The sequence below is a fragment of the Phycobacter sedimenti genome (genome assembly GCF_038148855.1).
GTDB lineage: Bacteria > Pseudomonadota > Alphaproteobacteria > Rhodobacterales > Rhodobacteraceae > Phycobacter > Phycobacter sedimenti.
In genome coordinates this window covers 170,323-226,288 of sequence record NZ_JBBVGR010000005.1, presented here as the reverse complement: position 1 = coordinate 226,288, position 55,966 = coordinate 170,323, and the positions used below count along the sequence as shown (strand labels likewise).

Sequence of the window (55,966 nt, the reverse complement as noted above, 5' to 3'; positions counted from 1 at the left end):
GCAGAGTTCTTGCCGGGGCCGGCGTGATCGCGGCCGACGATGAAATGGGTGCAGCCGTGGTTTGCGCGGATCAGCCCGTGCCAGACCGCCTCGCGCGGACCGGCCATACGCATGGCGAGGTTCAAAAGGCTCATCGAGGTGGTGGCCGCCGGATATTTGTCCAGAACCGCCTCATAGCAGCGCACGCGGGTGAAGTGATCCACATCTCCCGGTTTGGTCATGCCGACAACAGGGTGGATCAAAAGGTTCGCCTGGGCTTCGCGCGCGGCGCGGAAGGTCAGTTCCTGATGCGCGCGGTGCAGCGGGTTGCGGGTCTGGAAGGCGACAACCTTGCGCCAGCCCATCTTGCGGAAATAGGCGCGCAGCTCGTTCGGGGTGTCACGGCGGCCCCGGAAATCATAGTGGACAGGCTGCTGGATGCCGGTGACCGGGCCGCCAAGGTAGATCTTGCCTGCGGTATTGTGCAGGTAGTTCACGGCAGGGTGGGCATCGTCATCTGCGCCAAAGACCTTCTCGGCCTCGCGGGCTTTGTTCGGCTCCCACTTGTCGGTGACGGTCATGGTCGCCAGAATCACGCCTTCCTGGTCGCGCAGGGCAATATCCTGACCCAGTTCAATCGTCTCGGCAAAAGCTTCGGATACATCCAGCGTGATCGGCATCGGCCAGAGGGTGCCATCCGCGAGGCGCATGTTCTCGACAACGCTGTCATAATCTGCTTCGCTCAGAAAGCCCTTCAGCGGGTTGAAGCCACCATTCATCAGCAGCTCCAGATCGCAGATCTGGCGCGGGCTCAGGTCGTGGCTGGTCAGCTCTGCGGCCTCGACCTTCAGCTTCTGGGCACTGTCGTATGAGACATATAGCTCGGGAATGGGGGCGAGATTGTTTTCCATGAATTTTGTCCTGTGCTTGAATGGTTCGAGGCCGCTGGTCGTGCCGGTGAGTTCCGCATGCAGAGCGTCATACTCGGCAAATTTGCGGATCAGGAAGTTGTCTCTGAGGCGGATTCGTTCTGCAGCGCCCCGCGTCGTGATTTCGTAGGCGTAGCGCTGACGTTTGTCGGGGCCGTTGCGCTCTGTGATCTTCACCAGGCCCTTGTCTGCTGCCGCCCTCAGAACGGCATTCAGCCGTCCAAGGGAAACGCCCAAAGCCTGAGCTGTCGCACGCTGGGACGCGTCCGGAGCAGCTTCCAGCTGACGCAACATCCGAAACAGGAGGTCTTCCTCCTCCGGGTTGCCAGGTCTTGGGGCGATGGTTGGCATTTGCGACTCAAAATGTGTTCACGGATGAACGCATCGCACATGCGTGGTCCGATTTGAAGCATTTAGTGCGCCTGTCGGTGGATTGAGGCCGACTGTTTTCCCAATAACCGCAGAATTGGAATACTGTGTCGCTGGGGTGTTCAAAGCAGGGACGCTCCCCCTAGCCAAACAGGCGAAGAGGCGCGCATCGGACCGGATCACGCCTCTTGTGTGCTGTCACAGTCGTACTGCGAAGCAGCGTGAGGTGGATGGCTGAGGTTCGGCAGCTTGGGAGGATAGCATGCCATCCTGCCCGGGCAGGCGGATACTATCGCTGCTCAACCATGTGATTGCGGGCAGGCCTCGCCTGCGCGGGCTCTGCCAAGCGGAAGGCCGCAGTTCTGTCGGCAAGATCGGCAATCCGTGCCTTGGGCCTGTGGGCTGTGGTCTGGGGGAGGGGGGCGGACACAGGGTGCTGCGGCTTCGCGCAGTGTCCTGGGCCGCCAGCACGGTCTCTCAAAGAGGGCGCTGTGCTGGCGGGCAGGGGGCTTGGCGGATTAGTCCTGTTCGGCCAGGAAGCGTTCCGCGTCGAGTGCGGCCATGCAGCCCATGCCGGCCGAGGTCACCGCTTGACGGTATTTGTGATCGGTCAGATCGCCCGCGGCAAAGACACCGGGAACAGAGGTCTCGGTCGAACCGGGCTTGACCTTGACGTAGCCGCCATTGTGCAGCTCCAGCACATCCTTGACCAGTTCGGTTGCCGGTGCATGGCCGATGGCCACGAAAACGCCCTTGCAAGGAATTTCTGAGATTTCACCGGTTTGAACGTTCTTGACCTTCACGGCTTCGACGCCCAATGGGCTGTCGGTGCCGACAACCTCGTCCAGCTCGTGGAACCACAGCGGTTCGATCTTGGGGTTTTTCATCAGGCGGTCCTGCAGGATCTTCTCGGCACGTAGCTCATCGCGGCGGTGGATCAGCGTCACCTTGGAGGCAAAGTTGGTCAGGAACAGCGCCTCTTCGACAGCCGTGTTGCCGCCTCCGATCACGACGATCTCCTGGCCGCGATAGAAGAACCCATCGCAGGTGGCGCAGGCAGAAACGCCGAAGCCCTTGAATTTGTCTTCCGAGGGCAGGCCCAGCCATTTGGCGCGGGCACCGGTTGCCAGGATCACGGCATCGGCTGTGTAGGTGGTGCCGCTGTCGCCCTTGGCAGTGAAAGGGCGCTGGCTGAGATCAAGATCGGTGATGATGTCGCCGATGATCTCGCAGCCCATCGCCTTGGCGTGATCCTGCATGCGCACCATCAGATCGGGGCCCTGGACCTCGGTGTCGCCGGGCCAGTTTTCGACCTCGGTTGTGGTGGTCAGCTGACCACCCGGTTCGATGCCCTGCACGAGGATCGGCTCCAGCATCGCACGCGACGCATAAACTCCGGCCGTATACCCAGCCGGACCCGATCCGATAATCAATACCTTGGTGTGGCGCGTTTCGCTCATGTCAAATCCCCAGATGCGTTGGTTCGCGGGCATGCCGCCGTCAGAGGACCGATATAGCGGCAGAGCAGGGACGCTTAAACCCCCGGCATGGCGTTCATGCCGCTGCAGTTACCTGAGGCAGCTTGAAATCTTTTCGGGCAAAGAATATTTCGCCTGGGTGAAATATTATTGCGCGCCACATTGGCGCTGATATAAGAAACGAAAAACGAGGGGAGCCTTCACAATGGTCACTACACGCCTTGATCCGATTGATCGCAAGATTTTGTCGGAGCTGCAGGCCGATGGGCGCATGACCAATGTGGAACTGGCCAAACGGGTCGGCATTTCGGCGCCGCCCTGTCTGCGCCGCGTGCGCGCCTTGGAAGAAGCCGGGTTGATCCGGGGCTACCACGCCGAGGTCAACAGCCGCGAGCTGGGCTTTGAGGTGCAGGTCTTTGCCATGGTGGGTCTCGAAAGCCAGGCCGAGTCAGAGCTCAGTGCTTTTGAGGACAAGTGTCGCAGCTGGCCCTTGGTGCGTGAGTGCCACATGCTGAACGGAGAGGTGGATTTCATCCTGAAATGCGTCTCTCCTGATCTCAGCACCTTTCAGAGCTTCCTGACCGGAGATCTGTTGACCACGCCCAATGTGGCCAGCGTGAAGACGTCATTGGTCATCCGTGGCGCGAAAGATGAACCGGGTGTGCCCTTCGATGTGCTGGAAGATCGTCTCGCACGGGAAGCCTGACGGCCACTGCACGCGCGCTCGGGCAGGGCGGATGCCGACACCCATGACGCGGCACGGACGCAGATGGTGACGCAGGACTGGTATTCTAAAAATCGGCGCGCTCAAAGGCCAAGGGGCCGAAATCCGCAATGCTGTCCACATGGCTGAACATGTTCAGGAACAGCGTCTTGATCGGATAACTGACCAGATGCAATGCAGTTGATCCGGGATGGTAGCTCTCGAATTCCAGGCCTCCCACCTGGATCACCGCATGTTTCGGCAGGCACAGATGATAGAGTTCAATGGCGGTGGGCGGTGCGGTTTCGAATATGTTCATGCCGTCCTGAAACGACTGGACCGGGGTCAGCAGTTTGGCGTCCTGAACCGTCGCGCGCATGTGTGGCGGTGTGCAGAGCAATCGCGCCGCAGGGCCAGCCACGACACAGGACATCGGTTTCTGCATGCCAAAGCTGTCGGCCATGAAACTGGTAAGGGGGTGCCTTTGACCCTTGGAGTCCGCCCGTGCGGGAACAAGGCTTGTCGATCCTTTCCACACAAGAGGCTGATACCCGCCATCATGCGTTGCGATCCTGTCGCCGGGCCAAAGATCCTCGACCGCCACCGGTCCCACGTCGGTCTGCACCAGCGAGCCGCGCGTGAAGGCGCAAAAGGCATTTTCGAAAAGCGGCAGGGCCGGTGCGATGTGACGTGTTTCAGCCGTACTGCCGTTGGACAAAAGTGTGCTGACTTCAAACCTGCGCAATTGCGGCCTGGTCGTCATCCGGAGCGCGGCTGGATCCTGAAGCAGAGCAGTGGCTTCAGCAGCCGTTGCTGCGGCGTGTTGTAACGATTGTGGCGTATTCACTACTTCAGGCCTTTCTCACTTCGCATCGCGTCCCAAACACAGGAGCCAACGACCCATGCACCTCTGGCGGACCGAGCTTTCGGATGGACCAAATGCAACACGCTTTGATCGCGCTTCCCTCGTGCAAGTGAACAGCCTTTCCTAAAGAAAACCCTACAAGGAAAGAAAACGGCCACAAAACACGGCCCTGACCGCTCCGGTTTGCCGGAAAAATCGCGCAGGCTTATCGGTTCGACCCCATGCGCCCGGGCGTCAGGCAGACCTGCGCAGGCACACAGCCGCCCTGCGGGCCCGAATGGATGCGCTTCGGATTGAACCTCTGTGCCAAGGCAAGGTGCATTTCTCGCTTTTGGCAGTTGCAACAATCGATGCGATGAACCGGGTTCTGGCTTTCATTGAGTGCTCCTGCCGTCTCCATACTGGATCGTCTCGGTATGGAACGAGTTATCGGTAATCAATGCGACGCGAATAAGGCGATGGCATGGAAAAGCACCGGCAGAGCGGGTCAATAGCGCCACAATTGAGCGCCTCTGGCGCCAGTGGCGAAGGGAAACCGGTCCTGTTCCGGGTTGGCAAGTTCCCAAAACCGAGGGGGCGCTTGTGCCTGGTCTATAGGCGAATGCAGGAGATCAGCCTGCCGTAGTCGGCTTGGCTTTCATGGGTCGCCCGACGATAGGAGTAGAAACGTTTGGGATCGCTATACGTGCAATGGCGTGTCCACTGCGCCTCTTGGATGCCTGCGCTGCGCAGTTTGTGGAGCCCGAGGCCTGGCAGGTCAAACAGGAAACGATCCCCCTCGCCATTTGCAAAAAAGCGGGCATTCTCCGGGTTTTCAGCCATGAAATCCTCAAAGAACTCGGGTCCTACCTCGTAGGCGCGCTGGGAAATCGTTGGTCCGATCACAGCTCTGATGCGGTCTCGCGATGCGCCAAGGCGCACCATTTCGTCCACCGTTGCCTCAAGAACGCCATCCAATGCGCCCCGCCACCCGGCATGAGCGGCGCCGATCACGCCGCCTTCGGGGTCTGCAAAGAGAACGGGCTGGCAATCGGCGGTCAGTATGGACAGGGCGAGGCCGGGAACACGAGTGACCATGGCATCCGCAGCCACCAACTCGCCCTGTGCCTCTTCTATGACGGCAACATCCGGTGAGTGAATCTGATTGACCCGCGCCAACTGCTCCGGTGCCACCTCCATCGCTGCCGCAACGCGAGCGCGGTTGAGTGCGACGGCTTCGCGCTGATCCGAGGATCCCAGCCCGCAGTTGAGGCCCTCAAAAATGCCGGAGGACGCTCCGCCGTGGCGGGTGAAGAACCCGTGCCGCAGCGGAGAGAGCAGGTCGGATGTGAGAATTTCCAGAGTCATGACTGCAGCCCCGGTGGAGGTGTGGCGGAGGTGGGAAAAAGGCCCAGCACTTTGAACAGGTTTCCCATTTCCTCGGGGTGCGTCAACCGCCGATGTGCGGCGATGAGGGTTTCAAGCGGGTCGCCTTGCAGTGGTGCCGCCAGGGCGCGGGCACGATCGGTGATGCCCAGCCGTTCGAGAAAGACGCCCTGCGGGGTCAGGCGCGAAAAAGCGCAGCCTTCAGATCGTGCCGCGCCGCACAGGGTTTCGAAATCCACATGGGTGGTCAGATCGGCCATGCCCGGCGCCTCAAGTGGATCGCAAGTCGCATGATCGCGCAGGGCTTGCAGCGTGTCGCCAAGCGAGCGCCAGTCGCCATAGTCGATGATCAGCGCCGCGCCGCCGTAGGTTGCGATCCGCTCTGCGATGGCCGCGGTGATCGGGGCGGCCGCCTCGCAAATCTCGACCAGATCGCCATCACGGGTGTCTTCCATCCGGTGGGAGAGCGCGGGCTGCTCTGATGCCGGACCGAGCCCAAAGGACAGTGCCCCCTCTGGAAGGCCGATACGCTTCTCACGCCATCCTGCGCCGTCGCGCATGAACTGGCGCACGGGCAGGGCGTCGAAGAACTCGTTCGCCACCAGAAACAATGGCTGCTGTGGCAGGGTGTCGATGCTGTCATGCCAGGTTGGTTCATGGCCTTGCAGGGCCTCAGCTTGTGCTGCGCGCAAGGTGGGGGAGGCTTCGACCAGATGCACGGCGAGAGCGTCATGAAAGCCGGAGACGGCGCGGGTGGCGCGCAGCAGATCCGCCATGAGAGTGCCGCGACCCGGACCGAGTTCGGCCAGCGTAAACGGCGTCGGCGATCCCTGGTCGAGCCAAGCCTGGGCAAGGCACAGCCCGATCAGCTCGCCAAACATCTGGCTGATCTCTGGTGCAGTGGTGAAATCCCCGGCGGCCCCAAGCGGATCGCGGGTGGTGTAATAGCCGTGCTTCGGGTTGAGCAGGCATTCGGCCATATAGTCCGCAAGGCTCATAGGGCCGTCGATATCGATCCGGGCGATGAGGTGATCCAGGAGGCTCATGTTGCAGGCCTTTTGGTGCGCAGGGCATTAAGGGCAAAGGCAAGCCCCAAGGCGATCATCGGCAGCGACAGCATCTGTCCCATGGTCAGCCCATAGCCATCGATGTGAAACGCCAGCCCAAGGGGATTGCCTGGAGAAACAAACTGCGCATCGGGCTGGCGGGCAAATTCAACCACGAACCGTGCGGCGCCATACCCGGCCAAAAAGGTTCCCAGAGCGAGGCCCGGCGCCAGGAATGCCCCGCGCCGGAACACAAGCCAAAGCAGCGCCAGGCCAAGAATCAATCCTTCCAGCGCAGCCTCATATAGCTGCGAGGGGTGGCGTGCGCAGATCTCTCCCAGCGCTTGCCCGCAGTCCTGAGCAGCCTGACCGGGAAAGGCGACGCCCCAGGGCAAGTCGGTCGGGCGGCCCCATAGTTCAGCATTGACGAAATTTGAAAGTCGCCCCAGCAGCAGCCCCCAGGGCACCGTAAAGGCGACAAGGTCGGCCATCTGCAGTTTGGGGATGTTGTGGCGGCTCGCGTAGATCCATGAGGCCAGAACAACCCCGATGAGACCGCCATGAAAGGCCATGCCGCCTTCCCAGATGCGCAGGATCTGTGACGGATTCGAAAGGTAGTACCCCGGTTGATAGAACAGAACGAACCCAAGGCGGCCGCCGAGAATGACGCCCAGCACGATCCAGGTCAGCAGATCTTCTACCTGCGCGGGCCGCATCGGGACTTGCCCGCCGGGCCAGAGCGCAGGGCGGTTCAGGGCCATGACAGCAAGGCGCCATGCGATCACGATACCGACGATATAGGCCAGCGCATACCAGCGCAGGGCAAACTCCAATCCAAAAAGGGAAATGGAGAAAATCTCGGGCGAGAGGTCGGGGAATTGGATCATGGCATGCATGGCCACTCAATGCCTTTGCCGGGGAAGGGAAGTCAACGGGGCACGGCAATGGCTTGCCGATGGCCCTCTGGTTGCCCATATAGAGCACAAGCCTGAGATGGAGAAGACGATGCAAAGCCGCAATAAGATTCTGGACGACATTTCCCAGTTGATGACCAATGCCATGGGCGTTGCCCATGGGGCGCGCGAAGAAGCCGAAACCGCAATGAAAAGTCTGATCGACCGCTGGCTGGCGGATCGCGATTTTGTCACCCGCGAAGAATTCGATGCGGTCCGAGCCATGGCACAAAAGGCGCGCGAGGAGAATGAAGCGCTCAGGGCGCGGCTGGATGCGCTGGAAGCCGCGTCGAAAGACTGACCGCACCTTTATTGTATTGCTGAATGCTCCTTTGGCGTCTCCTGCGATCACTAGCGCAGGAGACGTGCTGACCTGCGCTGGCAAAGCCCGGTGAGCGAGCGTCCCGGTCGCCGATGACCTCAGGCAGAACCCGTCCAAAGCACCCCAGGCGGTTTGCCGAGATTTTGGGTGCCTTTCCACTTCATCCACAACTTATTGCAGATATCCCCAAATAAAGGGTTGCCAGCCTGTCCTTGCGCCGCCACCATATCTAGTATGGGAGCGGGGATGCCTCCCCGGTCCATTGAGCGCAAAGCTAGCTCTTGCGGGTCCGTAGAGGCCCCAATGCTAGATACCAGAGAGGTGGCATCATGGCCCTATCCGAGCATCATCTGGAAGACGACATTCACCCCATCGACATCGTCGAAAACATTGCCTCCCACCACGACTGGGATTTTGATCGTATCGGCGACGATCAGATCGCCATGGCGGTCGAAGGGCAGTGGCGCACCTATTCTGTCACGCTGGCGTGGTCGGGCTATGAAGAGACCCTGCGCCTGGTCTGCAGCTTTGAAATGGAGCCGCCCGAAGACAAGCTGCCGCAGCTTTACGAGCTCTTGAACCTGATCAATGACCAATGCTGGGCCGGGGCCTTTACCTATTGGGCGGAGCACAAGCTGATGCTTTATCGCTATGGTCTGATCCTATCGGGCGGGCAGGCGGCCAGCCCCAGCCAGATCGATGCGATGATCCATGCGGCCGTCTCCAACAGCGAGCGCTATTACCCGGCTGTGCAACTGACAACCTGGGCCGGCCAGTCCCCAAGCGAGTCTTTGCAGGTGGCCATTGCAGAGGCCTATGGTCGCGCATAAACCTGTGCCCCGAGGGTGAGAAACGAACACTGGGGGGCAAAACCATGGACATGAATGCAATCGCTGGGCGGGGGCTCGTTCTGCTGGGCTGCGGCAAGATGGGCTCGGCCATGCTGGCGGGCTGGCTGGAGGGCGGGTTGCCTGCATCGTCGGTCTGGGTGCTTGATCCTTATCCGTCTGACTGGCTGAAGGGCACGGGTGTCGCGATCAACCAGGGCCTTCCGGAAAATCCGGCGATCGTTCTGATTGCTGTCAAACCGCAGATGATGGGTGATGCGCTCCCCAGCCTCAAGGCGCTGGGCAACGGCGACACATTGTTCATCTCGGTCGCGGCAGGGATTTCCTGTGCAAGTTACGAGGCGATGCTGGGGGGCAGGACCCCGATCGTGCGTGCGATGCCCAATACGCCGGCCGCGATCGGGCGCGGCATCACCGCCCTGATCGGCAACAGCCAAAGCGGCGCACAGCATCTGGATATGGCTGAATCCCTGTTGTCGGCAATTGGTCAGACCGTTCGGCTTCAGTCCGAGGATCAGATGGACGCGGTAACCGGCGTCAGTGGCTCCGGCCCCGCATATGTATTCCACCTGATCGAAACGCTGGCCGCCGCTGGCGAGGCGCAGGGGCTTCCTGCCGATCTCGCCATGCAGCTTGCCAAGGCAACGGTTGCGGGCGCAGGGGCCCTGGCTGAAGCCGCCGATGAAAGCCCCGAGCAGTTGCGCATCAATGTGACAAGCCCCAATGGAACGACTCAGGCGGCGCTTGAGGTTCTGATGGACAAGGATGGCGGATTTCCTGAGCTTCTGAACCGTGCGGTAGCCGCAGCCGCGAACCGATCAAAGGAGCTTTCAGGTGAGTGAGATTACCTTTGATGATTTCCTGAAGGTCGATATCCGCGTCGGCAAGGTGGTGCGGGCAGAGCCTTACCCGGAGGCCCGCAAGCCTGCGATCAAGATGTGGATCGATTTTGGCGACGAGATCGGCGAGAAAAAGACCTCGGCCCAGGTGACGGCGCACTACACGCCGGAAACGCTGGTGGGGAAACAGGTTCTGGCCGTGGTCAACTTCCCGCCGCGGCAGATTGGCAAATTCATGTCCGAGGTGCTGGTTCTTGGCCTGCCGGATGAGGCGGGCGAGATCCGTCTGATCGGCCCCGATGGCCCGGTTCCCCTTGGCGGAAGGATGCACTGACCATGAAACTATTGATCACACGGCCGATGACCGCCGCAGTCGAAGCGCGGGCGCGGGCTGAATTCGATGTGGATATTCGCCCTGATACGGGGGTGCTCAGCCGCGCGGAAATGGAGCGCGCCCTTCGCGACTATGATGTTGTGATGCCGACCCTTGGGGATCTTTTTTCGGCGGATGTGATTGCCAGCGCTACGAAGGCGCGGTGCCGTCTGCTGGCCAATTTCGGTGTCGGCTACAATCATATCGATGCCTCGGCAGCCCGCGCTGCCGGTATTTCGGTTACCAATACGCCGGGCGCGGTCACGGATGCCACTGCCGATATCGCGATGACCCTGATCCTGATGTCGGCGCGCCGTGCCGGCGAGGGGGAGCGGCTGGTACGCTCCGGTGCCTGGGAGGGGTGGCATCCGACCCAGATGCTCGGTCAGCATGTGACCGGCAAGAGTGTCGGGATCATCGGATTGGGACGGATCGGCGCGGCAATCGGGCGGCGCTGTCATTTCGGCTTTGGCATGAAGGTGTTCTACACGGCGCGCAGCGACAAGGAGCCGGGATATCCTGTTACCCGTTGCGAATCCTTGGCTGATATGGCTGCTCTGGTCGACTTTCTGGTGGTCGCGGTTCCGGGCGGCGCTGAAACCCGGCATCTCGTTGATGAGGACATTCTTGCTGCCATGCAGCCTCATGCACATCTGATCAACATAGCGCGGGGCGAGATCGTGAAAGAAAGTGCTCTGATCGCGGCGCTGCAGGACGCGCGGCTAGCCGGGGCTGGACTTGATGTCTACGAGTTCGAACCCAAGGTGCCAGAGGCCCTGCGTGAGCTGGACACGGTGACACTGCTCCCGCACCTTGGCACCGCGACCGAGGAAGTGCGCACCAACATGGGCCACATGGCCCTTGATAACGTGGCCGCCTTTGTCTCCGGAAAGGCTCTGCCCAACCCGGTCTGATCGGATCAGGAGGCTGTGGGCCGGTCGCCTACGGCTTCTCGCCAGTGGCGGCGGCACAGCGAGACATAGGTCTCATTTCCGCCGATCTGAACTTGTTCGCCTTCAGTGATGGTGCGGCCCTGCCCATCCTGTCTGATCACCATGGTCGCCTTCTTGCCGCAGTGGCAGATGGTGCGCACTTCGCGCATCTCATCGGCCAGGGCAAGCAAGGTGGCAGATCCCGGAAACAGGTTGCCCTGGAAATCCACCCGCAGCCCATAGCACAAGACCGGCACGCCCAGATCATCCACCACGCGGGCCAGCTGCCAGACCTGGTCGGGGGACAGAAACTGCGCCTCGTCAATAAAGATGCTCGCCAGCGGCCCCTGATCCAGGCGGGACTTGATCCGATCGAACAGGTCGTCCTCAGGAGAAAACACATCCGCCGCTTCGCTTATCCCGATCCGAGACGCGATCCGCCCTGCGCCGGCGCGATCATCGATGCGGGCAGTCAGCAGGTAGGTTTCCATGTTGTTTTCGCGATAGTTGTGCGACGCCTGGAGCAGTACAGCCGACTTGCCCGCGTTCATGGTGGAGTAGTGAAAGTAGAGCTTTGCCATAGGGGCGGTTTACCCTTTGGTATCGGGTGAGTGAACAGCAAATCGCTCCGTTTCCGTGCTGCACCGGATCCGGCTTCCCGTTTCCGCATTTGCCGCGAAACCTGCCGATCCTCGATACTGATATGGGATGATGCAAAGACCTGGAAACGAATTGCGTCCTTGCGCGGTGCTCTGTCCGATCCGGGCAATAGCGAGCCCTGGGGATGGAAAGGTGCAGATGCCGCCAAGGACGCAGAGAACAGGGACCCAATCGATTACCCACGCACACTGGTAAACGAGAGCCCCGAAAATATGCAGAAGCTCAACCTCACTCACAAAGCCCGCTTCACCCCAAAATGATGCAGGAATGGCATCGGGGACACTCGTTAAATCCCTGAAAACGCAAGGGATGGATCAAGTATTGCAATTCGTTTAAAAGGAGAGCATGGGAAATTGTCGATTTCATTCCCCGCCCACGGGGAACCGCGAATTAGTGAGACTACATGGCAGACATTGGTACGTACCTGAAAAAGCACACGGAAGCCCTGGTCAAGGATGTCGGAATCGAGGCAGCCTGTCAGATCACCGGTAAGTCCAAGGCCACCTTGGGGCGGTATTATTCGGACAATGCTGAACATGCCGAACGTTTCATGCCCGTAGATTCCGTCGCAAAGCTGGAAGGCGCCGCCTCTTTTCCCCATGTGACAGCTGCCCTGGCGGATCTCAAGAACATCACCCTGTCATACAACCACTCCGAGGAAGGAGAGGGGGGCGCGGCGCGGACCAGTGGTGGTGTCAATGCTGACGTGATCGCGCTGAGCCAGCGGTTTGCGACCTTGATGAGCGAATATCAGGAGGCGATTGCGGACGGCATCATCACCGTCAACGAGGCAAAGCGTCTGCTTCGGGAGACGGTTCTGCTGCAGCAGGTTCTGCTCGAGATGAAGCTCCACCTCGAGGAAGAAAGCGCCTGATCGCCGCAAGCATCGGTTACGGCGCAGGGGCGGGTTCCAGAGATCTGAGGACCTAACCGTGGCGGCGTAGCAATACGGAGCCAACCGAATAGCCGGCGCCAAAGGAGCAGATCAGACCCATGTCCTGATCGGCCATATCGTCGGAATGCTGCGAAAACGCGATAATTGACCCGGCCGAGGATGTATTTGCATAATCCTGCAGAATATTAGGCTGCTCCTCTGGCGTGGGGGTGCGGCCCAGAACCTTCTTGCCGATGAAATCGTTCATAGACTTGTTTGCCTGATGCAGCCACAGGCGTTTCAGATTGTCGCTTGAGGCGCCGCTGTCGCTCAGGTGCTGGGCGATGTGATCGCTGACCATGGGCAACACTTCCTTGAATACCTTGCGCCCGTTCTGCATGAACTGCATGTCACGGCGATCCGCGACCCCATCTGGCCGCGAGCGGCGCAGGAAGCCGTTGTTGTTGCGGATATTGTTGGAAAACTCGGTGGCGCAGCGGGTGGACAGGATCTCGAAATGAGGCCCTTTGGCGTCTTCGATCCGCTCGACCAGCGTTGCCGTGGCCACATCGCCAAAGATGAAATGGCAATCCCGGTCCCGCCACTCCAGATGGCCCGAACAGATCTCGGGGTTGACCACAAGCGCCGAGCGGATGCTGCCGGAACGGATCATGTCGGCGGCCACCTGCAGGCCAAAGGTGGCCGAAGAGCAGGCAACGTTCATGTCGAAGGCAAAGCCCTTGATGCCCAGAAGGTTCTGGATCTCGATGGCAACGGCCGGATAGGCGCGCTCCATGTTCGAGGCGGCGCAGATCACCGCATCCACATCGTCAGCCGATTTACCCGCCTGCGCCAAGGCCTTCTTCGCGGCGTCGACCGCCATTTCAGCCATGATGCCTGGCTCGTCATCGCTGCGCTGGCGCAACAGGGGGTGCATCACTTTGGGGTCCAGGATACCGGATTTGTCCATTACATAGCGCCGCTCGATGCCCGAGGCCTTGATGATGAACTCTTCCGAGGAATGCTGCATCGGCTCCATCTCGCCCGCGGCAATGGCCTCGGCGTTCTGCGCGTTCATGCGATCGGCATAGGCGTTGAAAGCCTCGACCAGTTCGGCATTGGTGATGGACTGAGAGGGGGTGAAGACCCCGGTGCCGGTGATGGCAGCTGTGAACATTGCAACGAACCCAGAAGTTTTGAAGTGCCGTATATCTGGGCACTTTGCGCAAGGAAGGTCAAGGGCAGTCCATGCCTGCCCCAAGGGCAAGACCTGCCGGATAAGTGAACTTCTTCACATGAAAAGTTCATCCCATGAAGTATTGTGGTGCGAATCCCGCTGGAACGCGGATCACCTTCACCTGCGGGAAGGTTCAAACATAATGCGGCGGATATACAGTTGAGCGAAGACGTGCCCTGCCTGTCGCCAGAGATCTGCGCCTTGCTGGGTGTCTATGCGCTCTACTGGAAGGTGGAAAACGCCATCGAGGAAACGGCTCTGGCACCCCGTCTCGGCCGACTGGAAAGTCGACTTTTGATCCATATGGATCAACCGCGGCGGATGGGGGCCCTGGCGCAGCTGCTTCTGACCGGCGCGCCCTCGGTCACCGCGGCTGCCGACAAGCTCGAAAAGTTGGAGCTGGTTGAGCGCATGCCCGATCCGGATGACCGGCGCGCGTTGTTGCTGCATTTGACGGAACGGGGCCAGCAGGTGCGTGTGCAGTTGCAAAAGGAAGTCAGCGATCTGTTTCGGGAGATTTCCGATCTCTCGACTGCCGATATTGACCGGTTTGCGGCTCTATCCATGAAAATCCATGATACGATTCTGGGACAAGGGGCGCGTCTGTCCCCGCAGGTCCCGAAAGGAGATACTGAATGACGAGATTCAAGAGATTGGTGGCGCGCTCTGCGCTTGCATTGGCGATTGCCTCTTTCGTACCCTTGGCGGCCTTGGCTGCGGACGAGGCCCTCAAACCCGTCAAACTGCTCCAGACCCGGACCGGAAGCATGACGATCGAGCGACAGTTTTTTGGCCAGGTTGCCGCAAAGCAATCCGTGGATCTGGCCTTTCAGGTTGGTGGCCAGGTGGTCAGGTTCCCTGTCGCCCAGGGCTTTGTCGTCCCCAAGGGGCAGATGGTGGCGCAACTGGATCTTGAGCCGTTCGAGTTGCAGCTGGAACAGGCGCGCCTGCAGAAGGAACAGGCCGACCGTACGGTTGCGCGGCTGGAAAAGCTGGCCGGGACCGTGAGCCAGGTTTCGATCGATGATGCCGAAACGCAGGCGGGCTTGGCTGGTGTGGCCTTGCGAAATGCAGAGTACGAGCTCCAACATGCGACGCTGACGGCACCTTTCGACGCGCTGGTCTCCAGCAGGGAGGTCGACAATTTCACCACCGTGGGCGCAGGAACGCCCATTGTGCGCCTGCACGACATGTCCGAATTGCACATCAAGGTGGATGTGCCGGAAATCCTGTTCCAGCAGGCCGATCAGAGCGACCAGGTTGAAATCACCGCTTCTTTTCCTGGCTGGGATACAACCTACCCGGTCGAGATCCTGGAGTTCGACGCCGAGGCGAGCAGCGTGGGGCAGACCTATCGCGTGACCTTCCGACTGGCGCCGCCTCAAGATCGCCAGATCCTCCCCGGTGCTTCGGTCGCAGTGCGCGTCAAGGTCGAAACCGACGCCGAGGCCATCGTTCTGCCCGCCACAGCCATCGTGACCTCATCGGACGGAAAGACCGGTGTGATGGTCTTTTCCCCAAGCGGGGCGGATCAGGGCTCGGTTGCCTGGCACGCCGTCACGGTCACGCCCACGCAGGACGGGGAATTTGCCGTCCAGAGCGGTCTTGAGGGCGGAGAGGATGTTGTTCTGACCGGCGGAAATGCCCTGAACGACGGTCAGGCGGTGCGCCGCTTTGCCGGTTTCGCGAACTGAGGTCGGCGCAATGGACATCGCACGCGCTTCGATCGAAAAGCCGCTGTATACGTGGCTGATCATGCTGATCGCCCTTTTCGGGGGGATCTGGGGATTCCTGTCGCTTGGGCGTCTCGAAGACCCGGCCTTCACCATCAAACAGGCGGTTATCGTCACTCAATACCCGGGAGCAACGGCAGAACAGGTTGCCTTGGAGGTGTCGGAACCTCTGGAGTCGGCCATCCAGAAGATGGCAGAGGTGGATGTCATCACCTCGATAAACCAGCCAGGGCAATCGCTGATCGAGGTTGAAATCAAATCGACCTATGACGGCAGCGAACTGCCGGCGGTCTGGACCAAGCTGCGCGCCAAGATACGCGATGCATCCAGATCCTTGCCGGATGGAACCAGCAATCCCTATGTGAACGACTCTTTCGGGGATGTGTTCGGCCTGTTCTACGCGGTCACCGCCGAAGGCTTTACCGATGCCGAGAAACACGAGCTTGCGACCTTCCTGCGGCGCGAACTGCTGACGGTCGAGGGCGTTGCCGACGTCGACGTGGCAGGCCTGCCGGACGAGGCGATCTATGTCGAGCCGAACCTTGCGGTTTCGGTAAATCTGAATGTTCCCATGACGGCGATCGCCAGTGCTATCGCCACATCGAACTCGGTGCGGGAGGCGGGCAAGCTCGATGCCGGCGACACGGACACGCGCCTGATCGCGCCGGACGGTTCTGACAGCGTATCCGAGATTGCCGGCCTGTCGGTCGGGGTGCAGGGCGAGGTGATCAACGTTGTGGACATGGCCAGCGTCCATCGCGGAAGGGTGGCCGATCCGAGCCTGATCGTACGCTACAACGGCACCGAGGCTTTCACCCTCGGGGTTGCGGGCATTGCCTCTGAAAACATCGTCGATGTGGGCAAGAATGTGGACGCGAAGCTGGCACAGCTGGATAGTGAAATCCCCTATGGTGTGTCCCTGCAGCCGATCTACCAGCAGCATGTGGTGGTGGATCAGGCCTCGAATGACTTTCTGGTGAACCTTGCCATGTCGGTGGCCATCGTCGTTGTGGTTCTGGGCTTGTTCATGGGGCTGCGGGCCGCGGTGGTTGTGGGGACGACCCTGTTGCTGACGGTGGTCGGCACATTGCTGTTCATGAACCTCTTCAGCATCGAGATGGAGCGCATCTCGCTGGGGGCCCTGATCATTGCCATGGGCATGCTGGTGGACAATGCCATTGTGGTGGCCGAAGGAATGCAGATGGCGATGCTGCGCGGCAAATCCTCTCGCGATGCCGCAGAGGAGGCCGCAAGCAAAACCCAGATTCCGCTTCTGGGGGCGACCGTCATCGGGATCATGGCCTTTGCAGGTATTGGCCTCAGCCCGGATGCCACCGGCGAATTCCTGTTCTCGCTGTTTGCGGTGATCGGGATTTCCCTGCTGCTGAGCTGGATATTGGCGCTGACGGCAACACCGCTTTTGGGGCACTACTTTTTCAAGACCGGCACCGGCGGCGGCGGCGATGAATACGGCGGCCTGATCTTCAGGACCTATGGCACCATCCTGCGCCTGTCGCTGAAATTGCGCTGGCTGGTGGTCGTGGGATTGGTCGTGCTGACGGCGGCCTGTTACGTGGGCTTTGGGCAGGTGAAGCAGGCCTTCTTCCCGGATTCCAATACGCCCCTGTTCTTTGCGCATCTGAAGCTGCCTCAGGGGACGTCCATCGACACCACCTCACGGCAGCTCAGCGTGATTGAGGACTGGCTGTCCGAGCGGGACGATGTGGTGTCCACATCTGCCTTTGTTGGGCAGGGCGCCACCCGTTTCATGCTGACCTATTCGGCGGAGAAAGCGAATCCAAGCTATGGCCATCTGATCATTCGCACGCCCAGCCTTGAGGCAATTCCGGCATTGCAGGCGGATCTGGAAGCTTTTGGCGCGCAGGCCCTGCCAGAAGCGGAATTCCGCACCAAACGGCTGGTCTTTGGCCCTGGCGGCGGTGATCCGATCCAGATCCGTTTCTCGGGGCCGGATCCAAAGGTTCTGCGACAGCTTGGTGACGAGGCCATGGCCCGCCTCAAGCAAAGTTCGGAAGATATCCTGAGCGTGCGTCACAACTGGCGTGAACAGGAACTGGTCTTGCAGCCCATCTATGCCACGGATCGCGCCCAGACCGCAGGTATCGCGCGCGAGGACATCGCGGATGCCATGCAGTTTGCCACCGATGGTATCACGGCGGGCGTCTTCCGCGAACGGGACCGGTTGATCCCGATCATCATTCGCCGCGCTCCGGACGATCACTCCAACATCATGGATCAACTTGTGTTTTCCTCGTCATCCGGCAGTTTCTTGCCGCTGGAACAGATGATCGATGGGGTTGATGTTCAGGTTCAGAACACGCTTGTGCACCGCCGTGACCGTGTTTTCACCCTGACTGTCGGTGCGGATATCTCGGCGGAGGCGACGGCGGCCACCGTCTTCAGGCAGGTCCAATCCAGTATCGAGGGGATGAGACTGCCGCTCGGCTACATGATGGAATGGGGCGGGGAGCACGAGAATTCTGCCGAGGCGAACAAGAGCCTAGGCGCCCAGTTGCCGGTCTCGTTGCTGATCATGGTGCTGATCTCGGTGCTGTTGTTCAACGCAATCCGCCAGCCGGTGATCATCTGGCTTTTGGTTCCGATGTCCGTCAACGGGGTGGTGATCGGCCTCCTGGGGTCCGGAATGCCATTTACCTTTACGGCGCTTCTGGGTCTGCTGAGCCTTTCGGGCATGCTGATCAAGAACGGTATCGTGCTGGTCGAGGAAATCGATCTGGTGCGGGCAGAGGGACGCCCGCTGCGCGAGGCCATCGTCGAGGCGTCGGTTTCGCGCCTGCGCCCGGTGATGCTGGCGGCGGTGACGACGATCCTTGGCATGTTGCCGCTTCTGGGCGATGCCTTTTTCGTCTCGATGGCGATCACGATCATGGGTGGTCTGGCCTTTGCAACAATCCTCACACTTGTTGCGGCGCCTGTCTTCTACCTGATCTTCTTTGCGCGCGACGAAAAACGGGAAGCGGCCGCTGCCTGAGGCGAAGCGCCGAAGGACAAAGATCACAAAAAAGGCCCCGGCAGTTGCCGGGGCCTTTTTCGTGATTGCCTCTGCGCTCTATATCAAGGGAATGAAAGGCACGTCGCAGGCGGAGAGGGCGGCAAGGCCCGCAAGGATTGTGATCAGGCGCATCTGGGGGGCTCCGTCGAATTTTTTGCACCTGCCATCAGACCTCAAAGCGCAAGCCGGGTCAAATGTCGCGGCTTTCGCAGCAGCCGATTTGGCGTTATTAAAAACTTATTCAAACAATGGTATGCACATTTGGAGCGTGCGAAGGTCCATCAACCGGCGAGGGAGATCCCAATGAATCCCAGTAAGCATACGTGTTTGAGTGTCTCGATCGTTTCAGCTTTTCTGATTGGTGCAGGGTCAGCGCTGAGCGCTGCATCTGACGGCGCACATAGCGTCGATGACGCGGTGATCGCCGAGCAGCGACGCAGCCTCTCCGAGCATACCCTTTTTGCAGGCTATGGACCGCAGTCCCCAAGAAACATCGATAGTCGAAGCGGCAGCAACCGTGTCCAGTTTGAGGCCGCGCCGCCCTTCACCGAAATGAACCTGTGCAATATTCACTTTCACGAAAGCGCCGAACACCGCGGAGGGGAGTTCACCACCTATGCCGGAAACGGCGATGGGCATGGCTATGGCACAGGTTTCAAGTACTCGGGCGAGTTGAGTATTGCGGAGCTGGCGCCTCTGGCAGAGCCCGTAGCCGAAACCGAGCATGGCAGCCTTGAGCCCGGCGACACCATCGAGGTGCATTATGTCTACACCACCGCGCGGGTCGATCCGGGTCCGACCCTGGGATCCTGCCTGAGCGAAGCGATAAAGAACCCGCAGCTGCGGGTCGAGGCGCAGGTCTTTGTGCTGGTCAACGATGAGGAGGCGCTGGATTTCACCAAGCTGACGCGCCTTCAAAAGGTGGAGGGTCTTACGCAAGCCATCAATATCCCCTCCGATACCGGGCGCCCCGTGGAATATGCCGGCTCCACCACCGGGCCGGGATACAACGAAAAGGGCTCACCGTTTCAGGTCACCTGGTCGGTGCGTCCCAAGGTGGCCAAGGTCAGCATCCAGTCGGTCGCCCGTTGGCTCGCCTACAATCCCTTTGATGAGGATCACGCCCATGGCGTGCGCAACCTGGTGATCAACCCGGATCTGTTGTCGGTGATCGGGCGATAGACCCCGTCGCACTGATTGGAGCACAGGTAGAATGAACCACGGCAGAGGTCGCGTTGATGGGCACGCCAGAGCCAGGGCCGCTCAGATCTTGCGTGACTTTTTATCCGGCAAGATCTCAAATGATCAATTCGCCGAGGAGTGCCCCAGAACGGATGATCTCGCGGTGCACGCGATATGGAATACGGCTTGGCTCTTTTACGACGACTTCAAAGAGCACAAGCTGACTGGGCGATACCGACTCCCACCCGATCAGAAACGTGCCTGTGTGCGCTGGATCCTGTTCTTGCACAGTGATCTGCCTTACGAGTGGTCAGATCTGACGCTCCCGGGCGCAGATCCCGCCGCGCGCGTGGAAAGAAGCGTTTTCAGGCGGTTGTTCTCAATGTCGAATCCCATCGACGAAGAGCAGGCGACCCGATTTCTCTCGGCCGGACACTATCCCGTTTGGCCTTTTCTGAGGGTGGCGGACTACAAGAGGACTCTGTCCTCCCCAAGGCTGCTGGCCCAGTCAGGTCAAAAGATAGAGTGAGAGCTTCGCGCATACGGAAATAGCACTGACTTTGCCTCTGCCTTTTACGGTTTCTTAGACGCCTGCAGTGAATATTCGGTCGAAAGCATTTACCTAGAAAGGGAAGAAAAGCTTGCACCACGACCAAGGGCCTCAGGCCGCTCGAACTGCCCCTCATGACATTGTTCAAGACGTTTCGCAGCTTATGGAAAGCGCAAAGTCCACGCCTTTGACGGATGGCGGTCTTCGGACCTCGCAGATCCTGTCTGAGGTGCTGGAACGGGATCCCCACCATCACGAGGCGCAGATCCTGAAAGAGAGGCTGCACCAGATGTTCGTGCCGCGCTGGCACTTCCCCATGATGGCGGACAAGGCGCGCAACAGCGCCTATGCAAAGGCGATTGCGGCCAAGGTGCAACCGGGCGACGTGGTCCTGGATATCGGCTGCGGGGCGGGCCTTACTGCGATGATGGCCGCGCGGGCCGGGGCGAAACACGTTTACACCTGCGAGCAGCAGCCCCTGATTGCCGAAGCCGCCAAACAGGTCATTGCCGACAACGGGCTGAGCGACCGCATCACGGTTCTGTCGAAATGGTCACATGAGATCGTTGTGGGCGTGGATATTCCCGAGCCTGCGGATGTGGTGATCTCGGAAATTGTCGATACCGTTCTCCTGGGGGAGGGGGCGCTGGCGACGCTGACCCATGCCATGGGGGCACTCGCCAAACCCGGTGCCCGTGCCATCCCCGAGCGTGGAACGCTGATGGCGCAGCTGGTGGAAAGCGAGAAGCTGGTTCGGCAGTGGCAGCCTCAACAGGCCGAAGGCTTTGATATCAGCGCCTTCACGCGTCTTGCCGATGTGGCGCAGATCACCCCGAATGACTTTGCAGCCTGCGGTTTGCGGCCTCTCGGGCCGACGACAGAGATGTTCCGGTTCGACTTTGCCCGGCCCAGTCTCAATTCAGCGCGCACCACCGAAGATCTGTTCTGTGTCGCCGCCGGAACCGTTCATGCCGTGCTTGTCTGTTTTGACATGGAGCTGGCACCGGGCATTTCGGTGACAAATGACATTTCATCGGACGGCCACTGGGGGCGTACCGCCTATCTGCTGGACACCCCGCGCCAGGCCGAAGCGGGGGACTATCTGCGGGTTACTGCGCAGCATGATACCTCCCAGCTCAGCCTCTCAGTCCACCAGATGCCTGTCAGCGCAGAGGACGCCGAGAATACTGCGACCTGGATGTCCCGTGCCAAGCGGGCCAATGCCTTGCTGCGCGTACGCAGCGATGGCAGCACGGGCACGGTCGGCAGCCACGTCGCATAAGGGGCCTGCCAAACCTTGGTCTGGCCCCAGCGGCGCCTTTGGGCCCACGTAGAATACGAAAAGCCCCGGAACCAGTCCGGGGCTTTTGGGGTGATCTCTTTGGGCGGGGGAGGGTCAGCCTTGCAGGCTTTTGACCTGAACCTCGCCTTCGGCCTGTGCCTTGATCGCCTGAGCGGCGGCATGCGCACCGGCGGCGGTGGTGAAGTATGGGATCTTGTCATAAAGCGCGACCGAGCGCATTTCCTTGCTGTCCTCGACCGCCTGCGTGCCCTCGGTGGTGTTCATGAGGATCTGCACATGGCCGTCCTTCAGCAGGTCGACGACGTGCGGGCGGCCCTCATAGACCTTGTTGACGCCTTCACAGGCAACGCCGTGACCATCCAGCCACTTCTTCGTGCCGCCAGTGGCAACCAGGGTAAAACCCTGCTCGACCAGTGTTTTTGCAGCCTCCAGCATGGCGGCGCCCTTGTCGGCATCCTTGATCGAGATGAAGGCCCGCCCGGAGGACGGCAGCACCATGCCCGCCCCCATCTGCGCCTTGAGGAAGGCCCCGGCAAAGGAACGATCCCAGCCCATCACCTCGCCGGTGGAACGCATTTCCGGGCCCAGGAGAGTGTCGACGCCAGGGAAACGGGCAAAGGGCAGCACCGCTTCCTTGACCGAGAACCAGGGCATGTTCGGGTCGGCCAGTGTCATCGGATCGGCCATCGGCACGTCCACGTCATAGCCGGCGTCTGGCTCATAGGGCGGGCGCTGCGGGAAGGTCGAAAGCTTCTCGCCCGCCATGATGCGCGCGGCAATCGAGGCAATGGCGCTGTCGGTGGCCTTGGCGACAAAGGGCACGGTCCGGCTGGCGCGCGGGTTCACCTCGATCAGGAAAATCTCGCCATCCTTGATCGCGAACTGCACGTTCATCAGGCCAACGACATTCAGTGCCTTGGCAAGCGCGTGGGTCTGGGTCTTGATCTCTTCGATCACGTCCTTGGACAGGGAGTAGGGCGGCAGGGAACAAGCGCTGTCGCCCGAGTGCACCCCGGCCTCTTCGATGTGCTGCATGATGCCCGCCACATGCACGTCGGTACCATCGCAGATCGCGTCCACGTCCAGTTCCACCGCGCCAGCCAGATAGCTGTCGAGCAGCACCGGGCTGTCGCCTGAAACCACCACGGCCTCAGCGATGTAGCGTTTCAGCTGGTCCATGTCGCGCACGATCTCCATCGCGCGCCCGCCCAGAACGTAAGAGGGGCGGATCACCAGCGGGAAGCCGATTTCCTTGGCTATTTCCAGCGCCTGAGCGTCGGTGGAGGCAATGCCGTTATGTGGCTGTTTCAGGCCCAGCTTGTTGACCAGATCCTGGAAGCGCTCACGGTCTTCGGCCAGGTCGATCGCATCTGGCGTGGTGCCGAGGATCGGAATGCCCTCGTCCTGCAACGCATTGGCCAGTTTCAGCGGGGTCTGGCCGCCGAACTGCACGATGACGCCGTGCAGTGTGCCGTTCTGCTGTTCGGCGCGCAGGATCTCCATCACGTGTTCAAATGTCAGCGGTTCGAAATACAGCCGGTCCGAGGTGTCGTAGTCGGTCGACACGGTTTCCGGGTTGCAGTTGATCATGATGGTTTCATAACCGGCGTCCGTCAGCGCATAGCAGGCGTGACAGCAGCAGTAGTCGAACTCGATCCCCTGGCCGATCCGGTTCGGGCCGCCGCCCAGGATCACAACCTTCTTGCGGTCCGAAGGACGCGCCTCGCATTCCACTTCGCCCATCATCGGGGTTTCATAGGTGGAGTACATATAGGGGGTCTGCGCTTCGAATTCGGCGGCGCAGGTGTCGATCCGCTTGAACACGGCATTGACGCCAAGGTTCTGACGGGCGCGGCGCACGTTGTCCTCATCCCGGCCGGTCAGGGCGCCAAGGCGGGCATCGGTAAAGCCCAGCATCTTGAGCGCACGCAGGCCGTCTTCGCGCATTGGCAGGCCTTCTTTGCGCACCTTGCGTTCGGCGTCGACGATCTCGCGGATGCGGGCCAAGAACCAGGGGTCGAACTTGGTAACATTGTGGATTTCATCATCGCTGAGCCCATGGCGCATGGCCTGGGCGATGGTGCGCATCCGGTCCGGGGTCTGCTTGCTGATCGCCTTGATGACGGCTGCCTTGTCATCGCCGCTGGCTTCGTCCCAGAGGCCCACGGTCATGCCGGGGATCGAAACCTCGTCAAAGCCGGTCAGGCCCGATTCCATCGAGGCCAGGGCCTTTTGCATGCTTTCGTGGATGGTGCGGCCGATCGCCATCGCCTCGCCCACGGATTTCATCGCGGTGGTGAGATAGGGTTCGGAGCCGGGGAACTTTTCAAAGGCGAATTTCGGGATCTTGGTGACGACATAGTCGATGGAGGGCTCGAACGACGCGGGCGTCACCTTGGTGATGTCGTTGTCCAGCTCGTCGAGCGTATAGCCCACCGCCAGTTTCGCGGCGATCTTGGCAATCGGGAAACCGGTCGCCTTGGAGGCCAGCGCGGAGGAGCGCGACACCCGCGGGTTCATCTCGATCACGACCATACGGCCATCGGCAGGGTTCACCGCCCACTGTACGTTGGAGCCGCCGGTTTCCACGCCGATCTCGCGCAGCACCTCGATCGAGGCGGTGCGCATCATCTGGTATTCCTTGTCGGTCAGCGTCAGGGCCGGGGCGACGGTGATCGAATCACCGGTATGCACACCCATCGGGTCCACGTTTTCGATCGAGCAGACGATGATCGCGTTGTCCGCCTTGTCGCGGACCACTTCCATTTCATACTCTTTCCAGCCCAGCAGGCTTTCGTCGACCAGGATCTGGTTCACCGGCGATGCGTCCATGCCTGAGCGGCAGTAGTGGATGTAGTCTTCGCGGTTGTAGGCCACGCCGCCGCCGGTGCCGCCCAGGGTAAAGGCGGGGCGGATGATGGCGGGCAGGCCGACCTCGTTCAGCGCATCAAGCGCCAGCTGGACGCCCGCCTCAAGATCGGCGGTGCCGTTCTCGCGGGTGGGGGCGGTGATGATTGTGGCGCGCGGGTTTTCAAGACCCAGACGATCCATCGCCTCGCGGAACAGCTTGCGGTCTTCTGCCATTTCAATGGCTTCACGCTTGGCCCCGATCATCTCGACGCCGAATTTCTCCAACACGCCCATCTCTTCGAGCGCGAGCGAGGTGTTGAGGCCCGTCTGCCCGCCCATGGTCGGCAGGAGCGCGTCGGGGCGTTCCTTTTCGATGATCTTGGCGACCACCTCGGGGGTGATCGGTTCGATGTATGTAGCATCGGCCAGGCCCGGATCGGTCATGATCGTCGCAGGGTTCGAGTTCACCAGGATCACCCGGTAGCCCTCTTCGCGCAGCGCCTTGCAGGCCTGTGCGCCGGAATAGTCGAATTCGCAGGCCTGCCCGATGATGATGGGCCCCGCACCAATGATCATGATCGACTGGATGTCGGTTCTTTTTGGCATGGCCTTGCTTCCTTCGGTTGTGCGTGCGGAATATGGGTCGAGTCATCGGGCGCCCCCAGCGCCCAAATTGTCCTGCGTTATAGGGACAGAGCGAAAAGGTGCAAGGGGGAGATCAAAGGGGATCGGGGCGGCGCTGCAAATTACCGCTTTTGTCGCATGGATCCCGCCTTGGCGCAAACCGGCATTCCTTGGCCCTTTGGCGCGCGCGCAGGTGCTCGGCCCGGCTTGAACAGGTGCCCCGCAGGGCTTGAAACGGCTCTCAGATGGGGCGAAACCGGGTGTAAACGGCCTCGGCCCTTGACTTCCGCAGGCGCAGCAGGTGTATCGGCGCAAAGCTTTCGGAAGACCTCCGACCCCAATTGCCCGTTTCAGCCGAAAAGAGGCCAACTCATGCACGCATATCGCAGCCATACCTGCGCCGAACTGAACAAATCCAACGTGGGCGAGACCGTGCGCCTGTCCGGCTGGGTCCACCGTGTCCGCGACCATGGCGGCCTGTTGTTCATCGACCTGCGCGACCACTATGGCATCACCCAGGTCATGGCCGATCCGGACAGCCCCGTGTTTGCCGAGATCGAAAAGGTGCGCTCGGAATGGTGTATTCGCATCGATGGCAATGTGCTGGCGCGCGACGAAAGCCTGGTGAATCCCAAGATCCCCACCGGTGAGATCGAAGTCTTCATCCGCGACATCGAGGTTCTGGGCAAAGCCGAGGAACTGCCGCTGATGGTCTTTGGCGATCAGGAATACCCCGAGGAAACCCGCCTGCGCTATCGCTACCTCGATCTGCGCCGCGAGAAGATGCAGAACAACATGGTGCTGCGCTCGAAGATGATCCAGTCGATCCGCAAGCGGATGTGGGACAAGGGCTTCAACGAATATCAGACGCCGATCATCACCGCATCTTCGCCCGAAGGGGCGCGCGACTTCCTGGTGCCCTCGCGCCTGCATCCGGGCAAGTTCTACGCCCTGCCGCAGGCGCCGCAGCAATTCAAGCAGCTGATGATGGTCTCGGGCTTTGACAAGTATTTCCAGATCGCGCCCTGCTTCCGCGACGAGGACCCGCGCGCCGACCGTTCGCCCGCTGACTTCTACCAGCTTGATATGGAGATGTCCTTTGTCACCCAGCAGGATGTCTTTGATACCATCCAGCCGGTGATGCAGGGCGTGTTCGAAGAGTTCGGCGGTGGCCGCAAGGTCGACAGTGAATGGCCGCAGATCTCCTACAAGGATGCCGCAAAATGGTACGGCACCGACAAGCCGGACCTGCGCAACCCGATCAAGATGCAGGATTGTTCCGAACATTTCCGCGGCTCGGGCTTTGCCATCTTCGCCAAACTGCTGGAGCAGGAGGGCACCGAAGTGCGCGCCATCCCCGCACCGACGGGCGGCAGCCGCAAGTTCTGCGACCGGATGAACAAATTCGCTCAGGGCGAAGGCCTGCCGGGCATGGGCTATATCTTCTGGCGTGAGAAAAACCTTCAAGAAGACGTCAAGAAAGCCGCAGAAGAACTAGATGTATTGATGAATCTGGCCAATTCAGATGCTGTGTTGGTTGATATGGATGATGATGACTTTATGAAGTTTCATGAAGTAATCCAAAACTTCATCGATAAACACAAAGACGCCTCTAACGAACTCCAAGCGGCTGTCGTTGAATTGGAAGAAGCACAGAATAGTAAGAATGCTCTCGCGGCGTTCGCCGTGTATGCCAAACACTTTTCCGGCATGGAAGCCGCAGGTCCGCTGGCCAAGAACATCGGCCCTGAGCGGACCGAGGCCATTCGCCAGCAGCTGGGCCTTGGCGTCGGTGATGCGGCCTTCTTCCTTGGCGGCAAGCCCAAGGCGTTTGAGGCTGTCGCGGGCCGCGCCCGCAATGTGATCGGCGAAGAGCTGGGCCTCATCGACAAGGACCGCTTTGCCTTTGCCTGGATCGTCGATTTCCCGATCTACGAGCAGGACGAGGAAACCGGCAAGATCGACTTCGAGCACAACCCCTTCTCGATGCCGCAGGGCGGGATGGAGGCGCTGGAAGGCGATCCGCTGAAGGTGCATGGTTACCAGTACGATCTGGCCTGCAACGGCTATGAACTGGTCTCGGGCGCGATCCGGAACCACAAGCCGGAAATCATGTTCAAGGCCTTTGAAATTGCAGGTTATGGCAAGGAAGAGGTCGAGAAACGTTTTGGTGGCATGGTCAACGCCTTCCAATACGGCGCACCGCCCCACGGCGGCTGCGCGGCCGGCATTGACCGCATGGTGATGCTCCTGGCGGATGAAGCGAACATTCGCGAGGTCATCATGTTCCCGATGAACCAGCGCGCCGAGGATCTGATGATGTCGGCGCCCAGCGAGCCGATGGCAGAGCAGCTGATGGAACTGGGCCTGCGCGTGATTCCGCAAGACCAGTAGTGCGCGCGTCAGGTCGCAGAAAATGAAAAAGCCCGGGGCGTGTCTCCGGGCTTATCGTTTTGATGACGGCTTTTAATCTGCCTGCTTCACCGATCAGAACTGTAAATGACTAGGGGTTCGCTCCTTTGCCGATCTCGGTTCTCTCTGATTCCACGGGCGGCTTGGCGGGCCTGCAGGTAGAGGGCGATGCCCAGGGTGGTCAGGGCGATCAGTATTACTTCGAGCATGTCAGATTGCGATTTTCCGTTCGAGACGTTCCTGAACCATTCCGGCCAGAATGGCGGTTTCCGCGCCCACCGGCAGGCCGTCCATACGGGACTTGGCGAGGTTCGTGGCGGCTTTGGCCAGGGGGCCGTCGCCTGCGCTTCGCGCCACACCGGCGACGAACTGCGCCAGGTAGTCGAGGGCCTTGCCTTCCTGGTCTTCGCTCAGAACATCGGCCGCATGGGCCATGTCGTCGCGGAAGGCGAGGAGGTCCGGTTCGATTGTTTCATCTGTCAGCTCTTGCAGGCCCGCGGGCTGCCGGTCGGCGGGCAGACGGCACAGGATCGCCTGCTGGAAGGCTGCGAGCGAGGTGATGGGTTTGGCCAGGAAACCGTCGGCTCCCGCCTCGATGGCCTCAGCGGCTTTGGTTTCATCACCTGATATCGCAAGGATCACCGAGACGCGAGGTGTGACGCGGCTGATTTCGGAGATGAGTTCGGTGCCAGAGCCGTCCGGCAGCCCCACATCGGCAATCACCACGGAGGGGCGGTATTCTTTCAGGTGGCGGCGGGCCGATTTCAGACAGTCCGCGCGGCGAATGCGGGCGCCGCTTCGCAGGCAAAGAAGGCGCAAGGCCTCACAGGCAAAGCGACTGTCCTCGACCACCAGAATGGTCAGGCCAAGAAGGGGGCGCCGCTTGGTGGGCAAACGCTGGGCGGCAGCAAACAGTTCCGAATCGTCCATAACTCATACTCCTTGCGGGATACGCGCTCGACGCTATGGATTTGAGGCTAATTACAGGTTAACGCGCGGTGGACATGTTTGAGAGGTTTTGGCCCGGACGCCGCGTCCCGTGCGGTTTGGCGCACTTGCCAGCCGAACCCTGCTGCCCGTATTGAAGGGCGAAACAGGATGTCAGAGGAGAACACCCGTCATGATCGGTCGATTGAACCATGTTGCCATTGCCGTGCCGGACCTTGAGGCGGCTTCGGCCCAGTATCGCGATGCCCTCGGCGCCAAGGTCGGCGCGCCGCAGGATGAGCCGGATCATGGCGTAACCGTTGTGTTCATCGAACTCCCCAACACGAAGATTGAGTTGCTGTACCCCCTGGGTGAGGACTCTCCGATCAAGGGCTTTCTGGAAAAGAACCCGTCGGGCGGCATTCACCATGTTTGCTACGAGGTGGAAGACATCCTTGCAGCCCGCGATCACTTGAAGGCGCAGGGCGCTCGGGTGCTCGGATCGGGCGAGCCGAAGATCGGCGCTCATGGCAAGCCGGTTTTGTTCCTTCATCCGAAGGATTTCAACGGCTGCCTGGTGGAACTGGAGCAGGTTTGATCCTATCTGTAGCCCGCGCCGACTGGGGCGCGGAGCTTTTGGAGTGACGGGGCGATGGGCATAACATCCGGACTGGTGCTATATGCGGTGATTTGGTTCATGACCTTTCTGATCGTGATCCCGATCCGGCTGGAGACTCAGGGGGACAAAGGCGAGATCGTGCCCGGAACCCACGCCGGGGCGCCCGAGAACCACTATCTCAAACAAAAGGCCTGGATCACCACTTTCGCCTCTTTTGTCATCTGGGCCATCGTCGCAGGGATCATCCTGTCCGGTGTGATCAGCGTCAATGATTTCGACTGGTTTGATCGCCTGCCCGACCCGAGCTGATCCGAAGACATGAGGCGGGCGCCTCCCGCCCGTCGTCGGTCTTTTCTGAAAAGATCTCCTCCCCTTGGGCCCGGCGCCGCGCATGGCGCGCCGCCGGGCCCAAGTCTGCCAAGGGGCATCAGCTTCTGACCGTGTGCCGCAGGCGAGGGAGAACCGCGGGAGAGCCTCTGTAGAGCTTCCGTGCCTCAGCCTTGCCGATACAGCCCGTGAAACAAATGGGTGAACGTCGCGGCGCCCAAAATCGGAATGACCAGGTTCAACACGGGAACCGACAACGGCATTGCCATCAGCGTTCCCGCCAGCCAGATCGTTCCAATGTGCTGCCTGCGCATCCTGCGCGCCTCGGGCAGACCGATGCGCCGTGCCGCGGCAAGCGTGAAGTATTCCCGCCCCAGGAAGAACCCGTTCAGCCCCCAGAAAATGAACATGGCCACCGGCGGAAACATGAAATAGAGCGCCAGCGCAAGGAGGTTTGCGATGACGAGCACGCCAAGGAAGCTCACCGTATCCCGCAGCCCCTCCAAAAAGCTTGGCTCTGTGGCTTTTGGCAGGTGAGGGTAGTGCCGATCCTCCACGGCCTGTGCGACCTCATCCAGAAACAGCGAGGTGATGGCCGATGCAACCGGGATCATCAGGAACACCGACAGGACCATCATCAGGAAAATCGAACCGATGGACAGGATATCGTCCAGCCATGTGACTTCGCCGAGGATCGGGAGGGTCACCTGAGGGCCGACCAGCCACTGCACCCCAAAGAAGAAAAGCACATAGGTTCCCATCAAAAGGGCCAGCGTCAGCCCGACTCCAAGCATCAGAACCTTGCGGAAGCGAGGGTCCCCTGTCTGGGCGAGCGTCTTGAAAAAAGCGTCAAATATCATTCAATCATCCAGCTGGTAATGCGTTCCACGTCCGGGCGCGGACGTTCGGGTGGTTTTGCGCCTTCGGTTGCGATGTGGATCAGCCCGGCAATGCGCTCATTGGGGGCGAGCGAGAAGGCCTCTTCGCAGAACCGGCGGTCGTGACTGACCCAGCCGGAGAGCCAGTTCGCGCCCCAGCCCGCAGCAAGGGCTGCATTCAAAAGGGCCAGGCAAACGGCGCCGGCAGAATAGGTCTGCTCGACTGGGGGAATCTTCGCACTCTCGGTCTGAACCTCGACCACGACAACGGCAAGTTGGCCCAGATCGAACTGGCTGCGCCCCTTTGCGATGTCTTCCCGCGATTTGCCAAGCCGCTCGCCTGCGGCGGTTGTCAGGTCCGCCAGCCGTGCCATGGCCGGTTTTTCGACCACGATGAAGCGCCAGGGTTCGAGCTTGCCGTGGTCCGGGGTGCGCGCCGCAGCGGTCAGAAGCGGCAACAGCTCTTCGCGGCTGGGGGCTGGCGCAGTCAGAGTCTTTGCAGGCCGCGACCGGCGTGTCAGAAGAAACTCCAGGGCGGCGTCATTGCGTTCTGGCATATGTGAAACCTTTTTACATTTGTGGTTTATATGTTGGCCAGCCAAGCTGTTTCAAGGGGGTGAGGGCCGGCTGGCATGTCGGTCCGGGTGGTGTTTGCGGGTGTGCTGAGCCCGTGCCCCCGACCGGGAGGTCTGCCAATTCGCGCCGGTCCATCGGCGCGTGTGAAGATAGCCAGGTTTTCGCTGCAGGATAAAGAGTTAAGTGGCGCGGGCTTGTGACCAGCTATTCCCAGACAAGCCTTTGGCCGCTGAGGCAGGCATGCAGCGCGCCCGAGGGAACCAGTTCCAACTGCTCGAAAAAGCTTATGTAGTCCATGTGCCCAATGTATTCGGCAATCTTGTCGCCCTCGAAACGAACCATGAGACAGTCATAGGTTTCGATCTCCTTGCCGGTTGCAAGGCATGTTGCCGTGATATGTATCCGCAGCGAGATCCAATCGCGCTCTTCGACCTTGTTTTCCACTCTGAATACGGTCCGGCCAATAAGCCCGCGCACCACATGAGCCAGCTCTGCCCATTCCGTTATCGGGAGTTCTTCCCCACTGGTGACGGCACCACGATAGGTAGCGCCTTCGACGATGAAACGCTCGATCTTGCCTGGAGAGGCGCCCCCAAAGGCGGCATTCAGAAAATCGCGCACACAAGTTTCCTTGTCGAAAGGGCTGTATGCAGAATGCGACTGAGCCATTTGTGACACCGGATAGCGATATGTTAGGGCAGTGTGACCCGGTTGGGGCGCCCATGTATAGGGGGTTTCAACGTGAGGTGGAGTAAATTCGACACGGAGCGAACATGAGGCGACCCAAGAAAAGAGATTTGCCTGACCTTTCTGACCTTGCAGTGCCCGGAGCGAGCATTTCGGTTCGGGCTGTTCCAAGGGCGTCTGGCAATGCTGTCCAGCGGACAGGAGAGGGGCTGAAGGTGCTTGTGACAGCGGCACCCGAAAACGGAAAGGCAAACGATGCGGTTCGCGCTCTTCTCGCAAGCGCATTGGGTGTTGCGCCCTCGGATCTTAAACTGCAACGGGGTGCGGCGTCGCGTGACAAGGTCTTTGTTCTGGCGGGCGGAGCAGCCGGGATCGGCTGAGCCTTACTCCTTGGTGCCCTCGGCCCCCTCAGGGACCAGACGATAGACACCCTCTGGCAGGTCCAGCGCGGCTGCCAGATCGCGAAGCTGTCCGTATGACAGGGTGATTTTTTCCACACGGTCGGTGCGGGGATCAAATTGTTCTACCGTGACGCATTCTGAGAAGGCGTTGATGATGACATCTTCCAGAAGCGGAGCCTCGCCTTCATCAACGAGGGTCACGATGGTCGAGTCGAATTCGTGTTCGATGGTAAACATGGTTCGATTTTGCCATTGCCTTGCTCGGATTGGCAAGTGGTCCTGCGGGCGAAAAGGCGCTCTGGCAGGCCGAAAACGCAGAGAGCGGCTTGATAGATCCGGATGGGTGGTTGATCCTTGCGCTGTCCGGCTCTTATGACTGTGCGATGAAGACAAGGATGGCCTTATGCGCTATGTGATTTTGACTTTGCTTCTTGGGGTCTTGGCGGCCTGTTCGGTACCGGTGCCGCCGCTTCAGACCCCGGATGCTCCAAGCTCCGGCGGCGCTGGCGGCAGAGTTGCCGGATTATCTCCACAAGAAGCCCTGGGTGCCTTTGCTACGGTCAAGGCGCGGGTGGAGCCCGTGGCCGAGCAGACCTGCCGGACCCAGACCCAAGGTATGAACTGCGATTTTGCGATCGGGATCGACCCCGACCCTCAGGCTCCGCCAAATGCCTATCAGAGCCTGTCCAGCGCTGGCCGCCCGGTCATCACCTTTACGCGCTCCATGCTGGGGCAGATCGCCAACCAGGACGAGCTGGCCTTTGTCATGGCTCATGAGGCTGCGCACCACATCGAAGGGCACCTGGCGCGCCAGCAGCAGAATGCCGTTGCCGGCTCGGTTCTGCTTGCGGGTCTTGCGAGCCTCGCAGGGGCAAACGCTGCCGAAATATCGAATGCACAGGATCTTGGCGCTATTGTTGGCGCGCGCAGTTATTCCAAGGAGTTCGAACTGGAGGCAGACAGGCTCGGCACCCTCATCACCCACAAGGCCGGCTACCGTCCCAGCGTCGGAGTGAGATTCTTTGACAGGCTGCCGGATCCCGGTGACAGGTTCCTCGGCACCCACCCCGCCAATCCGGACCGGGTCCGTACCGTGCAGGATACCATCACACGCTACGGGCTGAACTGAGCCTGGGGATGGTGGATCTGCGCAAGCTCGGTGTTGTCCTGACTGATCGCGGCTCGCGCTACGCGGTAAGCGGTGCGAAGGTCTCTTCGCGCGAGGAAGTGGATGCGATGCTGGCCGAACTCAAGACAGAGCGTGCCTACGCCAAGGCGACCCACAACACCTGGGCGGCCATCCTGCCCACCGGCGGCCTCAAGGCGGACGACGGAGAAAGCGGCGCGGGCATGGTCATCCTGCGCATGATGGAGCGCGAGGGGCTGAGTGACCACATGATCGTCGTCACCCGTTGGTACGGGGGCAAGAAACTGGGCGGCGACCGGTTTCGCCGCGTTCAGGACGCGGTGCGCGCCTATCTGGCGGATCTCTGACGCAGCCCCGTGGTGCGTGGCGGGGCGCATTGACCTGCATCAAGGTGGATTTTCCCTTCCCTGATACCCTTTTGCCTGCAACGCAACCGGGAGAACACGCGATGGATGATTGCTCACTCAGGGAGAGAGGCACACTCAGGACGCATGCGGCCCTGTTTGACGACATGGGGCGCTCGCTCGGGTTGGACCTGCAGGAAGAAGCCATCGCGGGGCGGCTCGACTTTGACGAAATCGGCGAGGCTGTCCTGCGCTGCAGGCGCTGTGCGCATCCTGACACATGCGCGGTCTGGCTGCAGTCCCAAAAGGGAGAGGCGATCGCAGGAGATACCCCTGACTACTGCCGCAACAGAGATTTGCTGGGATACCTGCGAGAGCCGTCCGAGTGATTGGGACAGGGACTGGTCGTCACAACGTAAGTCACTTCGCAAACAAGAGGTTTCATCATGCAGCCACTGGGTGATGCGCTCGTCCACCTGAGACTGTTCGGTCTCATGGCGAAGACCGTTGACGTGGATCTGGCAAAGGCCTTTGCCGACGGGAAGATATCTCCTGCGGAATGGGCGAGGATGGTCAACCGCTGCAGGGCCTGCGATTGCGCTGAAAAATGCGAACGCTGGCTGGCCGTCCATGAGCATGCCTCAGAGGCGCCAGACGGGTGCAACAACGCCGACCGCCTGCGCAGCCTGCGCGGGGCGCAAGACGCCACTGCGGAGTGACCCTGGTCCGTTCCAATGCCCATCGCCTGATCCCGGTCCGCCGGGGGCGCCAACGCGGCGTGCTCCCGCGCCCGCGCCTGCCTTGGCTGCGCCAAGACCCGCTGGCGGCCTTGGGCCCGGCGCCGCTATGCGGCGCGGAGCTGTCAGGCGAAAACATCCATTCCCAAACCTTGGTTCGCGTACTATATGCGCAGCCATGACAAGCAATCCGCCAGATCTCCGCCCCGACCTTGCCCCCAAAGCCCAGTTTGGTGACGCGCCTCGCGAGGGCCAGCCGACCCTCGGAATGGTGTCCCTTGGCTGCCCCAAGGCACTGGTGGACAGCGAGCGGATCCTGACCCGGCTGCGCGCCGAAGGCTATGGCATCTCTGCCGATTACGCGGGCGCCGATGCGGTGATCGTCAACACCTGCGGGTTTCTCGACAGCGCCAAGGCTGAAAGCCTTGAGGCCATTGGCGAGGCGCTGAAGGAAAACGGCAAGGTCATCGTCACGGGCTGTCTGGGGGCCGAGCCGGATTACATCCGCGAGCATCACCCGCGCATCCTGGCGGTCACCGGCCCGCATCAATACGAACAGGTGCTGGATGCCGTGCACGCCGCCGTGCCGCCTGCGCCCGATCCATTTGTCGACCTGTTGCCTGCAACCGGTGTCAGCCTGACCCCGCGCCATTTCAGCTATCTGAAGATCTCGGAAGGGTGCAATCACAAGTGCAAGTTCTGCATCATCCCCGACATGCGCGGACGTCTTGCCTCGCGCCCGGCCCATGCGGTGCTGCGCGAGGCAGAGAAGCTGGTGAACGCGGGCGTGCGGGAGCTTCTGGTCATCAGCCAGGACACCTCGGCCTATGGGCTGGATCGCAAGTATGACGTGAACCCGTGGAAAGACGGAGAGATCCGCAGCCATATTACTGACCTCTCCCGCGCGCTGGGCGAGCTGGCGCCCGCTTCGGACCTCTGGGTGCGGTTGCACTACGTCTACCCGTACCCCCACGTGCGCGAGCTGATCCCGCTGATGGCGGACCCGGACAACGCCCTTCTGCCCTATCTGGACATTCCGTTTCAGCACGCCCACCCGGATGTGCTGAAACGCATGGCGCGCCCTGCGGCGGCGGCCAGAACGCTGGATGAAATCCGCGCCTGGCGCGAGATTTGCCCGGACATCACCCTGCGTTCGACCTTCATCGTGGGCTATCCCGGAGAAACCGAGGCCGAGTTTCAGCATCTGCTGGACTGGATGGATGAGGCGCAGCTCGACCGGGTGGGCTGCTTCAAGTATGAAAACGTGGCCGGGGCGCGCTCTAACGATCTGCCGGATCACGTGCCCGAAGAGATCAAGCAGGAGCGCTGGGAACGCTTCATGGAAAAGGCGCAGGCCATTTCCGAGGCCAAGCTGGCGGCCAAGGTCGGCCAGATCTGCCAGGTCATTGTCGACGACATCGACGCGGACGGCATCGCCACCTGTCGCACCAAGGCCGACGCGCCGGAAATCGACGGTAACCTCTTTATCGACGAGGGTGCCGAAGGTCTGAACGTCGGGGATCTGGTCACCGTCGAGGTGGACGAGGCCGGGGAGTATGACCTTTGGGGGGCACTGGTGGAAGGCAACTCGCCATCCTAGGCATCTTGTGGACTGAAGACCGAAGAACGGGCCGGATTTCGAAGGCGGTTCTTTTGCCCGGCTATTGCACCCGTCGGGGCGCGCTGTATCCTTGGCCCTACAGGCAGGGGAGGGCGCTATGCGGCTGATCATTCGGGTTCTTTCGGCAATTGTCTTGACGCTGGCGCTGCTCATTGGCGTCGTGATGATGCTGCCGGGGGAAAAAGTGGCATCTCTCGCGGCGCAGCAGCTTGAAGCGCAGACCGGCCGCAAGCTGGAATTCCAGGGCGATGTAGGCTTCACACTCTGGCCGGTGCTGGGGGTCAGGACCGAGCGGGTGACTCTTTCCAATGCCGATTGGGCGGGGCCTGAGCCGATGCTGCAGGCCGCGCGGATGTCCATTGGCGTATCGGCAGCTGATCTGTTGCGCGGCAAGGTGCGGGTGACCGAAATCACGGCGCTGCTGCCGCATCTCAATCTGGCCACGCGGGCTGACGGGACCGGCAACTGGGTGATGACCCCGGATGCCGAGGTCGGCCATTCGGCCGCTGCCTCACCTGATCCCGAGACGGCTAGTGCTGCTTTGCCGGTGCAGATCGAAAAGCTGGTCCTGACCAGCGCCTCTTTGCGCTATGCGCCACACGGCGGAGAGGTGGTCGAAATGAAGGCGGTGGATCTGGCGCTCAGCTGGCCGGATCCGGGCGGTACCGTGAACATGGAGGCAACTTTGCGTCCAGCCGGGGCTCCGGTTCAGATCAACGGCGAGGTTGGCACCTTTTCAGAGTTCCTTGCGGGCAAGGTATCTTCGGTGGGCGCAACGGTGACGGCGCCCGGTGGCGTCTTGCGTTTTGACGGTCGCGCCGGGATTGACGGCGCAGGAAGCGGTCGCATCACGCTCAAGACCTCGGACACGGCCGCCTTTGCTGGCGCATTCGGGGCGGCAGACGTGGCCCTGCCCAAGGGCACAGGTCAGGCTGCCGTGGTTGGGGCGGATGCGACATACACCCCGGATGGGCGCCTTGCCCTGCGGGATCTGTCGCTTGATCTCGATGGAAACCTGATCCAGGGGGCGCTGGATCTTGTCCTGAAGGACGTCCCAGAGGTGACCGCGCAGCTGTCGGCAGGTGCGTTGTCCTTTCCGGGGCTGGCGACTGGGACCTCCGGCGGTGGCTCTGGTTCCGGCGGCGGGGTCGGCGCCGACGGCTGGCCAATGGAGCGGATCGATGCCTCTGCACTTTCGACTGTCAATGGCACGGCTGTCCTGACCTTCAAGAGCCTCAGTGCTGCGGGATACAGCCTTGGGGAAAGCAAGCTCACGCTGACAATCGATCGTGCCCGGGCCGTCATGACCGCGCAGCCTGCCGCCCTGTTTGGAGGGCAGGTCACGGGCCAGCTTGTGGCCAACAATCGCAGCGGCCTTTCCGTGGGGGGCAAGCTGGCATTCAACGATATTCAGCTGGAGCAGGCCTTGGGGCAGACGGCGGGCTATTCGCGGCTGCATGGTGCGGCCCTGGGCGAACTGGAGTTTCTCGGTGTTGGCAACTCGATCGATGCGATCATGCGCTCGCTCAGCGGCAAGGGGTGGCTTGAGGTCGGCAAGGGCTTTTTCACCGGCTTCGATCTGGAAGGGTTGATGCGCGCGGGGCGCGGCAACGGCGGCAGCACTGTCTTCGATAGTCTGACCGGTGGCTACACGATGAAGGATGGCAATCTGCAGAACCCGGATCTTCTGGTGTCGATCAAGGGGCTGAGAGCTGACGGTGCCGGGCGGATCGGCCTTGGTGCGCGTGATCTCGACTATCGCTTCACGCCAACGCTGCAAGGCTCCGACGGCGGAGTTGGACTGTCTATCCCGGTGGCCATCACCGGTCCCTGGAGTGCGCCCAAGATCCGCCCGGATCTGCAATCTGCCCTGCGCCCCAAGGTCGAAGAGATCGAGGATCAGGCCAAGGAGCGGGTGCGTGAAAAGCTGAGCGAGGAGCTGGAGACCGAGATCGCGCCTGATGCGGATCTGAACGAGGTGATCAAGGACCGGATCGAGCAGGAGGCCAAAGAGCAGCTCTTGCGGCTGTTGCAGGGTAACTGAGTACGGATCCTAGGAGCGCATCCTTTGTAAACAGCAGCGCGCCCACCAAAGGTGGGCGCGCCGGTCGACTGGCGCAAGCCAGGCGAAATACCTCTAAAGCCTTCCGATCAGATGGTCTGATCGTAATCTCCCACCAGGGGCTCGGTGCGGATCACCGCATCGATGTCGGCAAAGATCGCGCGCATTTCCGCTTCGCTTTCGCTGCTTTCGCAGACCACCACGAGGTTCGGCGTGTTCGAGGATGCGCGCACCAGCCCCCAGGAGCCATTGTCCAGGATCACGCGGGCACCATTGACCGTGACCACCTCTTTGATCGGGCGGCCTGCGACGGTCTCTCCGGCTTCGGCCTTGGCGACCAGTTTCTCCACCAGTCGCTCCAGAACGGTGTATTTTTCGGTATCGGCGCAATAGGGGGACATGGTCGGGGTTGACCAGGTCTTGGGCAGGGCCTTGCGCAGGTCCGACATTTTCATGTCCGGGTTGCGGTCCATCAGCTTGCAGATCTCGACAGCCACGCGCATGCCGCAGTCATAGCCACGTCCCACGGGCTCGGCCAGAAAGTAGTGGCCAGACTTTTCGAATCCGGCCAGCGCACCGATTTCCTTTACCCGCCGTTTCATGTGGCTGTGGCCGGTTTTCCAGTAGTCGGCAGTGACGCCGTTCTTCTGCAGCTCGGGATCCGATGCAAACAGCCCGGTGGATTTCACATCCGCCACGAAGGTTGCGTTGGGGTAGATCTTGCTGAGGTCACGGGCCATGATGACGCCCACCTTGTCGGCAAAGATTTCTTCTCCCTCGTCGTCCACCACGCCGCAGCGATCGCCATCGCCGTCAAACCCCAGCGCGAAATCCGCACCCGAGGCTTTGACGGTGTCCGACATGTCATGAAGCATTTCCATGGCTTCGGGGTTGGGGTTGTAGTTGGGGAAGGTGTAGTCCAGCTTATTGTGGCTGGGGACCACCTCGACACCGATCCGTTCGAACAGCTCAGGCCCAAAGGCCGACGCCGTTCCGTTGCCGGTGGCGCAGACCACCTTCAGCTTGCGGGTCATTTTGAAATCGCCCACCAGATCGTCAAGATAGGCTTCCTTGACGCCATCGACGAATTCATAAGAGCCACCCTCGCGGGCAACACCTTCGCCGTTCAGCACGATGTCGCGCAGCTCTGCCATCTCGTCGGGGCCATGGGTCAGCGGGCGGTCAAAGCCCATCTTGACCCCGGTCCAGCCGTTGGGGTTGTGGCTGGCGGTGACCATGGCCACGGCAGGCACATCCAGGTGGAACTGGGCAAAATACGCCATGGGAGAGACAGCCGGACCGATGTCCTTGACCTGGATCCCCGCCTGCATGAGGCCCAGGATCAGCGCCTGTTTGATCGCCAGAGAATAGTCGCGGTAGTCGTTTCCGACAGCAATGACCGGCTCGATCCCGCGCTTGTGCATCTGGGTGCCAAGACCCAGACCAAGCGCTGTCATGCCCGGCAGGTTGATTTCCTCGGGGTATTTCCAGCGGGCGTCATATTCGCGAAAACCGGTGGGCGTAATCATCGGATCGCGCAGAAAGGACCAGGTATTGGGCGTCACTGGAGAGATGGGTTTAGGCATAAAAGGTCCCTTTCGGGTTTTAAATCGTAATCGGGTTTGCTTTTGCCAGACGATCGAAGGCCATGAGCGTTTCAACCAGTTTTGGCATATCATCGAGGTAGATCATATTCGGCCCATCCGAGGGCGCGCGATCAGGATCTTCGTGAGTTTCAATAAAAACGGCAGAAATGCCCAATGAGACAGCAGCGCGGGCCATGACAGGGGCAAATTCACGCTTTCCACCGGATGATCCGCCCTGTCCACCCGGCTGTTGTACGGCGTGGGTTGCGTCCATGACAACGGGGTAGCCGGTCTGCGCCATGATTGGCAAAGACCGCATATCGGCCACGAGCGTGTTGTATCCGAAGGATGCGCCACGCTCGGTCAGCAGGATGTTCTCGTTGCCGGTGCTTTCGACCTTGGCGACCACATTGGCCATGTCCCAGGGCGCAAGGAATTGCCCCTTCTTGATGTTGACTGCCTTTCCGGTGCGTCCCGCCGCCAGCAGCATGTCTGTCTGACGGCAGAGAAACGCAGGGATCTGCAGGATGTCCACGGCCTCGGCGGCCACGGCGCATTGATCCTCGGTGTGAACGTCGGTCAGGACGGGGACATCGAATTCCCGGCGAATATCGCCGAGCACCTTCAGTCCCTCGTCTATGCCGAGGCCGCGCATGCCGGACAGCGAGGTTCGATTGGCTTTGTCGTATGAAGCCTTGAACACATACTGCGCCCCGGCGGCCTCACAGGCCTCTTTCATTCTTGCCGCAATCATGCGGGCATGATCGGCGGTTTCCAGCTGACAAGGGCCGGCAATCACTGTCAGCGGACAGTCATTGCCGATGGTCAACCCGGCGATGTCGATGTGTTTCATGGCTTTATGAAGATACCTGTTCCCGGAGAATGGATGCTGTGAGCGAACACATCAGGTAGATACCGGAAAAGATCAGGAAAGCCAAAATCGTATTTTCGAACTTGCGCGGATAGGAGGCTTCCTCGCTTGGCACAGGTTCGGAGGCGGTGGTCAGGTAACGCACTTGGCGGTTGGCCTCCATGCGGGTGGTTTCCACTTGCTGCAAGGCCGATTGCAGCATCAGATCGCGGGTCGCGAGGTCGGCCTGGGCCATCTGGATCTGGACGCTGAGGCTGGCAAGCGAGTTTTCGCCTGCCGAGGCATTTGTCATCCGGTCGTTCAGCCGCTGGATCAAGGCCTCCAGGCGGGCGATGTCAGCCTCGGCTCCGTCTACCTTGGCCCGGTTGGGGCGGGTGTTGTCCAGAAGGGCTGCCAGTTCCAGCTGTTTTTCCTGAAGCTGGACCTCGAAGGTCGAGATCTGCGAGCGTAGCGACATGATCACGCCCTCCGGGTCAAGCACGGCGCCCTTCTGCTGCAGGCGTACGAGTTGCTCTTGCGCTTCGCGGCGCTGTGTTTCGGCAAGGGCAAGGGCAGCTTCGGCTTCGCCCACCTGATCGGACCGCTTTTGTTCCGAAAGATGGTTCACCTTTTCCTGAGCATAGGTGATCAGGCGGCGCGAGAACTCTGCAGAGACCTCGGGGTCGGCTGCAGTCACCTCCATGCGGATCATGCCCTCGGTCGGATCATAGCCGATTTTGACGTTTCGCTGGTAGGTCTTGTAGGCTTCTTCGTTCGATGCATCGGGGTTCAAGCGCTGGATCGGATCGATCCAGTTCTGGGTGAAATGGGATTTGAACCCCACTTCTTGATCCAGTCGTAGCATCGCCTCTTTGGATTGCAGATAGCTTTGTACGGCGATCGAATCCTGACTGGTGGCAAACTGGGTTCCACTAAGCAATCCCCCCATGGCGCTGCCGCCGACGCTGTCGGCCTTTAGAACCAGAAACTCGGACTTGGCTGCGTACATCGGGGTTGCGATCTTGTAGAAATAGTAACCCGTAATCAGCGTGGGCAGCATGACGAAAAACGCGAGACGGGCCAGAAGAAGGCCAAGCTTGCGCCGACGTCTTCGGGCAAGATCGCGTTGAATTCCCTGGATTTCACGGTTCCGGCGCTCCGCCGGGCTCAATTCCGTCGATGGCAGAGACGTCTTGGCGGCCGGGACAGTCTGTGGCAGCTGGATTGCGCCGGGGGTCGGCGTGCCTTCTGGCCGGGCTGTGTTCTGCGGCACCACCAGTTCAAGCATGTTGGCACGTTTGAAAGGGTCGATGCCCTTGAGACGGAGCAGGCGCACGGCCTCGAAGTCGGAAGTCACAGGCAGATTGTGCTGCTGGGCTACCCGGCGCGCAAGGCGCAATTCTCGGCCTGTCAGCCCCTCGCGCCGGATGTCGTCGATATCGGTAGAGGCCTTCATTTCGCGGGCGCTGCTGACCTGTCCTGCGCGCAGTGTCTCTGCGGCGTCTTGGGCCGGTGGCTTTGAGTCTGCTGGCTTTGTGTCTGCCCGCGCGGAGTCGCTGGCGGACCGGGCACTGCTTCCGGGAACCGGCGTCTCCACCGGGCGCGCGGCAACGGCCTCGGCGCCTTGTCCGCCCGCGGCGCCGGTGCTTCGACGGATCCGGAACTTCTTAGCCTTGGGTTTGGTAGTCATAGAGCTGTTTCGCTTCTTCCAAGGTTTCAAACATGTGCAGGTGTCCGTCCATCAACACCGCTGCGGAGCGCGCGAATTTCTCCAGCGTCTTGGGCTGGTGAGACACGATGATGATTGTCGTGGTCTGCAGGCGTTCCTGCAGGATTTCACCGGCTTTGCGGTTGAACTCCACGTCGGTCGTGCTGGGCATGCCTTCGTCGATCAGATAGATGTCGAAGTCCAGAGCCAGCATCAAAGAAAAACTGAAGCGGGCGCGCATCCCCGAAGAGTAGGTGCCAATGGGCTGATCAAAATACTCACCCAGCCCGCAAAGCCAGCGGCAATAGGCTTCGACATAGTCCGGGTCCAGCCCATAGAGCTTGGCAATGTAGCGGCTGTTGTCCATCCCGGAAAGGCGGCTGATCACGCCGCCCATGAAACCAAGCGGGAATGAGATCTTGCAGCCGCGCCGGATCTCTCCTTCATCGGGTTTTTCCAGACCGGCCATCATGTTGATCAATGTCGTCTTGCCCGTCCCGTTGGGCGCCAGAATACCGACCGATTTGCCAATCTCTACCCGAAAGGAAACCCGGTCGAGGATCACCTTGTGCTGTTTGCCTGTCCAAAAGGACTTGCTGACATTTTCAAACTCAAGCATCGCGTCTTCCGGTCTTGCCTGTTCGTCCGCTCTCCGGCTCTGGTTGTCTTGCTGTCCCCCAATCCACCCGATCAACAGATGGCTTGGAAGGCGATCTCATTCTGATTGTATCCGTTCTGGATAGCTGAATAATATTAACGTCCTACGGGGGGAATCGGGCTTTGTTGTGTCAAAGTGTGAACCTTTTTTGAAAGGAAGTGTTAGCATTTTGCCGCGCTGCATCTTGGAAAACGAGACAAACGCCTGTGTTTCGTCATTGGCAGAGTACCCTGTAAGTATATGCTTTTTGTTGCCATTTGTGAAACAGTGACGGGGGAGCGGATGGAGACAGGGCAAGCCTTGGAACAGCAGATTGCCGAATGCCGCCTGTGCGCAGAGCGATTTGCCGGGACAGCGACCCGTCATTCTCCCCGGCCGGTGATTTGGTTTCGCCCCTCCGCGCGCATCCTGATTGCGGGTCAAGCACCGGGCGCCAGGGTTCACGAAAGCGGACGCCCCTTTACGGATGCGTCAGGGGACAGGCTGCGCGAATGGCTCGGTCTGAACGAGGCGCGATTCTATGATAAAGAGCAGGTTGCGATCGTTCCCATGGCCTTTTGTTTTCCGGGGTATGATGCAAAAAAGGCGGATCTGCCGCCGCCGCGGCTCTGCGCTCGTACCTGGCGGGCGCAGGTGATGCAGGCTTTACCGGAGATCGAGCTGACCATTCTTGTCGGCGGGCATGCCCAGAAGTACCACCTTGGCGGTTCGATGCGCGTCACGGACCGTGTCATGGGCTGGCGCGAACATGCGCCGCGGATCTTTCCCTTGCCTCATCCGTCGTGGCGCAATACCGCATGGCTGAAACGCCACGCGTGGTTTGAAACGGATCTGCTGCCTGCCTTGCAGGCGCGGGTCAAGGAGCTGATGAGATGACTTTGCCCACCCAACTGGATCAGGCCCATGCGCAGATGGAGGCGGATCCCGCATCGGATACGGCCCGCCTGCGGTTCTATGAACGGCTCTCGGATTGCGAGCTGTTCCTGATGCTGGAAAAGGAGGTCGAGGGCGACAGGTTGGAGCCTGCGCTGTTTGACACGCCGGAGGGGCGGTTTGTGCTCGTCTTTGACAGGGAAGAACGTCTGGCGGAGTTCGCGGGGCGTACTGTTCCGTATGCGGCTTTGTCCGGGCGGGGGATCGTGCAGATGCTGGCGGGTCAGGGGATTGGTCTTGGGGTCAACCTGGAGGTTGCGCCTTCGGCCATGCTGATTCCGCCCGAGGCTGTCATCTGGCTTCAGACGACGCTTGGCCATGCGCCGGACGAGGTGGAGGCAGAAGTCGAGAGTTTTCTTCCACCCAAGGGCCTGCCGGAGGCAGTTTTGACGGCTCTGGATGCCAAGCTTGCCACCGCGGCAGGTCTGGCGCATTCGGCTTACCTTGTGGCCGTGACCTACCAGGGTGGGGGCAGGGGGCATCTGTTGGGGATCATCGATGCCAAGGACGGCGCACGAGGCGCTCTGGCCAAGGCGGTCGGCGAAGCGCTGACCTTTTCCGGGATCGAAGCCGGGGCGCTGGATGTGGGGTTCTTTGCGCAGTCCGATCCGGCAGCGGCCAGTCTTGCCCGCGTCGGACTGCGGTTCGAACTGCCTCGGCCGCAGGAGGCTCAGGTGTATCAGCCATCCATGCCGGGAAGTGACCCCGATAAGCCGCCCCGCCTGAAGTAGTCGTCCGAGGTTTGTATCTGCCGGGCGGGCCAGGCGCCGCGCTTTGCGCGGCGCTGCGGGTGCGCTTGGTGGACTGAATTCCAGATACTGAGAAATGTGTCCGCCCGGGAAGTCCGCGCCGCAGCTGTGCTGCGGCGCCGGGCCCAAGGGCGTCAAGGCTCATGGCGGCCATCGGCCGGGCTGAGCCTGCGCGCGCGGGAGCGCAACGGCCCAAGATCACAGCCGAGGATCACGGCCCGCGATTGTGGGCCGCGATTGTGGCCTCAGGACTCTTCCGCTTCCAGCTTGTCCTGAGTGCGCGTTTCAAAGTCGCTGGCGGCATGGCGTTCGCGCAGCTGGGTATGCAACTCGCCAAAGGCGCGGTTGACCATGCGGCCGCGGCTGACGGCGGGGCGGGCGTCGATGGCCTTGGCCCAGCGCATCACATTCTTGTAGCTTTCCACGTCCAGGAACTCGGCAGCTTCATAGAGACGGCCCAGAACCAACTGGCCGTACCAGGGCCAGATCGCGATATCGGCGATGGTGTACTCATCCCCCGCAATGAAATCGTTGTCGGCCAGTTGACGGTCCAGGACATCGAGCTGACGCTTGGTCTCCATCGCGAAGCGGTCGATCGGATACTGCCATTTCTCGGGCGCATAGGCGTAGAAATGGCCGAACCCGCCCCCGAGGTAGGGTGCGCTGCCCATCTGCCAGAACAGCCAGTTCATCACCTCGGTGCGCGCGGGGCCCGAAGCCGGCAGGAACTCTGCGAACTTTTCGGCGAGGTGCACCAGGATCGAACCGGACTCGAAGACGCGCACGGGTTCATCGCCGCTGCGGTCCATCAGGGCCGGGATCTTGGAGTTGGGGTTGATGTCGACAAAGCCGGAACCAAACTGGTCGCCCTCGCCGATATTGATCAGCCAGGCGTCATATTCAGCGTCCGCGTGCCCCTTGGCCAGCAGTTCTTCGAACATCACGGTTACCTTGACGCCATTGGGTGTTGCCAGCGAATAGAGCTGAAACGGATGCTCGCCCACTGGAAGCTCCTTGTCGTGGGTCGCGCCCGAGATGGGGCGGTTGATGGAGGCAAAACGCCCGCCGCTCTCCTGGTCCCAAGTCCAGACTTTCGGCGGGGTGTAACTGGTGTCGCTCATTTGATTGGCCCTGTGTGTTTGGTGTCGGACCGCGATGGAGGCGGCCGGGTTCTGAATGCGTCTTCGCGCGGGATACTCTCGGAAAATTCCAATGACTGGAAGGTGGGGGCGCAATCTTTTTCGTGCAAGCGCGCAGGGAAGAGGCTGCACTCACGCAGGGACACAGCCGCGTGAGGGGCGCTTCGCACACCCTGCGATCAGGATATGATCGAAGGGTGTGCCGCGGGCGCAGCCTGCGCCAGAAGCCGGTAGTCATCGGAGAGGAAAGACCATGAAGAGCTTTGCACTGGGCGCCATCGCCGCTCTGATCCTTGCGAGCGCCGCATCGGCGGGAGAGCAATATATCGACAGGACCGGCTTTGCCGTATCAGGCTATGACGTTGTGGCCTATCGCAGCCTTCAACAGGCGCCGGTCGGAAAGTCCCAGCCTGCTGCGGTGCCGGGTCGTGCCGATATCACCGCCGAGTACAATGGCGCGCGCTTCGCTTTTGCCAGCACGGAAAACCGGGACCGGTTCCTGGCCAATCCGGCATTTTATGTCCCGCAATACGACGGGCATTGCGCCTATGGTGTTGCCAAGGGCGGAAAAGCTCCCGGCAATCCGAACCTGTGGCGGATCGTGGATGACAAACTGTATCTCAACGTGACCCGCAATGTGGCGGGCTTCTGGGAACAGGACATTTCTGGCAATCTGAACCGGGCCGAAGGCAACTGGCCGGGAATCGAGCAGCAAGCGGCCTCTGATCGTGTGATCCCCGGATTCACTTCTACTGCCCCAGCTGGCGACTAGGCAGGGTCGACCCGCGCGCATGGCGCAAGACAGGTGGACAGGGTCACCAAGGGCGCAAACAAAAACGCCATCCAAAGCCGAGCAGGCCGCTGATGCCCATGCGATGAAAAAGAAACGGCCCGGCACAAAAGGCCGGGCCAAAACCGTTTGGGGTGTTCCGCTTACCGTTTGCGGTCGCGGCGCGAGCTCATCGGTTGAAAGGCCACGCCCACATGCGCTTCGCAATAGGGTTTGCCTTGCTGAACGGGCAGACCGCAGAACCAGAAATCCTCGGTCGCGGGATCGCCCACGGGCCATTTGCAGGTGCGCTCGGTCAGTTCCATCAGCGACAGCTTCTTCGCCTTCTTCTCGACCTCGTTGACCTTGGCCAGCGCCTCGGGGCTGATTTCATTGGCCGAAGGCTGCGGCGGCAAGGGCTGACCGGCCGGGATGATCTGCTTGCGCGCAGGCATCGCGGATTTGGTCTCTGCCGAGGCGGCCGGGGCCGGGGTGGCCGGACGCGCAGGTTCCGTCTTGGGCTGCGGCTTGGGCTTTGGCGCCGGTTTCGGCGCTGCGGCTGCCGCAGGTTTTTCCTTGGGTTCGGCGGCCTTGGCGCCACCGGTCGCGCGGTTGGACAGACCAAGACGATGCACCTTGCCGATCACGGCATTGCGGGTCACCCCACCCAGTTCCTTGGCGATCTGGCTGGCCGACTGACCTTCGCCCCACATTTTCTTGAGCAGTTCGACGCGCTCGTCTGTCCAGGACATATGTTGCCTTTCCAAGCTGAAAGCGGCCCCATAATCCTGCGGCCGCCATCGAGTTCCGATACAAGCGCCTATTTTAGTCACTGACGCCCGAGTTACAAGGCGTCTTGCACCTTACGTCTCAAGAGCTATGCAAAGGGGGGCGGACGGATCTTTTCGGGCCGCAAATGGGCAAGGGCATAGAAGGAGCAAACCACATGAGCGAAACAAAAACCGCCTATCGTGTTGGTATGGGAGAGCGCCGCTTTGGCGCGGTCAACTGGCTGGGTCTGCAAACCCTGGCCGGGCGCGAGATCAAGCGCTTTACCGTGGTCTGGACCCAGACCCTGCTTGCCCCCCTGGTGACTGCGGCGCTGTTCCTGATGATCTTCAACATTGCCATAGGGCCAAAACGGGGCGACGTGATGGGCGTCCCCTTCCTGACTTTCCTGGCGCCGGGCATCATGATGATGACGGTCATCCAGAACGCCTTTGCCAATACCTCGTCCTCTATCGTGATTTCCAAGGTGCAGGGCAATATCGTGGACACGCTGATGCCGCCCCTGTCGGGACTGGAGTTGCTGCTTGGGTATCTCGCAGGCGCCATTGCGCGCGGTGTGATCGTGGCGCTCGCGATCGGGGTCGGGCTGATGCTGGTCTTGCAGATCGTGCCCGCGCATCCGCTGGTCGCACTGGTCTTCGTTATCCTTGGCGCAGCCTTCCTTGGCGGCCTGGGCATCGTTGCGGGCGTTTTTGCCGACAAGTTCGATCAGATGGCGGCCATCACCAACTTTATCGTCACACCCTTGGCGTTCCTGTCCGGCACCTTCTACTCGGTCTCCTCCATGCCGCCCGTGTTGCAGGCGATTTCTCATGCAAACCCGGTGTTCTATCTCATCGATGGGGTGCGTTATGGCGTGATCGGCACCTCTGACAGCCCCCCGCTGCTTGGGTTTGTGGTCTGCCTTGTGGCCACAACAGCGGTCTGTCTTCTGGCATGGGTCATGCTCCGCAAAGGTTATCGGCTGAAGGCCTGATCGCAAGTCAGGCTGTCCCGGCCTGCCGCCCTTCGCGCCAGGCCAGGAGGGCCGCACCGGCCAGGATGATGCCCGCGCCCAAAAGGGTGATGGCATCGGGCACTACGTCAAAGCCCAGAAAATCATAGAGCGCGGCAAAAATAAGCGTCGCATAGCTGAAGGGCGCCACAAAGGAGGCATCTCCGCGCGCCATACCATTGATGAAACAGGTCTGCGCGCAGGCCATCAGCCCGCCAAGCGTAGCCAGGGCGATCCATTGCTCGGCGGTTGGCATCTGCCAGACCGGCAGCACCGCAAGGCTTGCGATCACAACGCCCATCGAATTGTTGATCCAAAGGATCTGCAGCGGCGCCTCGCGCCCCGACAATTTCTTGATGAATATCAGCTCCATTCCCATCACCACGGCAGCGCCAAGCGCCAGCAGGGCGGCGGGCTGAAAGCTTTCGGGTGTGGGTCGCAGCAGGACCATGGCGCCAATCAGGGCAATCCCCGCCGCGCCCCAGCGCCAGGGACCGACCCTTTCACCGAGTAGCGGAATTGCCAGCAGCATGCAGAACACCGGGTTCAGGAAGGTGATCGCCGTCGCATCTGCCAGCGGAATATGGGCCACGGCAGCAAACATCAGCGTCACCCCGCCCCAGCCAAATGTGGTGCGCCCAACATGCAGGCCCCAGTGAGGGCGCTTCAGTTCTGGGCGCAGGGCGATCACCACCGAAGTGATTGCGATAAAAGCAAACAGGAACCGCCCGTGAGAGATCTGCAAGGGATGCAGCGCCGGACCCAGTGCATCGCTGCCCAGTGTCTTGGCCATCAGGGTCGTGCCCGCGATAAAGGCCGTGGCCAAAAGGATCAGCGCGGCGGCCAGCATCGGGTTCTGCGGTGTCGAATGGGTCATGTCGCAAGCGGTGCGCCCGTTGCTGCCAAAGTGCAAGAGCAAAAGCTGCGGCGCCCATCGAAGCGTCTCGATCGCGCAGGCAGGTCCAGGAATGTGGGCTGCGCCGCTTTGCGCATGCGGGCTGGTCAAAAGGGGTTTTCTTTTACTCAAAGCTTCCTTATGAAGCCATTCCATGATCAAACGTGCACATATCACACTGTCCCGACGCCGACGCTCTTTTGCGTAACCGGCCTCTTTGATCTTGCGTGCCCGAAAGAGGGCACAGACACCCCTCTACAGTATTGACCCTTCGGCCCGGCTATGCACAGCTTTGGCCTCCATGTTTGAAAAGGATGATCCTGATGATCCCGTCCGTTCTGCCGACTTACAATCGTGCTCCGCTTCAGTTCGTCAAAGGCGAAGGCGCCTGGCTGATCGAGGCCGATGGGCGACGCTTTCTGGATCTGGGCGCCGGGATCGCGGTCAATGCGCTGGGCCATGCCCATCCGGCCCTGGTTGAGGCGCTGACCACCCAGGCGCAGAACCTCTGGCATGTCTCCAACCTTTACCAGATCCCGCAGCAGCAGGCGCTGGCGGACAAGCTGGTGGCGCATACCTTTGCCGACACGGTCTTCTTCACCAATTCGGGCACCGAAAGCTGCGAACTGGCGGTGAAGATGGCGCGCAAGTATTTCTACGACAAGGGCCAGCCCGAGCGGGTCGAGATCATCACCTTCGAAGGCTCCTTCCACGGGCGGTCTTCGGCTGGCATCGCGGCCGCCGGATCCGAGAAGATGACCAAGGGGTTCGGACCGCTTCTGCCGGGCTTTGTCCATCTGCCCTGGAACGATCACGATGCGGTCGCCGCCGCCATCGATGAAAAGACCGCGGCGATCCTGATCGAGCCGGTGCAGGGTGAAGGCGGCATCCGCCCGCTCCCTGATGCCTGCCTGAAGGGGCTGCGCGACCTGTGTGATGAACACGGTATCCTCCTGATCCTGGATGAGGTCCAGTGCGGCGTCGGCCGTACCGGCAAGCTGTTTGCCCACGAATGGGCGGGGATCGAGCCGGACATCATGATGGTGGCCAAAGGGATCGGTGGTGGTTTCCCGCTGGGCGCGGTTCTTGCCACGGAAGAGGCCGCCAGTGGCATGACGGCAGGAACGCATGGCTCCACCTATGGCGGCAACCCGCTGGGCTGCGCCGTCGGATGCGCGGTGATGGATACCGTGGCCGATCCCGATTTCCTGGCCGAGGTCAACCGCAAGGCGGGCCTCTTGCGGCAGAAGCTGGAAGGGCTGGTCGCCAGCCATCCGGAGGTCTTCGAAGAGGTGCGCGGCTCGGGCCTGATGCTGGGCCTCAAATGCAAGGCCGCGAACCTGGATGTGGTCAAGGCCGGTTATGACAATGAAGTCATCACAGTGCCCGCCGCCGACAATGTTATCCGCCTGCTGCCGCCGCTGAACCTTACGGACGATGACATCGCCGAAGCCTGCACGCGTCTTGACAAGGCCGCTGCGCAGGTTGGCGCTGCCTGAGCAAATCTGGAATTCCAATGAGGAAGGCTGGGCTATGGACCGGCCTTCCAGACGACAAGAAGTGACATGACATGAACCATTTTCTCGACATCCACAAAACCGATGCCGATGCCCTGCGGGGCATTATCGATCATGCGGGCGCCATGAAGCAGGCGCGTCTGGGCCGCCCCAAGGGCGCACCCGATGACGAGCAGCCGTTGGCGGGCCGCATGGTTGCGCTGATCTTTGAAAAACCTTCGACCCGGACACGGGTTTCCTTTGACGTGGGTGTGCGCCAGATGGGCGGGGAGACCATGGTACTGTCGGGTAATGACATGCAGCTGGGTCATGGGGAGACCATTGCCGACACCGCCCGCGTGCTGTCGCGCTATGTGGACCTGATCATGATCCGGACCTTCGATGAATCGGTGCTGATCGAGATGGCCGAATATGCCGATGTGCCTGTGATCAACGGCCTGACGGACCGGACCCACCCCTGCCAGATCATGGCAGACATCCTCACCTACGAAGAGCACCGCGGCCCGATCAAGGGCAAGAAGGTGGTCTGGACCGGTGACGGCAACAATGTCTGTGCGTCCTTCCTGCATGCGGCGGCGCAGTTTGGCTTCGATCTGACCTTCACCGGTCCCGCGCAGCTGGACCCTGAGGATGAATTTGTGGGGCTGGCGCGCAAGGCGGGGTCGAAAGTGGTGATCGAACGCGATCCGGTGAAGGCCGTGGAAGGCGCCGACCTTGTGGTCGCCGACACCTGGGTCAGCATGCACGACAGCCAGTCCTCGAAAGAACGGCGCCACAACATGTTGCGCCCCTATCAGGTCAATGATGCGCTGATGGCCCACGCCAAGGAAGACGCCCTGTTCATGCACTGCCTGCCGGCCCACCGCGAGGAAGAGGTGACCTCCTCCGTGATGGATGGTCCGCAGTCGGTGATCTTTGACGAGGCCGAAAACCGCCTGCATGCACAGAAGGCTGTCATGCGCTGGTGCCTGGGCGTCTGATCCTCCTGACAGGCTCGAGAGGGCTTGATTGGCTCCGATTGAAAAAGAAAACCCCTCGCCGCGATGTGCTGCGAGGGGTTTTCTTTTCAGTACTGTCCTATGGGGTCAGCCGATGATGGTGGTCAGCACCCAGAAAGTCACGCCGGACAAAAGCGCGGCGGCGGGGACGGTGATCACCCAGGCGGCGATAATGGTCATGAAGTGGCTGCGGCGCACCAGCTTGCGGCGTCGGCGTTCCTCGGGCGCGATGCGCAGCTCTGCGGGGCGCTGCAGCGAGAATTTGCGCAACCGGTTCTCGGCATGCCACTCGCGGAAGAACCCGACGCCGAACACCGCGCCCACCGCGATATGGGTCGACGAAACCGGCAGGCCCAGCCAGCTGGCCACGATCACCGTGATAGCGGCGGACAAGGACACGCAGTAGGCGCGCATCGGGTTCAGCTTGGTGATCTGGCTGCCCACCATGCGGATCAGCTTGGGGCCAAACAGGAACAGGCCGAAGGAAATGCCGAAGGCGCCGATCACCATCACCCAGGTCGGGATTGCCACTTTGGCGGCAAAATCTCCGAACTCGGATGCATGAACGATGGCTGCAAGGGGGCCAACCGCATTGGCCACGTCGTTGGCGCCATGGGCAAAGGACAGAAGCGCCGCCGAGATCACCAGCGGGATACGGAACAGGATCTTGAGGGATTTGTTGCGGTTCTCAAGGCCGACGGATTGGCGCGCAATCAGCGGGCGTGTGATCAGCCAGCTTGAAAGGCCCAAGGCCAGGCCAATCAGAAGGGCGGTTTGGAGGTCGATCTTGATGATCCTCTTGAGCCCCTTCAGCGCCAGATAAGAGGCAAAGGCACCGGCCATGATGCCAACCAGGATCGGAACCCATTTCCGGGCAGCGGCGATCTTGTCTTCCTGATAAATCACCTTGGCCTTGATGACCGCAAGGAACAGCGCCGCAATGATCCCGCCCAGCACAGGTGAGATGACCCAGCTGGCGGCGATCTTGCTCATGGTGGTCCAGTTGACCGCCGACAGGCCTGCCGCCGCGATGCCCGCGCCCATGACGCCGCCCACCACCGAATGGGTGGTCGAAACCGGCGCGCCGATCCAGGTCGCCAGGTTCACCCAAAGCGCCGAAGACACCAGCGCCGCCATCATCGCCCAGATAAAGACATTTGTGGTGGCAACCGCCTGCGGATCGATGATCCCCTTGGAGATGGTCGAAACCACATCGCCCCCGGCCAGCAGTGCACCGGCGCTTTCGGCGATGGCAGCGATCACGATGGCGCCGCCCATGGTCAGCGCGTTCGCACCCACCGCCGGCCCCATGTTGTTGGCTACATCGTTGGCGCCGATGTTGAGCGCCATGTAGGCCCCGAAGACGGCTGCGGCGATGACGACGAAATTGACCGGTGCGCTGCCAAGGAAGACAGCGGCAGCAGCGCCTGCAAGCACGATGAAGGCCAGGGCGATGCCGGGGCCGACAAGGGGGCGAGAAACGTAGGCCGTTGCCAGCTCCAGCTGCGAGATCCGGTTCAGGTCCCGGTCCAGCGTCTCCCAGTGCTTGCTGTCGATCTTTTCGCCGTGATTGTCGCCCATGCCGTTCGTCCCCATGCCATGAATGGGCACTGCGGTAGCCCTGCGCCCGCGCTGGCGCAAGGGTGGCGTCACAAAATATTTACAAAGCTGTTACAATTGCCGCAGCAGATCCTGCAACTCCGGCTCGCGGACGAGGTTTGCGGCTTTCCTGGCCGGCATCCAAACCCGTTTGCGCTGATGAGCCTCGGGGTACTCGTCCTTCATTCGCTTGACTTCGGCAACATAAACCAGCGTTTCAACCGGTTCGCTGACGCCATTGTTGCGTTCTTTCGAATAGGCATACGTGCCAAGCGGCGCCTGTTCGATGCGGGCATCTGCCACCCCGGCTTCTTCCCAGGCTTCCTGCAAGGCGGATTCAGGGCCGTTCTTGCCGCGGATCGGCCAGCCCTTGGGAATAATCCAGCGCCCGGTGCCACGGCTGGTGATCATCAGGACATCGGTGCCGGAGCCGGTCTTGCGGCAGCAAAGCGCTGCCACCTGCACCCGTTTGGGCCGGAAGATCATGGGGCGAAGGAACTCTTCCCATGCCTGTGAAAGGAGCGATGTCATGCCTGAACTGCTTTCGGTGGTCTTTTTGGTTTTCTGTGCTCGTGCCGTCTGACCCGTTGAGGGGCCCTGTTAGCGCTCCAATGTATGTGGAACATATGCGTTTTTCAATCCCAGCTTGAGTTTGCCCGGTAAATATGAGCTTTTCGCCACATCAGCGCCCAGGCTTTGGGGATGGGATCCGGCCCCTTGCAAGAGCGCTGAACACTTTCGGGAGGAGGCAGAGATGAAGACAGCACTGGTGACTGGCGGCGCACGGGGGATCGGACTTGCGACGGCCAAGGGGCTGATGGCGGAAGGCTGGCAGGTGGCCATCCTTGACCGCGATGCGGAGGCGCTGAAGGCCGCGGGGCGGGAAGTGCCGGGCGCGACCCTGATCGATGCGGATGTTTCGCGGCCAGAAGATGTCGCGCGGACGCTGGCAGAGGTGACGGAGGCCTTCGGGCGGCTCGACGGTCTGGTGAACAACGCGGGCGTCGCCGATTTCGGCCCGATCCGGGAGACGACATTCGAACGCTGGCACCGGGTGATGGAGACGAACCTGGACGGGCCCTTCCTGATGACACAGGCCTTCACCGATATGCTGGCAGCGGATGGGGGCGGGGCCGTGGTCAATATCACGTCGATTTCGGGCCTGCGCGCAAGCACACTGCGGGTGGCCTATGGCACCTCGAAGGCGGCCCTTGCGCAGCTGACCCTGCAGCAGGCGGCCGAGCTGGGAGAGATTGGTATTCGTGTGAACGCAGTGGCGCCGGGACCGGTGGCGACCAAGCTGGCCATGGCGGTGCACAGCCCCGAGATCATTGCCGCTTATCACGATGCCCTGCCGCTGAACCGCTATGGCAAGGAAGAAGAGATCGCGGCGGCGATCCTTTTCCTGTTGTCGGACAAGGCGAGTTTCATCACCGGGCAGATCCTCGCGGCCGATGGCGGCTTCGAAGCCACGGGGATCGGCCTGCCGGCGCTGCGTGCCGAGCCGGACAAGGGCTAAAAAAGGCCACATAGCGGAGCGGCTCCCGCCCGCAGCCTGCCGCATCGAAGATGCAGCATCCGCCGTTGGGCGTGGCAGCGCGCAGATGCGCGCTGCGGTCGCGGGATACGGCGGGACTTTGAGCGCAGGTTCAGGACTTGCGCCGGTTTGCCCGCAGGGTCGGATCGGCCTCTGTCGGATCTTCGGGCCAGGGGTGTTTGGGGTATTGCGCGCGCATGTCCTTGCGAACATCGGCGTAAGATCCGGCCCAGAACCCCGGCAGATCGCGGGTGATCTGGATCGGGCGCTGGGCGGGCGACAAAAGCGTTACTTTCAAAGGCACACCTGCGACGGTGGGATGGCGGGTGACGCCGAACATCTCCTGCAGGCGCACGGAAATCTCCGGCACCTCCTGTCCGTAGTCGATCGGGATCTTGCGGCCCAGGGGCGTGATGAAGCTGCCCGGCGTTTCCCGGTCCAGAAGCTGTGTCTGCTCCCAGCTGAGGGCCGCGCGCAAGGCGGGCAGGATATCGAACTGCTTCCAGTCCTGTGCGGTTTTCACACCGACCAACATGGGCAACAGCCAGTCTTCCAGCGTCTCGATCAGGCCGCTGGCCGAGAAATCCGGCAGATCGTGCCCTTCGGCGCGTAGCAGTTCAACACGGGATACAAGGCGCGCGGCCGCGCCCTCCAGCCGCAGACCCAGGTCGCGCACCCCGTCGAGCATGGCACGGGCGATATCTTCGGGCGGAACATCCTTCCATATGCGGTCGTCCAGCACGATGGCTCCAAGACGCTCCTGGCTCCGTGCGATCACGCGGCGCTCCCGTTTGGACCAGGCGCAGCTGTCAACCCAGGCGATCTGATCAGCAAAAAGACCGCGGATCTCGCCAAGGCTGATCTGCGCAGCCGTGCGGATCTTCGCCTCGCGCGGGTTGCCGTCTGTATCCAGCGCAACGAGGAAGGGCGCGGCCGCAAGCGTATCCTCTGGCGCCAGCACCGCCCCCTTGCCGCCCGACAGCACATAGCGCGGCGCATCGCCCTTGCGGCGCTGGCCGATCCGGTCGGGATAGGCCAGCGCTGCAAGGGCCGCAGGCGACAGGCGCGTCTGCCCTCTAGCATCGGTCTTGCGCAAATGTTGTTCCAGCCTGCGGGCCTCGGCGCGGATGCGATCTATCACGGGCAGCGCAACCTGGTAGGGCCGTTTGCGCTGAAATCCCTTTGCATCTTTGATGGCCTCAAGCCGTAGCATCAGGTCAGCCGGGGCGCCGCGCAGCGGGTCGCGCTCGGCCAGAAGGGCGGCGAGCGTGGCCGCCTCGGCGCGTTGGGCAGGGCCGGACTGCAGGAGCATATGCGCAAGGCGCGGGTGCAAGGGCAGGGCAGAAAGTGCCTTGCCGTGAGCGGTGATGCGGCCCTGATCATCGAGTGCCCCGAGGAACGACAGCAGGCTGCGTGCCTCTTGCAGGGCGCCTTCGGGCGGAGGCGTGAGAAAGGCTAG

General features: G+C 61.1%; 53 protein-coding genes (2 of these 53 running past the window's edge). 29 read left to right on the top strand and 24 right to left on the bottom strand.

From position 1 onward, the window contains the following. Nucleotides 1–1,259: the 5' portion of a bifunctional sulfate adenylyltransferase/adenylylsulfate kinase gene (locus AADA15_RS10840; RefSeq protein WP_341641575.1), read on the bottom strand. Its footprint begins 820 nt before the window's first position; the window shows 1,259 of its 2,079 coding nt (coding positions 1–1,259); the start codon lies at nt 1,257–1,259; the stop codon falls past the left edge of the window. Between the two features lie 536 nt (nt 1,260–1,795). After that, nucleotides 1,796–2,737, bottom strand: coding sequence for a thioredoxin-disulfide reductase (trxB, locus tag AADA15_RS10835; RefSeq protein ID WP_341641574.1), 942 nt, complete (start codon nt 2,735–2,737; stop codon nt 1,796–1,798). A gap of 223 nt (nt 2,738–2,960) precedes the next feature. Between trxB and AADA15_RS10830 the strand changes: the two genes are divergently transcribed. After that, entirely contained in the window at nt 2,961–3,461 is a 501-nt protein-coding gene (locus AADA15_RS10830; protein WP_341641573.1) for an Lrp/AsnC family transcriptional regulator, read from the top strand. Nucleotides 3,462–3,546: 85 nt separating this feature from the next. On the opposite strand, the gene AADA15_RS10825 is transcribed toward AADA15_RS10830, so the two are convergent. The 4 genes from AADA15_RS10825 to lgt all read right to left on the bottom strand — a co-directional run bounded on the left by AADA15_RS10825 (nt 3,547) and on the right by lgt (nt 7,630). Then, nucleotides 3,547–4,305 (bottom strand): Hint domain-containing protein, encoded by a 759-nt coding sequence (locus AADA15_RS10825; protein WP_341641572.1) that lies wholly within the window; start codon nt 4,303–4,305, stop codon nt 3,547–3,549. 609 nt (nt 4,306–4,914) lie between these two features. Next, complete coding sequence (gene pgeF / locus AADA15_RS10820) at nt 4,915–5,670, bottom strand: peptidoglycan editing factor PgeF (RefSeq protein ID WP_341641571.1); 756 nt, start codon at nt 5,668–5,670, stop codon at nt 4,915–4,917. After that, on the bottom strand, nt 5,667–6,734 hold the full coding sequence (locus AADA15_RS10815) for a class I SAM-dependent methyltransferase (protein WP_341641570.1): 1,068 nt from the start codon (nt 6,732–6,734) through the stop codon (nt 5,667–5,669). The genes pgeF and AADA15_RS10815 overlap by 4 nt, the downstream gene beginning before the upstream one ends. After that, nucleotides 6,731–7,630 carry a prolipoprotein diacylglyceryl transferase gene (lgt, locus tag AADA15_RS10810; RefSeq protein ID WP_341641569.1) on the bottom strand — a complete coding sequence of 300 codons (900 nt, stop codon included), beginning with the start codon at nt 7,628–7,630 and terminating at the stop codon, nt 6,731–6,733. Before lgt ends, AADA15_RS10815 begins: the two co-directional genes overlap by 4 nt. A gap of 109 nt (nt 7,631–7,739) precedes the next feature. Here lgt and AADA15_RS10805 point away from each other — a divergent pair, with 109 nt between their 5' ends. The 5 genes from AADA15_RS10805 (at nt 7,740) to AADA15_RS10785 (ending at nt 10,983) form a co-directional block, all read left to right on the top strand. Further along, nucleotides 7,740–7,988, top strand: a complete 249-nt coding sequence (locus tag AADA15_RS10805; RefSeq protein WP_341641568.1) for an accessory factor UbiK family protein — start codon at nt 7,740–7,742, stop codon at nt 7,986–7,988. Between the two features lie 350 nt (nt 7,989–8,338). Next, a complete protein-coding gene (locus tag AADA15_RS10800; protein WP_341641567.1) occupies nt 8,339–8,839 on the top strand; it encodes a type III secretion system chaperone family protein in 501 nt (166 codons plus the stop codon). 44 nt (nt 8,840–8,883) lie between these two features. Then, nucleotides 8,884–9,699, top strand: coding sequence for a pyrroline-5-carboxylate reductase (proC, locus tag AADA15_RS10795; protein WP_341641566.1), 816 nt, complete (start codon nt 8,884–8,886; stop codon nt 9,697–9,699). After that, nucleotides 9,692–10,030 (top strand): tRNA-binding protein, encoded by a 339-nt coding sequence (locus AADA15_RS10790; protein ID WP_341641565.1) that lies wholly within the window; start codon nt 9,692–9,694, stop codon nt 10,028–10,030. The genes proC and AADA15_RS10790 overlap by 8 nt, the downstream gene beginning before the upstream one ends. A 2-nt stretch (nt 10,031–10,032) precedes the next feature. Beyond that, nucleotides 10,033–10,983, top strand: coding sequence for a 2-hydroxyacid dehydrogenase (locus AADA15_RS10785; RefSeq protein WP_341641564.1), 951 nt, complete (start codon nt 10,033–10,035; stop codon nt 10,981–10,983). A gap of 5 nt (nt 10,984–10,988) precedes the next feature. Here AADA15_RS10785 and AADA15_RS10780 read toward each other — a convergent pair whose 3' ends face one another. Beyond that, nucleotides 10,989–11,582, bottom strand: a complete 594-nt coding sequence (locus AADA15_RS10780; protein WP_341641563.1) for a thymidine kinase — start codon at nt 11,580–11,582, stop codon at nt 10,989–10,991. Between the two features lie 482 nt (nt 11,583–12,064). Here AADA15_RS10780 and AADA15_RS10775 point away from each other — a divergent pair, with 482 nt between their 5' ends. After that, complete coding sequence (locus tag AADA15_RS10775) at nt 12,065–12,535, top strand: hypothetical protein (protein WP_341641562.1); 471 nt, start codon at nt 12,065–12,067, stop codon at nt 12,533–12,535. 52 nt (nt 12,536–12,587) lie between these two features. Here AADA15_RS10775 and AADA15_RS10770 read toward each other — a convergent pair whose 3' ends face one another. After that, nucleotides 12,588–13,712: a beta-ketoacyl-ACP synthase III gene (locus AADA15_RS10770; RefSeq protein WP_341641561.1), complete on the bottom strand. Its 1,125-nt coding sequence runs from the start codon at nt 13,710–13,712 to the stop codon at nt 12,588–12,590. Nucleotides 13,713–13,931: 219 nt separating this feature from the next. Between AADA15_RS10770 and AADA15_RS10765 the strand changes: the two genes are divergently transcribed. The 5 genes from AADA15_RS10765 (at nt 13,932) to AADA15_RS10745 (ending at nt 21,553) form a co-directional block, all read left to right on the top strand. Beyond that, nucleotides 13,932–14,411: a MarR family winged helix-turn-helix transcriptional regulator gene (locus tag AADA15_RS10765; RefSeq protein ID WP_341641560.1), complete on the top strand. Its 480-nt coding sequence runs from the start codon at nt 13,932–13,934 to the stop codon at nt 14,409–14,411. Continuing rightward, nucleotides 14,408–15,466: an efflux RND transporter periplasmic adaptor subunit gene (locus tag AADA15_RS10760; RefSeq protein WP_341641559.1), complete on the top strand. Its 1,059-nt coding sequence runs from the start codon at nt 14,408–14,410 to the stop codon at nt 15,464–15,466. The genes AADA15_RS10765 and AADA15_RS10760 overlap by 4 nt, the downstream gene beginning before the upstream one ends. 10 nt (nt 15,467–15,476) lie before the next feature. Next, nucleotides 15,477–18,518, top strand: a complete 3,042-nt coding sequence (locus AADA15_RS10755) for an efflux RND transporter permease subunit (protein WP_341641558.1) — start codon at nt 15,477–15,479, stop codon at nt 18,516–18,518. A gap of 324 nt (nt 18,519–18,842) precedes the next feature. Continuing rightward, nucleotides 18,843–19,721 (top strand): delta-class carbonic anhydrase, encoded by an 879-nt coding sequence (locus AADA15_RS10750; protein WP_341641557.1) that lies wholly within the window; start codon nt 18,843–18,845, stop codon nt 19,719–19,721. 713 nt (nt 19,722–20,434) lie between these two features. Then, nucleotides 20,435–21,553, top strand: coding sequence for a class I SAM-dependent methyltransferase (locus AADA15_RS10745; protein ID WP_437343190.1), 1,119 nt, complete (start codon nt 20,435–20,437; stop codon nt 21,551–21,553). Between the two features lie 114 nt (nt 21,554–21,667). Here AADA15_RS10745 and carB read toward each other — a convergent pair whose 3' ends face one another. Next, a complete protein-coding gene (gene carB / locus AADA15_RS10740) occupies nt 21,668–25,030 on the bottom strand; it encodes a carbamoyl-phosphate synthase large subunit (RefSeq protein ID WP_341641556.1) in 3,363 nt (1,120 codons plus the stop codon). Nucleotides 25,031–25,420: 390 nt separating this feature from the next. On the opposite strand from carB, the gene aspS reads away from it, so the two are divergent. Further along, a complete protein-coding gene (gene aspS, locus AADA15_RS10735; protein ID WP_341641555.1) occupies nt 25,421–27,442 on the top strand; it encodes an aspartate--tRNA ligase in 2,022 nt (673 codons plus the stop codon). Nucleotides 27,443–27,670: 228 nt separating this feature from the next. Here the strand turns inward: aspS and AADA15_RS10730 are convergent, their stop codons facing one another. Further along, nucleotides 27,671–28,390, bottom strand: coding sequence for a response regulator (locus AADA15_RS10730; RefSeq protein WP_341641554.1), 720 nt, complete (start codon nt 28,388–28,390; stop codon nt 27,671–27,673). 190 nt (nt 28,391–28,580) lie between these two features. On the opposite strand from AADA15_RS10730, the gene mce reads away from it, so the two are divergent. Then, entirely contained in the window at nt 28,581–28,985 is a 405-nt protein-coding gene (gene mce / locus AADA15_RS10725) for a methylmalonyl-CoA epimerase (RefSeq protein ID WP_341641553.1), read from the top strand. A gap of 54 nt (nt 28,986–29,039) precedes the next feature. Then, nucleotides 29,040–29,315, top strand: coding sequence for a DUF1467 family protein (locus AADA15_RS10720; protein ID WP_341641552.1), 276 nt, complete (start codon nt 29,040–29,042; stop codon nt 29,313–29,315). A 185-nt stretch (nt 29,316–29,500) separates the two neighbouring features. On the opposite strand, the gene AADA15_RS10715 is transcribed toward AADA15_RS10720, so the two are convergent. The 3 genes from AADA15_RS10715 to AADA15_RS10705 all read right to left on the bottom strand — a co-directional run bounded on the left by AADA15_RS10715 (nt 29,501) and on the right by AADA15_RS10705 (nt 31,408). Beyond that, on the bottom strand, nt 29,501–30,193 hold the full coding sequence (locus AADA15_RS10715) for an EI24 domain-containing protein (RefSeq protein ID WP_341641551.1): 693 nt from the start codon (nt 30,191–30,193) through the stop codon (nt 29,501–29,503). Next, nucleotides 30,190–30,768, bottom strand: a complete 579-nt coding sequence (locus AADA15_RS10710) for a nitroreductase family protein (protein ID WP_341641550.1) — start codon at nt 30,766–30,768, stop codon at nt 30,190–30,192. The genes AADA15_RS10715 and AADA15_RS10710 overlap by 4 nt, the downstream gene beginning before the upstream one ends. Before the next feature lie 223 nt (nt 30,769–30,991). Then, nucleotides 30,992–31,408 carry an ester cyclase gene (locus AADA15_RS10705; RefSeq protein WP_341641549.1) on the bottom strand — a complete coding sequence of 139 codons (417 nt, stop codon included), beginning with the start codon at nt 31,406–31,408 and terminating at the stop codon, nt 30,992–30,994. 152 nt (nt 31,409–31,560) lie between these two features. Here AADA15_RS10705 and AADA15_RS10700 point away from each other — a divergent pair, with 152 nt between their 5' ends. Continuing rightward, nucleotides 31,561–31,854 (top strand): DUF167 domain-containing protein, encoded by a 294-nt coding sequence (locus AADA15_RS10700; protein WP_341641548.1) that lies wholly within the window; start codon nt 31,561–31,563, stop codon nt 31,852–31,854. A gap of 3 nt (nt 31,855–31,857) precedes the next feature. Here the strand turns inward: AADA15_RS10700 and AADA15_RS10695 are convergent, their stop codons facing one another. Continuing rightward, on the bottom strand, nt 31,858–32,112 hold the full coding sequence (locus AADA15_RS10695) for a DUF8831 family protein (RefSeq protein WP_341641547.1): 255 nt from the start codon (nt 32,110–32,112) through the stop codon (nt 31,858–31,860). 166 nt (nt 32,113–32,278) lie between these two features. On the opposite strand from AADA15_RS10695, the gene AADA15_RS10690 reads away from it, so the two are divergent. The 6 genes from AADA15_RS10690 (at nt 32,279) to AADA15_RS10665 (ending at nt 37,768) form a co-directional block, all read left to right on the top strand. Further along, nucleotides 32,279–33,004: a M48 family metalloprotease gene (locus AADA15_RS10690; RefSeq protein WP_341641546.1), complete on the top strand. Its 726-nt coding sequence runs from the start codon at nt 32,279–32,281 to the stop codon at nt 33,002–33,004. Nucleotides 33,005–33,012: 8 nt separating this feature from the next. Beyond that, nucleotides 33,013–33,369, top strand: coding sequence for a YigZ family protein (locus tag AADA15_RS10685; protein ID WP_341641545.1), 357 nt, complete (start codon nt 33,013–33,015; stop codon nt 33,367–33,369). Between the two features lie 101 nt (nt 33,370–33,470). Further along, on the top strand, nt 33,471–33,755 hold the full coding sequence (locus tag AADA15_RS10680) for a DUF6455 family protein (RefSeq protein ID WP_341641544.1): 285 nt from the start codon (nt 33,471–33,473) through the stop codon (nt 33,753–33,755). 57 nt (nt 33,756–33,812) lie between these two features. Beyond that, nucleotides 33,813–34,085 carry a DUF6455 family protein gene (locus AADA15_RS10675; RefSeq protein WP_341641543.1) on the top strand — a complete coding sequence of 91 codons (273 nt, stop codon included), beginning with the start codon at nt 33,813–33,815 and terminating at the stop codon, nt 34,083–34,085. Between the two features lie 196 nt (nt 34,086–34,281). Then, on the top strand, nt 34,282–35,703 hold the full coding sequence (gene rimO, locus AADA15_RS10670; protein WP_341641542.1) for a 30S ribosomal protein S12 methylthiotransferase RimO: 1,422 nt from the start codon (nt 34,282–34,284) through the stop codon (nt 35,701–35,703). Nucleotides 35,704–35,821: 118 nt separating this feature from the next. Further along, on the top strand, nt 35,822–37,768 hold the full coding sequence (locus tag AADA15_RS10665) for an AsmA family protein (RefSeq protein ID WP_341641541.1): 1,947 nt from the start codon (nt 35,822–35,824) through the stop codon (nt 37,766–37,768). A gap of 107 nt (nt 37,769–37,875) precedes the next feature. Here the strand turns inward: AADA15_RS10665 and AADA15_RS10660 are convergent, their stop codons facing one another. The 4 genes from AADA15_RS10660 to AADA15_RS10645 are packed head-to-tail and all read right to left on the bottom strand — an operon-like array spanning nt 37,876 to nt 42,549. Next, the gene (locus AADA15_RS10660; RefSeq protein ID WP_341641540.1) at nt 37,876–39,372 is read right to left on the bottom strand and encodes a phosphomannomutase/phosphoglucomutase; all 1,497 of its coding nucleotides are present in this window, start codon (nt 39,370–39,372) and stop codon (nt 37,876–37,878) included. A 19-nt stretch (nt 39,373–39,391) separates the two neighbouring features. Next, nucleotides 39,392–40,225 (bottom strand): 3-deoxy-8-phosphooctulonate synthase, encoded by an 834-nt coding sequence (gene kdsA / locus AADA15_RS10655; RefSeq protein WP_341641539.1) that lies wholly within the window; start codon nt 40,223–40,225, stop codon nt 39,392–39,394. Between the two features lie 4 nt (nt 40,226–40,229). After that, on the bottom strand, nt 40,230–41,912 hold the full coding sequence (locus AADA15_RS10650) for a KpsE/RkpR family capsule polysaccharide export protein (protein WP_341641538.1): 1,683 nt from the start codon (nt 41,910–41,912) through the stop codon (nt 40,230–40,232). Further along, entirely contained in the window at nt 41,890–42,549 is a 660-nt protein-coding gene (locus AADA15_RS10645; RefSeq protein WP_341641537.1) for an ABC transporter ATP-binding protein, read from the bottom strand. The genes AADA15_RS10650 and AADA15_RS10645 overlap by 23 nt, the downstream gene beginning before the upstream one ends. A 321-nt stretch (nt 42,550–42,870) precedes the next feature. On the opposite strand from AADA15_RS10645, the gene AADA15_RS10640 reads away from it, so the two are divergent. Both AADA15_RS10640 and AADA15_RS10635 read left to right on the top strand, forming a co-directional pair. Beyond that, nucleotides 42,871–43,464, top strand: coding sequence for a uracil-DNA glycosylase family protein (locus AADA15_RS10640; RefSeq protein WP_341641536.1), 594 nt, complete (start codon nt 42,871–42,873; stop codon nt 43,462–43,464). Further along, on the top strand, nt 43,461–44,252 hold the full coding sequence (locus AADA15_RS10635; RefSeq protein WP_341641535.1) for an SseB family protein: 792 nt from the start codon (nt 43,461–43,463) through the stop codon (nt 44,250–44,252). Before AADA15_RS10640 ends, AADA15_RS10635 begins: the two co-directional genes overlap by 4 nt. 263 nt (nt 44,253–44,515) lie before the next feature. Here the strand turns inward: AADA15_RS10635 and yghU are convergent, their stop codons facing one another. Beyond that, on the bottom strand, nt 44,516–45,391 hold the full coding sequence (gene yghU / locus AADA15_RS10630) for a glutathione-dependent disulfide-bond oxidoreductase (protein WP_341641534.1): 876 nt from the start codon (nt 45,389–45,391) through the stop codon (nt 44,516–44,518). Nucleotides 45,392–45,662: 271 nt separating this feature from the next. On the opposite strand from yghU, the gene AADA15_RS10625 reads away from it, so the two are divergent. Further along, complete coding sequence (locus tag AADA15_RS10625) at nt 45,663–46,181, top strand: YHS domain-containing (seleno)protein (RefSeq protein WP_341641533.1); 519 nt, start codon at nt 45,663–45,665, stop codon at nt 46,179–46,181. Between the two features lie 161 nt (nt 46,182–46,342). Here the strand turns inward: AADA15_RS10625 and AADA15_RS10620 are convergent, their stop codons facing one another. Further along, the gene (locus AADA15_RS10620) at nt 46,343–46,930 is read right to left on the bottom strand and encodes a GcrA family cell cycle regulator (RefSeq protein ID WP_341641532.1); all 588 of its coding nucleotides are present in this window, start codon (nt 46,928–46,930) and stop codon (nt 46,343–46,345) included. A 194-nt stretch (nt 46,931–47,124) separates the two neighbouring features. Here AADA15_RS10620 and AADA15_RS10615 point away from each other — a divergent pair, with 194 nt between their 5' ends. Next, nucleotides 47,125–47,943 carry an ABC transporter permease gene (locus tag AADA15_RS10615; protein ID WP_341641531.1) on the top strand — a complete coding sequence of 273 codons (819 nt, stop codon included), beginning with the start codon at nt 47,125–47,127 and terminating at the stop codon, nt 47,941–47,943. 7 nt (nt 47,944–47,950) lie between these two features. On the opposite strand, the gene AADA15_RS10610 is transcribed toward AADA15_RS10615, so the two are convergent. Then, entirely contained in the window at nt 47,951–48,838 is an 888-nt protein-coding gene (locus AADA15_RS10610; protein WP_341641678.1) for a DMT family transporter, read from the bottom strand. Between the two features lie 341 nt (nt 48,839–49,179). On the opposite strand from AADA15_RS10610, the gene AADA15_RS10605 reads away from it, so the two are divergent. Further along, nucleotides 49,180–50,355 carry an aspartate aminotransferase family protein gene (locus AADA15_RS10605; protein WP_341641530.1) on the top strand — a complete coding sequence of 392 codons (1,176 nt, stop codon included), beginning with the start codon at nt 49,180–49,182 and terminating at the stop codon, nt 50,353–50,355. Nucleotides 50,356–50,426: 71 nt separating this feature from the next. Continuing rightward, nucleotides 50,427–51,353, top strand: coding sequence for an ornithine carbamoyltransferase (argF, locus tag AADA15_RS10600; protein WP_341641529.1), 927 nt, complete (start codon nt 50,427–50,429; stop codon nt 51,351–51,353). Between the two features lie 105 nt (nt 51,354–51,458). Here argF and AADA15_RS10595 read toward each other — a convergent pair whose 3' ends face one another. Next, nucleotides 51,459–52,952, bottom strand: coding sequence for an inorganic phosphate transporter (locus AADA15_RS10595; protein WP_341641528.1), 1,494 nt, complete (start codon nt 52,950–52,952; stop codon nt 51,459–51,461). 90 nt (nt 52,953–53,042) lie between these two features. Next, nucleotides 53,043–53,501, bottom strand: a complete 459-nt coding sequence (locus AADA15_RS10590; protein ID WP_341641527.1) for an NUDIX hydrolase — start codon at nt 53,499–53,501, stop codon at nt 53,043–53,045. A gap of 223 nt (nt 53,502–53,724) precedes the next feature. Here AADA15_RS10590 and AADA15_RS10585 point away from each other — a divergent pair, with 223 nt between their 5' ends. Continuing rightward, nucleotides 53,725–54,489 (top strand): SDR family NAD(P)-dependent oxidoreductase, encoded by a 765-nt coding sequence (locus tag AADA15_RS10585; RefSeq protein ID WP_341641526.1) that lies wholly within the window; start codon nt 53,725–53,727, stop codon nt 54,487–54,489. Between the two features lie 130 nt (nt 54,490–54,619). On the opposite strand, the gene hrpB is transcribed toward AADA15_RS10585, so the two are convergent. Continuing rightward, nucleotides 54,620–55,966: the 3' portion of an ATP-dependent helicase HrpB gene (gene hrpB, locus AADA15_RS10580; protein ID WP_341641525.1), read on the bottom strand. 1,128 nt of this gene lie beyond the right edge of the window; 1,347 of the gene's 2,475 nt are visible here — the last part of the coding sequence; its start codon lies beyond the right edge, outside the window; the stop codon is at nt 54,620–54,622.

Excerpts from the sequence above, each read along its gene's own strand:
- AADA15_RS10635 (WP_341641535.1), top strand. The coding sequence starts at position 43,461 with ATGACTTTGCCCACCCAACTGGATCAGGCCCATGCGCAGATGGAGGCG.
- AADA15_RS10800 (WP_341641567.1), top strand. The coding sequence starts at position 8,339 with ATGGCCCTATCCGAGCATCATCTGGAAGACGACATTCACCCCATCGAC.
- carB (WP_341641556.1), bottom strand. The coding sequence starts at position 25,030 with ATGCCAAAAAGAACCGACATCCAGTCGATCATGATCATTGGTGCGGGG.
- AADA15_RS10605 (WP_341641530.1), top strand. The coding sequence starts at position 49,180 with ATGATCCCGTCCGTTCTGCCGACTTACAATCGTGCTCCGCTTCAGTTC.
- AADA15_RS10640 (WP_341641536.1), top strand. The coding sequence starts at position 42,871 with ATGGAGACAGGGCAAGCCTTGGAACAGCAGATTGCCGAATGCCGCCTG.
- AADA15_RS10760 (WP_341641559.1), top strand. The coding sequence starts at position 14,408 with ATGACGAGATTCAAGAGATTGGTGGCGCGCTCTGCGCTTGCATTGGCG.
- AADA15_RS10715 (WP_341641551.1), bottom strand. The coding sequence starts at position 30,193 with ATGATATTTGACGCTTTTTTCAAGACGCTCGCCCAGACAGGGGACCCT.
- AADA15_RS10745 (WP_437343190.1), top strand. The coding sequence starts at position 20,435 with ATGGAAAGCGCAAAGTCCACGCCTTTGACGGATGGCGGTCTTCGGACC.
- pgeF (WP_341641571.1), bottom strand. The coding sequence starts at position 5,670 with ATGACTCTGGAAATTCTCACATCCGACCTGCTCTCTCCGCTGCGGCAC.
- lgt (WP_341641569.1), bottom strand. The coding sequence starts at position 7,630 with ATGCATGCCATGATCCAATTCCCCGACCTCTCGCCCGAGATTTTCTCC.
- AADA15_RS10680 (WP_341641544.1), top strand. The coding sequence starts at position 33,471 with ATGGATGATTGCTCACTCAGGGAGAGAGGCACACTCAGGACGCATGCG.
- AADA15_RS10675 (WP_341641543.1), top strand. The coding sequence starts at position 33,813 with ATGCAGCCACTGGGTGATGCGCTCGTCCACCTGAGACTGTTCGGTCTC.
- AADA15_RS10770 (WP_341641561.1), bottom strand. The coding sequence starts at position 13,712 with ATGTTCACAGCTGCCATCACCGGCACCGGGGTCTTCACCCCCTCTCAG.
- mce (WP_341641553.1), top strand. The coding sequence starts at position 28,581 with ATGATCGGTCGATTGAACCATGTTGCCATTGCCGTGCCGGACCTTGAG.
- trxB (WP_341641574.1), bottom strand. The coding sequence starts at position 2,737 with ATGAGCGAAACGCGCCACACCAAGGTATTGATTATCGGATCGGGTCCG.
- AADA15_RS10590 (WP_341641527.1), bottom strand. The coding sequence starts at position 53,501 with ATGACATCGCTCCTTTCACAGGCATGGGAAGAGTTCCTTCGCCCCATG.
- AADA15_RS10780 (WP_341641563.1), bottom strand. The coding sequence starts at position 11,582 with ATGGCAAAGCTCTACTTTCACTACTCCACCATGAACGCGGGCAAGTCG.
- argF (WP_341641529.1), top strand. The coding sequence starts at position 50,427 with ATGAACCATTTTCTCGACATCCACAAAACCGATGCCGATGCCCTGCGG.
- AADA15_RS10720 (WP_341641552.1), top strand. The coding sequence starts at position 29,040 with ATGGGCATAACATCCGGACTGGTGCTATATGCGGTGATTTGGTTCATG.
- AADA15_RS10815 (WP_341641570.1), bottom strand. The coding sequence starts at position 6,734 with ATGAGCCTCCTGGATCACCTCATCGCCCGGATCGATATCGACGGCCCT.
- AADA15_RS10730 (WP_341641554.1), bottom strand. The coding sequence starts at position 28,390 with ATGGACGATTCGGAACTGTTTGCTGCCGCCCAGCGTTTGCCCACCAAG.
- rimO (WP_341641542.1), top strand. The coding sequence starts at position 34,282 with ATGACAAGCAATCCGCCAGATCTCCGCCCCGACCTTGCCCCCAAAGCC.
- AADA15_RS10700 (WP_341641548.1), top strand. The coding sequence starts at position 31,561 with ATGAGGCGACCCAAGAAAAGAGATTTGCCTGACCTTTCTGACCTTGCA.
- AADA15_RS10645 (WP_341641537.1), bottom strand. The coding sequence starts at position 42,549 with ATGCTTGAGTTTGAAAATGTCAGCAAGTCCTTTTGGACAGGCAAACAG.
- AADA15_RS10620 (WP_341641532.1), bottom strand. The coding sequence starts at position 46,930 with ATGTCCTGGACAGACGAGCGCGTCGAACTGCTCAAGAAAATGTGGGGC.
- AADA15_RS10690 (WP_341641546.1), top strand. The coding sequence starts at position 32,279 with ATGCGCTATGTGATTTTGACTTTGCTTCTTGGGGTCTTGGCGGCCTGT.
- AADA15_RS10585 (WP_341641526.1), top strand. The coding sequence starts at position 53,725 with ATGAAGACAGCACTGGTGACTGGCGGCGCACGGGGGATCGGACTTGCG.
- AADA15_RS10665 (WP_341641541.1), top strand. The coding sequence starts at position 35,822 with ATGCGGCTGATCATTCGGGTTCTTTCGGCAATTGTCTTGACGCTGGCG.
- AADA15_RS10615 (WP_341641531.1), top strand. The coding sequence starts at position 47,125 with ATGAGCGAAACAAAAACCGCCTATCGTGTTGGTATGGGAGAGCGCCGC.
- AADA15_RS10595 (WP_341641528.1), bottom strand. The coding sequence starts at position 52,952 with ATGGGCGACAATCACGGCGAAAAGATCGACAGCAAGCACTGGGAGACG.
- AADA15_RS10685 (WP_341641545.1), top strand. The coding sequence starts at position 33,013 with ATGGTGGATCTGCGCAAGCTCGGTGTTGTCCTGACTGATCGCGGCTCG.
- kdsA (WP_341641539.1), bottom strand. The coding sequence starts at position 40,225 with ATGAAACACATCGACATCGCCGGGTTGACCATCGGCAATGACTGTCCG.
- AADA15_RS10775 (WP_341641562.1), top strand. The coding sequence starts at position 12,065 with ATGGCAGACATTGGTACGTACCTGAAAAAGCACACGGAAGCCCTGGTC.
- AADA15_RS10625 (WP_341641533.1), top strand. The coding sequence starts at position 45,663 with ATGAAGAGCTTTGCACTGGGCGCCATCGCCGCTCTGATCCTTGCGAGC.
- AADA15_RS10805 (WP_341641568.1), top strand. The coding sequence starts at position 7,740 with ATGCAAAGCCGCAATAAGATTCTGGACGACATTTCCCAGTTGATGACC.
- AADA15_RS10650 (WP_341641538.1), bottom strand. The coding sequence starts at position 41,912 with ATGACTACCAAACCCAAGGCTAAGAAGTTCCGGATCCGTCGAAGCACC.
- yghU (WP_341641534.1), bottom strand. The coding sequence starts at position 45,391 with ATGAGCGACACCAGTTACACCCCGCCGAAAGTCTGGACTTGGGACCAG.
- AADA15_RS10785 (WP_341641564.1), top strand. The coding sequence starts at position 10,033 with ATGAAACTATTGATCACACGGCCGATGACCGCCGCAGTCGAAGCGCGG.
- AADA15_RS10610 (WP_341641678.1), bottom strand. The coding sequence starts at position 48,838 with ATGACCCATTCGACACCGCAGAACCCGATGCTGGCCGCCGCGCTGATC.
- AADA15_RS10750 (WP_341641557.1), top strand. The coding sequence starts at position 18,843 with ATGAATCCCAGTAAGCATACGTGTTTGAGTGTCTCGATCGTTTCAGCT.
- AADA15_RS10755 (WP_341641558.1), top strand. The coding sequence starts at position 15,477 with ATGGACATCGCACGCGCTTCGATCGAAAAGCCGCTGTATACGTGGCTG.
- AADA15_RS10695 (WP_341641547.1), bottom strand. The coding sequence starts at position 32,112 with ATGTTTACCATCGAACACGAATTCGACTCGACCATCGTGACCCTCGTT.
- AADA15_RS10660 (WP_341641540.1), bottom strand. The coding sequence starts at position 39,372 with ATGCCTAAACCCATCTCTCCAGTGACGCCCAATACCTGGTCCTTTCTG.
- proC (WP_341641566.1), top strand. The coding sequence starts at position 8,884 with ATGGACATGAATGCAATCGCTGGGCGGGGGCTCGTTCTGCTGGGCTGC.
- AADA15_RS10710 (WP_341641550.1), bottom strand. The coding sequence starts at position 30,768 with ATGCCAGAACGCAATGACGCCGCCCTGGAGTTTCTTCTGACACGCCGG.
- AADA15_RS10830 (WP_341641573.1), top strand. The coding sequence starts at position 2,961 with ATGGTCACTACACGCCTTGATCCGATTGATCGCAAGATTTTGTCGGAG.
- aspS (WP_341641555.1), top strand. The coding sequence starts at position 25,421 with ATGCACGCATATCGCAGCCATACCTGCGCCGAACTGAACAAATCCAAC.